A 55317-nucleotide genomic window follows, 5' to 3' on the forward strand; every position below is an offset into this window, starting at 1 on the left:
CGGGGGGGGGGCGCGGGGGGGGGGGGGGGGCCCCCCGGGGGGGGGGGGGGGGGGGGGGGGGGGGGCCCCGCGGGGGGGGGGGGGGGGGGGCGGGGGGGGGGGGGGGGCCCCCCCCACGACTGTTTCCGGCGCGGCACCCTGTCGACGTGCGACGATGGAGACCTCGACCGGCTCGAGACGAGGTGAGGGTCCGATGTCGAATGAGGGAACCTATCGTGAGGCGAACCCGGTGCGTCGATATCTGATCAGGCAGGGTGCGTCGGCGACGACGGGCCGGGTGCTCGCTCCGGGGCAGCGGCACATCGATCGGGTGGTCTTCGGGATCACTCGGGGCCGGCACACGCTGACGAGCCTGGTGCTGGGGTGGCCGATCGTGATGCTCACGACCGTCGGCGCGAAAAGTGGAGCGCGCCGGACGCTCCCGCTGGTCGGTATGCGGGACGGGAACCGGATGGTCGTGATCGCCTCGAGCTACGGGCGGCCCGACAACCCGGCGTGGTTCTACAACCTGCGCGCACATCCGCGGGCCTCGATGACGGTCGCTGGCGGCGCCTCGCGGCCGGTGCGGGCGCACGAGGCGGAGGGCGCGGAGCGTGAACGGTTGTGGGCTCGGGCGCTGGAGTTCTATCCCGGATGGGCGGAGTACGAGAAGCGGGTCGCCCGGCGGATCCCGGTGATGGTCCTGACCCCCGAGAGCGCGTGACCCGACGCGGTCAGGGCGCCGGGAGGTACGCCCCGCGGACCAGTTGCAGGATGGCCGTCGAGATGTCCTGCCCCGCATCGCCGGTGGCGAGCCGACGCAGTTGCAGGCCGGCGATGTTCGCCACCAGGGTGGGGGCCAGCGACTCCGGCTGTGGGACGCCGAGCGCGGTCAGGATCGTCGCCGTCAGCTCGTCGTACGCCGCGAAGCACTCGGCCGACGCCTCACGGAGTTCGGGATCCCGGCCGGCCTGGATGTAGATCTCGAACGGGGCGATTCGCTCGGCCGAGAAGTCCAGATCCCGCGCGACCTGCTCGGTGAGCGCCGCGGCGTCCTCGAGGCTCAGCCCCTTGTCGCGGTAGGTTTCGGCGAGGTCGCGAAGTCGAGTGGTCTCCTCGGCCACGAACCCTGTCAGCGCCGCCCGCAGCAGGTCGGACTGCGTGGGGAAGTGGTAGGTGATCGAGCCGAGCGAGACCCCGGCCTCGGCGGCGATCCGCCGGTTCGTGACGGCGGGCACGCCGTCGGTGCCGACGATGCGCAGCGCCGCCGCGAGAATCCGGTCACGCACCTCCGTCGAGCCCACCGGTCACCACCACCGGGTCGGGCGGTGGTCCTGCCAACGCTGGACCGACTCGAGTTGCGCCGCAAGCGAAACCAGCATCGGTTCGGTGTTGTCGTGGCCCATCAACTGGACGCCGATCGGGAGCCCGTCGGCGGTGAGGCCGGCGGGGACGTTGACGCTCGGCCAGCCCAGGATGTTCCACGGCCACGTGTACGGGCACGCCGCGGTGATCACCTTGTCGGTCTCGACGCCGCCGATCGCGTCCAACCCCTCCACCCGCGGCGGGGGAGTGGCGGTGGTGGGGGCGAGGATCACGTCGTAGTCGTCGAAGATCTCCCCGACCCGACGTCGCATCCGGGGTTCGGCGGCTCGGGCCGCGCGCAGCGGCAGGCCGGACAGCAGACGTCCGGTGCGGGCGTTGGCACGGGTGCGTGGGTCGACCAACGACGGATCCGGGAGCTGCCCCAGCCACGCGTCCACACCGGCGAGCGACCGGGGAAGGAAGTTGAGGCCCAACAGGATTCCGTACTCCGGGTCGTCGACGGTCACGTCGTGTCCGAGTCGGCGCAGCGCGTGCGCGGTGCGGCCGACCGCGGCCCGGATCTCGGGGTGCAGTGCGGTGGGCGTGGCGGTGAACGGGATCCGCAGCGACAGGGCGATCTTCAACCGTCCCGGATCGCGGCCGACGGCGTCGCGGACCGTGACCGGTGGTGGCTTGTGCAGATCGCCGTCGTGGTTGCCCGCGACGACGTCGAACAGCAGCGCCGCGTCGGCGACGGTGCGTGCGAGCGGTCCGTTGACGGTGATGCCGTGGAACGCCTCGGGCTCGGGCCATGTCGAGATCCGCCCGCGCTGCGGCTTGATCCCGACGAGGTGGGTCCACGCCGCCGGGATCCGGACGGAGCCGGCGCCGTCGGAGCCGATCGCGGCGGACACCAGCCCCGCCGCCACCGCCGCGGCGCTGCCGCCCGAGGATCCGCCCGGTGTGCGCCCGCGGTCCCATGGATTGCGGGTGTGACCGAACGCGCTGCCCCCGGTGAACGGCCACTGCCCGAGTTCGGGGCTGTTGGTCTTGCCGACGATCACCGCGCCGGCGGCGCGCAGTCGGCGAACCACCTCGGAGTCGGCGGTCTTGGCGGGGAACTCGCCCGGACATCCGAACGCGGTGGGTTCGCCGGTGACGTCGACGTCGTCCTTGACGGCGATCGGGACACCGAGCAGCGGCTGGCGCTCCCCGGCCGCGAGTCGGCGGTCGGCTGCGGCCGCCTCGTCGAGTGCGGCGGCCCGGCGCACGATCCGGAACGCGTTGAGTGTGGTCTGGGTGGCCTCGATCCGATCGAGGGCGGCGGTGACGGCCGCGACGGACGAGGTGCGTCCGGCGGCCAGCGCCACGGCCTGCTCCTCGAGCCCCGGAGCGTGCTGTTCGACGTCGTGTTCTTGCAGTTCAGTGCTCATTCCCGCCCCGTCATGCCGACTGTTCGTTCGAACGAACAGTAACGCGTTCCAGTTTTCGGGGTGGGGTTTTGCCGCCCGCGCCTGTCGAGACTCGTCGGTGCGGCGTGGGAGACTGGCCAGGTGAGGTTGTCGTGAGGTTGTACCGGGACTATGCGGTGGTGTTGCGCCAGCACAAGCTGGGCGAGGCCGATCGCATCGTGACCCTGTTGACCCGGCAGCACGGACTGGTCCGGGCGGTCGCCAAGGGGGTGCGTCGTACCAAGTCCAAGTTCGGAGGCCGGCTCGAGCCGTTCGCGCACATCGACGTGCAGCTGTACCCCGGCCGCAGCCTGGACGTCGTCACCCAGGTCCACACGGTCGACGCGTTCGGTGCGGACATCGTCGACGACTACGGCCGCTACACCACGGCCTGCGCGATCCTCGAGACTGCCGAACGGTTGGCCGGCGAGGAGCGGGCCCCGGCCCCGCGACTGCACAGCCTCACCGTCGGGGCGTTGCGGGCGATCGGGGACCAGGCCCGGCCCGTCGAGCTGATTCTCGACGCCTTTCTGCTGCGTGCCATGGGCTACGCGGGATGGGCGCCGGCATTGAACGAGTGCGCCCGGTGCGCGGCTCCCGGACCGCACCGCGCCTTCCACGTCGCGGCCGGTGGCGCAGTGTGTGTGCACTGCCGTCCGCCCGGTGCGGCCACACCGTCTCCGGGTGTCCTCGACTTCATGGACGCGCTGGTGCACGGCCAGTGGCAGGACACCGAGAGTGCGACGTCGTCGATGCGCAGCCAGGCCAGCGGGCTCATCGCCGCGCACCTGCAGTGGCATCTCGAGCGGCAGTTGCGCACGTTGCCCCTGATCGAACGGTCGCGTCCGCATGCGGCGGTCGGGGACCCGGACACGGTCAGGCAGGATGGGGAGCGTGATTCGACGACGCGAACCGCAAGCTCAGCCTGACCGGGAGATCCGCCCTCCCTCCCCGCACCCCTCGGGCGCCCGTCCGCCGATTCTGCAGCCCGAGCTGATCCCCAATCATGTGGCGCTCGTGATGGACGGCAACGGCCGCTGGGCGCAGGATCGGGGGCTGCCGCGGACTGCGGGCCACGAGCGCGGCGAGGCGGTCCTCATGGACACCCTCGAGGGATGCATCGAGATCGGTGTGAAGTGGCTGTCCGCGTACGCATTCTCCACCGAGAACTGGAAGCGAAGCCCGGACGAGGTCAAGTTCCTGATGGGCTTCAACAGGGACGTCATTCGCCGACGGCGCGACGAGATGCACGAGATGGGTGTGCGCGTGCGCTGGGCCGGTCGTCGACCGCGTCTGTGGCGCAGCGTGATCAAGGAACTCGAGATCGCCGAGGAACTCACCAGGAACAACACCGTCATGACGCTGACGATGTGCGTCAACTATGGTGGCCGCGCCGAGATCGCCGACGCGGCACGGGAGATCGCCCGCCGGGCCGCTGCCGGTGAGATCGACCCGGAGAAGATCACCGAGGCCACATTCGCGAAGTACCTCGACGAGCCGGACATGCCCGACGTCGACCTGTTCCTGCGGCCTTCCGGTGAGCAGCGGACGTCGAACTTCCTGATCTGGCAGGCCGCCTACGCGGAAATGGTGTTCCAGGAGAAGCTGTTTCCCGATTTCGACCGCCGCGACCTGTGGGCCGCGTGCGTCGAGTACGCCTCCCGCGACCGCCGCTTCGGCGGCGTCAAGTACCAGTGAGGCCGTCGATGGATTCCTCGGAGGCTCTGCAGGCCCGGGTGCGCGAGGCGCTCGGCGGCTTCGTCGCCGTCGACTCGGACGACGACGGCTCGTTGCGGTTCGAGTACGGCGGCGCACTGTGCTCGCTGCGTGCGGTCACACTCGCGGACGGGCTCGACGTGCTGTCGTTGACGGGAGTGTTGGCGTGGGACCGGACGGTCAAGCCGGCGCTCCACAAGCGGGTGGCCGAGCGCAACGCGCAGCTCCAGTTCGGGTCGATCAATGTGATCACCCGCGGCAAGTTCGCCGATGTCGTGCTGCGCTACACCTTCCCGGCGACGGGGTTGGCCGACGCGCCGCTCACCACGATGCTGCTGCTGGTGTTGTCCGGGGCCGAGGATGCCCGGAAGGGGCTGCTGGCGTAACAGGCGAGCTGCGTGGCCGCCGGGAACCGTCTGTCGGCATCGGCTCGAATTGGTGCGGTCGAGCCTGCCGGGCTACCGCGCCTGGGCGCAGTCCCGACAGGTTCCGAAGATCTCGACGGTGTGGCTGACGTCGGTGAAGCCGTTGCTGTCGGCGATGGTCTGCGACCACTGCTCGACGGCGGGTCCGTCGACCTCGACGGTGAATCCGCAACCGCGGCAGACGAGATGGTGGTGATGGCCGCTCGAGCACCGGCGGTACACCGATTCGCCGGTGTCGGTGCGGAGCACGTCGACGGTGCCGGCATCGGCGAGCGTCTGCAGCGTCCGGTAGACGGTGGTGAGGCCGATGCCCTCGCCGCGCTTGCGGAGCTCGTCGTGCAGTTCCTGGGCGGAGCGGAACTCGGTGATCTCGTCGAGGAGCGCGGAGATCGCGCTGCGCTGCTTGGTCGAGCGCACGCCGACGGCGGCACGTCGGCGTCGGTCGGTTCCGTCCGTCACGTTTTCGGTCATCCTTCTTCCTCTGCGTGGGCCACGGCGTCGACGACGATGTGGGCGAGGTGGTCGTCCACCAGTCGGTACATCACTTCACGTCCGTTGCGTTCGCCGTGTACTACCCCGGCCGCCTTGAGGACGCGGAGGTGCTGGCTGATCAGTGGCTGGGTGACGCCCAGCGCGCCGACCAGTTCGTGGACGCACCGCTGCGACTCGCGCAGTTGGAGCACGATCGCGATGCGGACCGGCGCGGCGAGAGCGCGCAGGATCTCGCCCGCCGAGATGAGTGTCTCCTTCGACGGCATCGGAGCCGCCGGGGTCTCGGTGCAGGGCCCGTGGTCGTGTGCGTCGGCTCGCAGGTCGCCCGCGTCGGCAACGCTCACGGTGTAGCTCCTCGTCTGGGATCGGACAGGGTCGGACATGCCACCTTATTGCAAATCATATCCATTTTGATATGCACGAATGTGCATGTCAACCGGGTGAGTGGACGTCGGCGCGGGTACCGATAGGCTGGACTGGCGAAAACCGCACGTGAACCACGCATCTATTACCCAGATGGAGAGCACCCAAGTGGCACCCAAGTCCAAGATCGATACCGTCGCCAACCTCGCCAAGCGCCGGGGGCTCGTCTACCCCTGCGGTGAGATCTACGGCGGTACCAAGTCGGCCTGGGACTACGGTCCACTCGGCGTCGAGCTCAAGGAGAACATCAAGAAGCAGTGGTGGCGCAACATGGTCACCAGCCGTGAGGACGTCGTCGGCCTCGACTCGTCGGTGATCCTGCCCCGCCAGGTGTGGGAGGCCTCCGGCCACGTCGACGTGTTCACCGATCCGCTCGTCGAGTGCCTCAACTGCCACAAGCGTCACCGCCAGGACCACCTGCAGGAGGCGTACGCGGAGAAGCACAAGCTCGATGACCCGGACGCCGTGGCGATGACCGAGATCGTGTGCCCGGACTGCGGCACCAAGGGGCAGTGGACCGAGCCCAAGGCCTTCTCCGGCCTGCTCAAGACCTACCTCGGCCCGGTCGACAGCGAGACCGGCCTGCACTACCTGCGTCCGGAGACCGCGCAGGGCATCTTCGTGAACTTCGCGAACGTGCTCACCACGTCGCGCAAGAAGCCGCCGTTCGGCATCGGCCAGATCGGCAAGAGCTTCCGCAACGAGATCACCCCCGGCAACTTCATCTTCCGCACCCGCGAGTTCGAGCAGATGGAGATGGAGTTCTTCGTCAAGCCGGGTGAGGACGAGGAGTGGCACCAGTACTGGATCGACTACCGCATGGACTGGTACACCGGCCTGGGTATCAACAAGGACAACCTGCGCCTGTACGAGCACGCGCAGGAGAAGCTGTCGCACTACTCCAAGCGCACCGTCGACATCGAGTACCGCTTCCACTTCCAGGGCAGCGAGTGGGGTGAGCTCGAGGGCATCGCGAACCGCACCGACTACGACCTGGCGACGCACTCCAAGGCGTCGGGCACGGATCTGAACTACTTCGATCAGACCAGCGGTGAGCGCTACACGCCGTACGTCATCGAGCCGGCCGCGGGCCTGACCCGTTCGCTCATGGCGTTCCTCGTCGACGCGTACACCGAGGACGAGGCGCCCAACGCCAAGGGCGGCGTCGACACCCGCACCGTGCTGCGCCTGGACCGTCGCCTGGCCCCGGTCAAGGCCGCGGTGCTGCCGCTGAGTCGCAACGCCGACCTCACGCCGAAGGCGAAGGACCTCGCGACCACGCTGCGTCAGCACTGGAACGTCGAGTTCGACGATGCCGGCGCCATCGGCCGCCGCTACCGTCGCCAGGACGAGATCGGTACCCCGTTCTGCATCACGGTCGACTTCGACACGCTCGAGGACCACGCGGTCACCGTCCGTGAGCGCGACACCATGGCGCAGGAGCGCGTTGCTCTCGACCAGGTCGAGGGCTACCTCGCGCAGCGCCTGATCGGCGCCTGATTTCCCGGCCGAATGTCACATGCGTTCAGTCCAACTGAACGCATGTGACATTCGGCCATTCGGGCGGGGTTCAGAAACGGCCTCCGCCGCCGCGCCCGATACGGCCCGAACTGCTCGGGCCTCCGAAGGACCCGGGTCCGGGTCCGCCCCACCCGCCGCTGCCGCGGCCACCCCAGTTCCCGCCCCTGCTGCCGCGGAGCATGCTGTCGATCAGGATGCCGCCGAGGATCGCGCCGGCCGCATTGCCGCCGCCCCCGGACACGCCACCGCTCGGCGGTCGCTGGTTGCGCTGGTCGTCCTGGTAGCGGTTCACGTCCGCCTGCGCCGCCCATAGTGCCCGCGACGCCAGTTCGGTGGCGGACTGTGCGTGCTGCAGTGCCTTCGACGGATCCGAGCCGGTGAGCTGCTGCGCGGCCTGCAGGTGCCGCTGCGCCTCCGACAGGCGGGTGCGGGCCTCGGCCCCGACGGCGCCGCGCCGGGTGGAGATGAAGTCCGATGCCGCGCTCACCTGGGCCTCGGCCGCGGTGAGATCCTGGTCGAGCCGCTGCCGTGCGCGGTCGGCTTGCTGCCGCGCCTCCTGTGCCTCGGCGAGCACGGCGTCGAGCTTCGCGTCCGCGTCGACGACCTTGGTGAAGCTGCCCAGCGGATCGGTGTCCTTCGCGGCCTGCGCATTCCGCAGCGCCTCCTCGGCGGCGGCCGTCGCGTCGGCGAGCTTTTGTCCGCCCTGCGCAGTGAGCGCGGCCGCGGCGGTGATGCCCTCCTGCACGTCGGCCATCGCCGCCGGCAGCGTCGCGATGGCGTGCCGGATGTCGGTGTCGGCCCGCGCGACGGCGTCGAGCAGTTGACGGGCCTGGTTCAGCGCGCCCTCCGCCGCCCGGATCGCGACCACCGCCGGGCCCTGCTTTCCGGCCGGGAGCGTCGTGGCATCGCGTCCGGCCGCGATGTTCTGCTCCGCGAACGTGATCCGCTCGCGCGCCATCTCGGGATTCTTCTCGACTGTCGCCAGGACCGAGGCCGGGAACTCGCCCCGTAGCGACGCGAGCGTCGCCTCCGCGGACGGGACGCGGACGGTCAGTGAGACGACGTCCTGCGTGAGGGCGTCCAGCCGGGAAGGTGCGTCGATCAGGAGGTCGCGCATCGCGTCGAACTCCGCCACCCGGGCGTTGAGTTCGCGGTCCGCGCGTCCGCAGGTCGTGATGAGTTCGGTGAGCATCTCGCGCTGCTGCTGCGGCGTCTCGGGAATGTCGTCGTCGAGTCGCTGGCGGATCGTGAACGCGGACGCCAGCGTCCGGCGGGCCTGCTCGAAGGCGGTCGTGAACGGCGCGGTGGCATCGGCGCCGAACTCGCCGACGGCCAGGTTCAGCTCCTCCTCGCTGGTGCGGATCGCGTTGTCCATCTCGACGAGGGCGTCCTTGGCGAGCGCATCGAGGGCTGGAACGGGCAGCGCGGCAAGAGCTTCGGGATCGGTGGGATCCACCTGCCGGGCCGCGGCGACGGTCGCCTCGAGACGGTCGCCCCGCTTCTTGCGGGAGTAGAGGTAGACGCCGCCGCCGGCCAGCGCCACCACGCCGACACCGACGCCGAGAACCTTCAGCGATGTGCCCGAGGCGGTCATCGCGTCCCCGAGCCCGCCCGCCGCGGCGATCGCGGCCCCGGACCAGTCCCGCTCGCGCAGGGCCGGTTCCACCGAATCGGTGCGGATCGAGGTGACCTCCGCGTCGGTGACCTCCGAGAGCGCCTGTGGGACATCGAAGTAGTACGCGCGGTCGGTCGTGGCGACCGCGAGCAGCGCGTCCTTGTTCCCCAGACCGCTGAGCTTCGCGGTCTGCTCCGTCCACGCCTTCTCGGAGAGTCCGTCGAAGTCGGCGACGTACACCACCCAGAGCGCGACCTTGTGCTCGTCGTAGAGCGTGTCGAGCGCGTCCTGGACGTCGGAGCGCTGACCGGAGTCGAGAACCCCGGACAGGTCGGTGATGTGGTCCGGCAGCCGCAGCGGGGCCTCGGCCGTGGCGGTCGCGGGCGCGAACAGGAGGGCGCCCAGTGTGAGCAGCGCGGCGACGGCGGTCGCGGCCACCGATCGGCGCGGCGTGTACTGGCGAGCGGGTGAACGCGACGGTGCGTGTGCCATAGGACGAATCTATCCGGTGCCGCGCGTCGTCATCGGTGGCCCGGGCGGGTGACTGGCAGAATCGGGGAGTGAGTACCGCCCCCAGTTACGACCCCCCGGAGCTGTCGCCCCGCCCCGTGCCGCGCCGTTCGTTCGGTGCCGCGGTGGCTCGTTGGGCCGGTCGGGCTGTGCTCGGCGCCGCGTTGATCGGCCTCGTTCTGGTCGGGGGCACGGCCTTCCGGGTGTGGCAGGTGGCGCGGATCACCGACACCACACCGGCCGACGCGATCGTCGTACTCGGTGCCGCTCAGTACGCGGGCACCCCGTCGTCGGTGTTCGAGGCCCGCCTGGACCAGGCCCGCAAGCTCTACGAACAGGGCGTCGCGCCGGTCATCGTCACGGTCGGTGGCAAGCAGGAGGGTGACGAGTACACCGAGGCGGCGTCGGGCCGGAACTACCTGATGGACCAGGGAGTGCCCGGGGATCGGATCACCGCCGTCGAGGAAGGCTCCGACACCCTGTTGAGCATCGAGGCGGTCAGCCGCGAGATGGGGCAGCAGGGCATGCAGTCGGCGGTGCTGGTGAGCGATCCGTGGCATTCTCTCCGGACCCGCACCATGGCCCGCGACGCGGGTCTCGAGGCGTGGACCGCACCCACCCGGCAGGGTCCCGCGGTGATCACCCGGGAATCGCAGCTGCACGGAATAACGAGGGAGACAGGTGCTTTGCTGTGGTATCAGCTCACTCACTTCTCGGCAGACTTCCCGTACACGGCGGGCCAGTGATCGGCCGCGACACACGGGCGCCGTACACCTCGCACGATCTCGACCGACTCGTGTCCGAGGCGCCCAAGACCGCGGGACTGATCGCGGCCGCGGAGTCGTCGCAGCACCGCTCGGCGTTCTCGCGCGACCGCGCCCGCGTCCAGCACTCGGCCGCACTGCGGCGTCTCGCGGACAAGACCCAGGTGGTCGGTCCGCGTGACGGCGACACCCCGCGGACCCGGCTGACGCATTCGATCGAGGTGGCGCAGATCGGCCGCGGCATCGCCGACGGGCTGGGACTCGACCCCGACCTCGTCGACCTGGCCGGCCTGGCCCACGACATCGGGCATCCGCCGTACGGACACAACGGGGAGAAGGCGCTCGACGAGGTCGCGGAGAGCTGCGGCGGCTTCGAGGGCAACGCGCAGAACCTGCGGATCCTCACGAGCCTCGAGCCCAAGGTCCTGGACCCGGAGGGGCGCAGTGTCGGGCTCAACCTCACCCGGGCATCGCTCGACGCCGCCATCAAGTACCCGTGGACCCGGCCGCGGCCCGGGGCGAAATTCGGCGCGTACGACGACGACGCGGCGGTGCTGGCGTGGGTGCGCGAGGGCGCGCCCGAGGGGCGGCAGTGCATGGAAGCGCAGGTGATGGACTGGGCCGACGACGTCGCCTACTCGGTGCACGACGTCGAGGACGGTGTGATCGCCGGCCGCATCGACCTGCGCGTGCTGGGCGACGCGATCGAGGTTCGTGCGCTGGCCGAATTGGGGGCCAGGCAGTTCTCGGGCCTCGTCGTCGACGAGCTGGCGGAGGCGGCCGAACGCCTGTCGAGGCTGCCTGTGGTGACCTCCGTCGGCGACTACGATGGGACGCTGACCAGTTCGGTGGCGCTGAAGAACCTCACCAGCGAGCTGGTGGGCCGGTTCGCGTCGGCCGCCGTCGGCGGCACCCGAGAGGCGGTCGGGCCCGGCCCGCTCACGCGGTATCAGGCCGACCTCGTGGTGCCCTCGATCGTGGCGGCCGAGGTGGCCCTGCTCAAGACCGTCGCGTTGCACTATGTGATGTCCGACGCCGGGCACAAGAACCGCCAGGACCGGCAGCGGGACCGGGTGCACCGGGTGGCCGAGTGGCTGCTGCGCACCGCACCGTCCGGTCTGGATCCGTTGTTCCTGCCCGCGTGGCACGCCGCCGCCGACGACGCCGCGCGGGTGCGGGTGATCGTCGACCAGATCGCGTCGTGCACCGAGAGTCGTCTGGAACGGATCGACAAGCAGAGCCTGGGCGCCCAGGCGAGCTGGGGATAGGTGTTCGCCTGCGGTGAGGGCCTAGACTGCCTTCGTGGCCGGCCGAATCCCTGACAGAGACATCGCGGCCGTTCGCGAACGCACTCGGATCGAGGACATCGTCGGCGAGTACGTCTCGCTCAAGCGCGCGGGCGGCGATTCGATGAAGGGGCTGTGCCCCTTCCACGACGAGAAGTCGCCCTCGTTCCATGTCCGGCCCAATCACGGCCACTTCCACTGCTTCGGCTGTGGTGAGGGCGGCGACGTCTACTCGTTCCTGCAGAAGATCGAACACGTCAGTTTCGTGGAGGCGGTCGAGCAGCTCGCCGATCGGATCGGCTACCAGATCTCGTACGAGGGCGGCGGCACGTCCGTGCAGCGCGACCGGGGTACCCGGGCGCGCCTCGTCGCCGCCAACGCGGCGGCGCAGGAGTTCTACGCGGCGCGTCTGAAGGAGCCCGACGCGCAGGCGGCCCGCGACTACCTCACCGAACGCAACTTCGACGCGGCCGCGGCCGCGCAGTTCGGCTGCGGCTACGCCCCGGACGGCTGGGACACCCTGACCAAGCACCTGATGGGCAAGGGCTTCGAGGCGAAGGAACTCGAGGCCGCCGGGCTGTCCAAGGAGGGCCGACGCGGACCGATCGACCGGTTCCATCGGCGGCTGCTGTGGCCCATCCGCAATCTCTCCGGCGACGTCATCGGCTTCGGCGCCCGCAAGCTGTTCGACGACGACACGATGCCCGGCAAGTACGTCAACACCCCCGAGACGATCCTCTACAAGAAGTCGAACGTGCTGTTCGGTCTGGACCTGGCCAAGCGGGACATTGCGAAGGGCCACCAGGCGGTGGTCGTCGAGGGCTACACCGACGTGATGGCGATGCACCTGGCCGGCGTGAAGACCGCCGTTGCGTCCTGCGGCACCGCATTCGGTGACGAACATCTCGCGATGCTGCGCCGACTCCTCATGGACGACAGCTACTTCCGCGGTGAGGTGATCTACACCTTCGACGGCGACGCCGCGGGCCAGGCGGCCGCGCTGAAGGCGTTCGAGGGCGACCAGAAGATGGCGGGGCAGACCTTCGTCGCGATCGCGCCGGACGGAATGGATCCGTGCGAGTTGCGTCAGCAGTCGGGTGACGCGGCCGTCCGCGATCTGGTCGCGCGCCGCACCCCGATGTTCGAGTTCGTTGTCAAATCCCTTCTCGCCGAACATGATCTGGACACCGCCGAGGGGCGGGTGGAGGCGTTGCGTCGCACCGTGCCGGTGGTCGCGCGGATAAAGGAACCGACGCTGCGCAATCAGTACGCCGTGCAGCTGTCGGGCTGGGTCGGCGAGGAAATTCCGGCGGTGCGCCGTCGGGTCGGGGACGAGGCGCGCAAGATCGCGCGTGGCGGAGGTGGGGCACCGACGAAGCGTCGTCCCGTCGACGACTCCCCGGGAGCGTCGGCGGCGGCTCCGGCGGCCGGTGTGTCCCGCCCGCGGCCCAACGACCCGGCGCTGTGGCCGCAGCGCGACGCCCTCAAGGCGGCCCTGCAGTACCCGGCCATTGCGGGCACGGTCTTCGATTCGCTGCCGGGGGAGACGTTCGCCCATCCGGCCTATGCGGCCGTCCGGGAGGCGGTCGCCGCGGCCGGCGGTACATCCGCCGGTCTCGGCGGTGGTGAATGGGTGGACGCGGTCGGGCGCAATGCGGGCGACCTCGTCGTGCAGTCGATCGTGATGGAACTCGCAGTCGAGCCGCTGCCCGCCGACGAGGACATCATTCCTCGCTACATCCGCGGCGTGCTGGCACGACTGCAGGAGGTCTGGGTCGGCGAACAGGTCGCCGAGCTCAAGTCCAAGCTGCAGCGCGTCTCGCCGACCACCGACTCCGACGAGTTCCATTCCCTGCTCGGTGATCTGGTCGCACTCGAGCAGTACCGGCGCAGCCTGCTCGATCAGGCGATCGGCGACACCAGCGGCGAAGGTATCGCCTGACGGTCGGCGCCGCCGGTGCCGAACCGGGGTGCCGCTAGTTCCTCCGCAGCTGGTCGTGGGGGACCAGGATCGTGGTCCGCTCGTCGATCGGCTTCATCGGCTCGAGCTTGGGCTGCGTGCTGAGCGAATCCGACAGCTTCTGCCGACCCGTCTCGATGACCTTCTTGGTGGCGGGGCTGGTTGCCACGGCCTTCGCGGCCTTGCTGATCTGTTCGTACCGGGCTCGTCCCGCTCGGGTGCCCAGCACATAACCCGCCGCAACGCCTACCAACAACCGCAACATTTCCGGATTCCTCCCGTCGAACTGCCTGCGTACATCCTGCCTGATCCGTCTCTGTTCAGGCGATTTGGTACTTGGGTGGGGGTATGGGCTACAGTTTTCCAGGCACCGCGGGAAACGGCAGTGCCGCCCAGGCAATCCCCTGTAGCTCAATTGGCAGAGCATTCGACTGTTAATCGAACGGTTGCTGGTTCGAGTCCAGCCGGGGGAGCCGAACAGAAGGCCCCTCACCCTAGCGGGTGAGGGGCCTTCTGCGTTTCCGAACGATCAGCGGGGCGGGGAATCCGAACGCATATCGGCGGCGCCGGGTTTGTTGCCCATCAGCAGCCATGCGAGTGCGCCGAGGACCGGCAGCGCCAGCACCACGAGGATCCACGCGAACTTGGCGGGCGTGGTGATGTGTCGGGCGCGCAATACCGAGACGCTCGTCGCCACCACCAGCACGAGCCACAGGAGCGCGACCACCAGCGCGGTGATGTCGAAGGCCACGGGCAGGGTGGGATTGTGCTCGTCCAACTCGGCCTCCCCGGTCCGGTGTGTGCTGGTTCACGGCATCATCGCAGACCGGGGAGCGCTCGGGGCGCTGTGGCGTCAGGCCGCGAGCCGGATCGGCCACTGCCCGTCGACGTCCGACGCGTCGCGGCCCTCGCGCTGGAGGTACTCGGCGAAGTCGCGCTGACGCTCGGCATGCCAGCCTGCCTGACTCGTCATCACGTCGTCGAGCGCGGCGAGTTCGGGGAACCGCTGCGGCAGGATCTGCGCCAGTTCGGCGGCAGCGAGGGCGTCGGACTCCGCCTCGTGCGCCGACCCCAACTCGATCCCGTAGTGCTCGCACAGCGCGCCCAGCGTGCGCTTGCCGCGGCGGTAGCGGTCGACCTCCCGATCGATCACGTACGGGTCGACGACGAGCCCGTAGTCGTCCATCGGTGGCAGACCGAGGCGGCGGCCCTCGGCGTCCATCACGGTGAGGTCGTACGAGGCGTTGAACGCGACGACGGCGTAGCCGGCCGCCCACGCGTCGGTGAGGGCCTGCCGGATCTCCCGGTACCCGACTGCGTAATCCGTGCCGTGCTCGCGCGCGTGGGCCGTCGAGATGCCGTGGATGGAGCTGGCGTCCTCGGGGATGTCGACACCCGGATCGACGATCCAGTTGCGTGACCGGGGCCGCCCACCCTCGACGGTGACCACGCATGCGGTGACGATTCGCGCCGAGAGCGGGTCTCGGCCAGTTGTTTCCAGATCGAACGCGCAGATCGGTCGGGTGGTCCAGTTCTTCAATTCGAGGTCCTTCGGGTGTCGCGGGATCGTGCCGTTCGATCGTGTCGCCGCCCAGTCTGCGGGCAGGCACCGACACGCCCTGTCGGGCACGCGACATGCGCCACCCCGCAGACGGGAACTGTCGAGGGCGGGCGGTAACATTCGGCTGTCCGCGGCGTACTGCCGCGGCAGGGGGCGGTAGCTCAGTCGGTTAGAGCCGTGGACTCATAATCCATTGGTCGCGGGTTCGAGCCCCGCCCGCCCCACGCCAATGCCCCTTTCTCGACGTCGAGAAAGGGGCATTCGTTGTCTGTTCTTCGCTGATGGCAGCGGTTCTGTCGGGTAGCGCTGCCACGACGGGAAACCGCCCCACACGAAGCACATCCAGCCTGCGGACCGGCCTCAGAGGAGCTACAGGCCGAGGCTGTCGTACTCGCACAGCGGTCCCTCGCTTCGATGTCGAGGCGGGGTCGAGGTGGTCGATCGCCGGAACAGTCTCGAGCCGGCCAGGTGCCACTTGCGGATCAAGGTCGGGAGCCAGCCGCTCATGGTGCCTCGCTTTATCGTGATATCGGGTGATCGGGGTAGATCGAGCTTGACCGATCGGAGCCGCCGACAACGCGTCCGTACTACCTACTCGTATACCTGTTCTGGTGTTCGTGTGAAGCGAGTCGCCGCTGCGAAACCTGGACCGAACCCGGGTGCCGCACGGCCGCCACGCCCACTGGACACCGCACTCGTGGCGGCCAGGGGACGCGCCGGTGACTGATCGCCCCGCCTGGTCACAGCGGCGGCGGGGCGATCAGTCAGTGGTAGGGCGGTGTAGGCACTCGCGAGGCGAGAGGCGCCGCCCGCGTGACCCCGCACAGGGGGGATGGGGCCACGGGTTGCCGCCCCGGGGGGAAGGGCGGCGAACTGAGACTAGGCGGGATGCGCGTCGAAAGTCACGCTCGATCGCGAATGTTCTCGACGAGTAGCCGCAGGTCAGAAGGAATTTCAAACAATCGACCGATCGGCCCGCAGCGCCGGAACGTGATTCTGTTCCGAAAGACGCAGCACGGTCGGTCGCCGACAGCGGCGCCATGGATCTGAATTTCAGAAACGGGCGATCTCAACATGTAGGAGGGCGGCGGCAAGTCCTGGAGCAACGCGTTGACCGACTTCACTCGGGTGCTCTCGCTCCAGATCGAAATGTTCTTTCACTCGTTCGGTCATAGCGACACGGTGGGTTGGCGCGCGACGCGACGTCCCGGATTCGGTGGCATAGCCGACAATCGGGGAATGGGCACACCGGTGCGGGACTCGTCCGACGGCTCACCCGGCTTCTGCGATCGTCCGAGCACCCCGATCGCAGTCGATGTGGCCCGCGCGATCGCCTGGTGTGTGGGGTTGATCGGACTGCTCGTGGTGCCGGCCTGGCTCTGCTACGTCGTCCTGATATCCGAGGCGTCGTTCTTCGGGGAGGCGCCGTCGTCGACGAGTCTCGAGCGTGCCGACGAGGCGCGCATGTGGGGCCGAGCCGTCGCGACGTCCGCTCTGGTCGGCGTGACCGGAACAGCGGCGTGGTCCTTCCGGCGCGGTGTCCGCGCTTGGGGACTACTCGCACTGGCCGCGATCGGGGCGGTCACGACGGCCTTCGTCTGGGCCATGTGACGGCCGCGCGGCCAGTGCGGCCAGTGCGGCGATGAGGCGTCAGCGGGAGAGGCTGTTCTTGTATTCGATTGCGTAGGCGATCTTTCCGGGCTTGTCGTCCGAGTACGGCTTCGACAGCTTCGCGAACTCGCCCTTCGATTCGGCCTTGCCGTCGTTCCACTGGGGGAGGACGCCGAGTTCGCGGGCGGTGAAGCCACTCTGGACCGCGGAGTCGGCCGGAAGCGCGGTCTGCGCCCGGGTGGCGCGCTTGACGGTGTCGAGGTAGCCGGCGAGGTCGTTGCGGTTCCAGTCGGTCAGGTCGATGCCGGAGGTCTCGCGGACCCAGGCGCCCCAGTAGAACTCCTGGAACGGGATGGTGCCGGCGGTGAAGCCGATGTCCCGCGAGAAGTACATCAGGCTGCGGTACTTGTCATCGGCGAAGTTGGCAAGCCCGACACCGGCCGGAAGTTGCTCCACCGGAACCGTATTACCGTCCACATCGCGGTCCCAGACCCACTTGTTCTTCTTCATCTCGGCCCAGAAGTCCTGGGTGGAGAGTTGGCTGAGGTTGTCGAGCACCCGCAGGCGGACGTGCAGGTTCGGGCCGCCGTCGGCCAGTTCGTAGAACGACGTCAACGTGTGGTGGCCGTCGGTCAGATACGGCGCTCCACCCGGGCCGATCACGACGGTCTTCATCGGCGCGATCGTGTCCTCGGTCTCCTGTCCCGCCGGCACCTCGCACGTGAACGACGCGGGATCGGCGAGAGTGGCCGTCGGCGCGGCGGTCGCAGCCTTCGCTTGGCCGTTGGCCTCGCACCAGTCGTCGAACTTCTTGTTGATCGCATCCTTGCCGAGGGTGTAGCGGCCGAGCTTGTAGTAGACCTCGTCGTAGCCGAGAGACGGCTGCGTGGCGTGGACGTCGCCGATGCGCACGTCGAGCAGATCACCGGACTGGGCGCACAGATAGTCGGTGTCCGGCAGGGAACCGGTGGACAGCGATCCTGTCGACAGCGAACCGAAGGCGCCCGCTCCGTCGCAGATCGGGGCCCGCTGCGCGACGGTGTGCGGAGCAGCAGTGGCCAGGCCCGCTGCACCCGGAGCGGCGAGGGTGGCAACGGCGAGGGCCGTGAACGCGGTGCGACGGGCGAGGTGCATGGATGGACACTCCGGTTCGAGGGTGGTGGCGTGTGTTCGGGTGCACACCATCCCCGCGCGGGATGTCCGGACCGATGACTCGGCGAATACATCCGGTGACGGTGACGTGAACGGCATGTCCGACTCGACGCGGCCCTGGCTGTCCGCTGTCGTGTCGCTACGTCGTCAGCATGAACACGAACAGCAGGGCGCAGACGATCCAGTTCGAGACCGCATGGGCCGCGGCCGCCGTCGCGAGTGCCGGGGCTCGAAGCTCGGCCCTGAGGGAGCGGGCGCGTCGGCTTGCCTCGTCCTCCCCGTCCTCCCCGTCCTCCCAGGCGAGGCGCAGGCGCGTGTTCTCGGCTCGCACTGCCGCCCGCTCGGCCTGCACCCGATCCCAGTGGTGCGGATCATAGGGGGCGCCGACGGGAAGCGGGGGACAGTCGATCACGGCCGGTGGGGGCACGTTACGCAGCTCCGCGATCCGCTCTCGGTTCCCGCGCACCGCCACCAGATACAGGCGTTCGAAGTAGAACCCGCTGACGATCAGGGCGATGCCGGCTGCGACGGGGATTCCCATCGCCAGGTGGATCAGCCCGAACGTGACCTGGGTTCGGACGCGGGTGGCCATCGTCCACTCCTCGGCGCCGGCTCGGAAGGTGCGCTCCTCGTCGTGGGCGAGGAAGGGCACCAGTAGGACGAGCGCCGCGGGTATCGCGAGGGACAGTGCCGACCATACGAATCCGCTGTTGTCGGTCTGCCCCAGCGCGATGTTGCCGCTACCGCCGAGCGCCGACCACCATCCGAACCTCAGGATCGGCACGGCCTCGGACAACACCCAGAAGGTTCCCGCGACAACGGTGAGTTGCATGGCTGCGGCGGGCACCATCCACCACCGGATCGCGCGGACGGTCCGTAGGTACGTCGCGCGACGAGCTCGGCTGCGTGCCAGTTGCTTGACGGTCAGGCCCATCGATGTCACGACGAGCGCAAGGACGAAGACTGAGACGATGTCGGACACGAACTGCTGAGTTCCTCCCCTGAAGCCAACTCGACAACGGAAACGTCTCACGGGATACCGACAGATCAGGTCGAGCGTCCAGTCGGTCCGGGTGGGCCCGGCGGGAGTCCGGCGCCGTGAATGGGCGGTGACCTGGGAAGTTCTCCCACTCAGTGGGCCGGTTTCCTACTCACCGCCTAGAACGTGTTCCAATTTAGAAGATTTGTGGCTATCGTCACAGCAATCGGTTGTTAGGTATGGAAGGGCGGTTGCAAATGAAGACCAAGGGCGCGTTGCTGTGGGGCATCAACGAGAAGTGGTCGATCGAGGAGATCGAACTCGGTGACCCGGTCGCCGGCGAGGTTCAGATCCGCATGGAAGCCGCCGGCATGTGCCACTCCGACCACCACATCGTCACCGGTGCGACGCCGATGGCGTCCTACCCGGCCATGGGCGGCCACGAGGGCGCGGGTGTGATCACCAAGGTCGGCGAGGGCGTCACGGATCTCGAGGTCGGCGACCACGTCGTGCTCTCGTTCATCCCGGCCTGTGGACGCTGCCCGTCGTGTTCGTCGGGCCATTCGAACCTGTGCGACCTCGGCATGGGGCTGCTCAGCGGCCAGGCCATCGCCGACGGCACCTACCGCATCCAGGCGCGCGGGGAGAACGTGATCCCGATGAGCCTGCTCGGCACGTTCTCGCCCTACATGACGGTGCACCAGACGTCGGTCGTCAAGATCGAGAAGGACATCCCGTTCGAGCTCGCCGCCCTCGTGGGCTGCGGTGTCCCGACCGGATGGGGTTCGGCGACGCACGTCGCCGACGTCAAGCCGGGTGACTCGGTCGCCATCATCGGTGTCGGCGGCGTCGGTATGAGCGCCCTGCAGGGTGCCGTCGCGTCGGGTGCACGCCACGTGTTCGCGATCGACCCGGTGCCGTTCAAGCGCGAGCAGGCCCTCAAGTTCGGCGCCACGCATGCCTTCGCCTCGATGGAGGAGGCGATCGTGCCGATCATGGAGATCACCTGGGGTCGCATGTGCCAGAAGACGATCATCACGGTCGGTGAGATGAAGGGCGAGTACGTCGACCCGGCCCTCACGCTCACCGCCAAGAACGGCCGCTGCGTCGTCACTGCGATGGGCCACATGGCCGACATGGACGTCAAGCTCAACGCGTTCCTGTTCGCGATGCTGCAGAAGGATCTGCAGGGCAACATCTACGGTGGCTGCAACGCCCGCGTGGACATCCCGAACCTGCTGAACCTGTACCGGGCGGGCCTGCTCAATCTCGAGGACATGGTCACCAACACGTACTCGCTCGAGCAGCTCAACGAGGGTTACCAGGACATGCTCGACGGTAAGAACATTCGCGGTGTGGTCCGCTACACCGAAGCGGACTGGTGAACCTCTGATCGGACGCCCCTCGTAGTCTGATCGGGTGCAGACTCTCGATCGGATCGGGCAATGGCCGGTGGACAACGCCTCGGCTGCCGTCGTCGACGGTGGCCGAGGCGTTGCGCATTTCGGTGACCAGGAGCGGGTGTATCCACTCGCGTCCGTGACGAAGCTGTTGTGCGCGTATGCCGCTCTCGTGGCCGTCGAAGAAGGGGCGATCGAACTCGACCAGCCCGCCGGCCCACCCGGCGCCACGGTGCGACACCTGCTCGCGCACACGTCGGGTCTGGCATTCGGCGAACACAAGGTGCAGGCGGAGCCGGGCGCCAAGCGCATCTACTCCAGCGCCGGGTTCGAGGTGCTGGCGGACTTCGTCGAGACCGAGACCGGGATCGGGTTCGCCGACTACGTGGCCGAGGCAGTGTTCGCGCCGTTGGGGATGGTGAACTCCGCCCTCGTCGGTTCCGCCGGGCACGGGGGACAGGCGAGCACGGCCGACCTCGCGCGGTTCGCCGCCGAACTGCTGCGCCCCATCCTGATCTCGCCGCAGACCCACACCGAGGCCACCAGCGTGCAGTTCCCCGGACTTGCCGGCCTGCTGCCCGGCTACGGCCCGCAGCGGCCCAACGACTGGGGGCTCGGCTTCGAGATCCGGGACGGCAAGAGTCCGCACTGGACCGGCTCGGGCAACTCCTCGGCCACCTACGGGCACTTCGGCCAGTCCGGGACCTTCCTCTGGGTGGACCCGGCCGTCGACGCCGCGTGCGTCGTGCTGACGGATAGGGCTTTCGGGGACTGGGCGAAGCCGCTGTGGCCGGCATTGAGTGACGGCGTCGTCGCCGAGTTGCGCGCCCGTCGGTAGATCAATTTACTGCTATCACTGGCGTAACAGTGGCATCACAGGGCACACTGGTCGACGTTGTGTCGCTCTGTGAAGTCGCGATTGCGACACAGCCGGCTCCACTTGATCGAGGTCGTTGGGGAAGACGTCCCTCGTCGAAGCTGGAGGTGTTGCAGTGCGCTCGTTGAACCAGTTCGAGGATGCGACGACCGGAGTGATCTACGTCCACTCGTCGCCCGCCGCCGTCTGTCCACACGTCGAGTGGGCCCTCACCTCGATTCTCGATGCCCGCGCCAACCTTCGCTGGACGGCTCAGCCCGCGGTCGGCGGCACACTACGGGCAACCTGCGACTGGTCCGGCCCTGTCGGTACCGGGTCCAGGCTCGCGGCGGGCCTGCGGGCCTGGCCCCTGCTGTACTTCGAGGTGACGGAGAACCCGAGTGACGGCGTGGACGGCGAACGATTCAGCCACGTGCCGGGCCTCGGGCTGTGGCGCGGTTCGACGAGTGCGAACGGGGACGTCGTCGTCGGCGAGATGCGACTGCGGGCGCTGCTCGCGAAGGGCGCCGACGGTTTCGCCGCCGCCGTGGAGCACGCCCTCGGCACGCCGTGGGACGAGGTGCTCGAGCCCTACCGCAGCGGTGGCGAGGGCGCCGAGGTGACCTGGCTGCGCCGCGACGTCGGCTGAGTCGGTTCGGTCGTGTCCTTTTCCGGGTGTGGCCGATTTCTCTGTGGTGCAACGAGATCCGGCAAACCGGACGGCGTCGACGAGGGTGGTGAGTCTCGGCCCGGCAGTGGAGTGGGCCGTCGGGACCCAAAAGTGATGGGGCCCCGCGGTGCGGGGCCCCATCACTCAGTGTCGTCGTGTCACAGCGGGATGTTCTTGTGCTGTCCACGGCCGGCCGGTGCCGCGGCGAGGGCCGCGGTGATGACGCTGCGCGTCTTGGCCGGATCGATCGTCTCGTCCACCACGCCGATGGAGATGGCGCGGCCGACACCGCCGGCGATGGCCTCGTGCTCGGCGGCGAGGCGATCGTGCAGCGCCTCGCGCTCCTCCTCCGGCGCGGCGGCCAGGGCGCGCTTGTGCAGGATGCCGACGGCAGCCTTGGCGCCCATGACCGCAACCTCGGACTCGGGCCACGCGTACACCGCGGTGGCGCCCAGCGCGCGCGAGTTCATCGCGATGTAGGCGCCGCCGTAGATCTTCCGGGTGACCAGCGTGACGCGGGGAACCGTGGCCTCGGCGAAGGCGTGCAGCAGCTTCGCGCCGCGGCGCACGACGCCTTCCCATTCCTGGCTGACACCGGGCAGGTAGCCGGGGACGTCGACGACCACGACCAGCGGGATGCCGAAGGCGTTGCACAGGCGGACGAAGCGGGCGGACTTCTCCGCGCTCTCCGAGTTGAGGCAGCCGCCCAGGCGGAGCGGGTTGTTGGCGATCACACCCACCGTGCGGCCGCCGAGGCGTCCCAGGCCGGTGACGATGCTGCGCGCCCAATTGCCCTGCAGCTCTTCGAAACTCGACTCGCCCTCGACGTTGTCGAGCAGCTCGTGCACGATCGGGCGAACGTCGTACGCGCGCTTGGCCGACTCGGGCATCAGCGCCCGCAGGTCGGTGTCGCCGTGCTCGGCGGCAGCGAGATCGAACTCGCCCTGCTCGCAGAACATCGACACCAGGCGGCGGGCGCGATGGTAGGCGTCGTCCTCGTCGTGTGCAGCGATGTGCGCGACGCCGGACTTCTTGGTGTGCGTATCGGGGCCGCCGAGCGAGGCCATGTCGACCTGCTCGCCGGTCACGCTCTTGACGACGTCGGGTCCGGTGACGAACACGCGGCCCTCGGGGGCCATGATCACGATGTCGGTGAGCGCGGGGCCGTAGGCGGCGCCGCCGGCCGCGAAGCCGAGGACGACGGAGATCTGCGGGACGAGGCCGGACGCACGGACCATGGCCTCGAAGACCAGTCCGACGGCGTGCAGCGCCTCGACGCCTTCGGCGAGGCGTGCGCCGCCCGAATGCCACAGTCCGATGACGGGCGCCTTCTCGGCGATGGCGGTGTCGATGGCGGCAACGATGTGCTTGCAGCCTTCGATGCCCATGGCGCCGCCCATGACGGTGGCGTCGGAGCAGTAGGCGATGGTGCGAACGCCGTCGATCTCACCGGATGCGGCGAGTACTCCGGACTTGTCGCGGGGATGTAGGGGCACGACGGTACCGGCATCGAACAACTTGGCGAGACGCGCGAGCGGATCGCGCGGATCGGTTGATGCTTCGGTGTTCGTCGCGGGGGCCATGACGGTCATCGAGTCCTCCTTGAGCGAGCCCATATGGGGCGAGGGTTCGGGGGTGGGGACCCCGGGGTGCGGGGCCCCCCACCTGGCTGTCCAGCGAAGTTCGGCTGGGATCAAGCCCGGCCGAAGGCGAGCGCGACGTTGTGCCCACCGAAACCGAACGAGTTGTTGATCGCGAAATCGATGTCGCCGTACCGGGGTTCACCCTTCACGACGTCGAGATCGATCTCTGGATCCTGGTTGTCGAGATTGAGCGTGGGGGGAATGACGCCCTCACGCACACTCAGGACCGTGAGCACGGCCTCGAGGGCGCCGACGGCGCCGATCGAGTGGCCCAGTGCCGACTTGGGCGCATACACCGCAGCATGCGTGCCGACCGCGGCCTGGATGGCCAGTGCCTCGGCGATGTCGCCGATCGGGGTCGCGGTGGCGTGTGCGTTGATGTGCTTGATGTCGGACTTGGTGAGACCGGCGGTCTCGATGGCCCGGGTCATGGCGCGAGCCGCACCCGTGCCTTCCGGATCGGGCGCCACGATGTGGAATCCGTCCGAGGTGATGCCGGCGCCCAGCAGGCGGGCGTGAATCGTCGCCCCGCGTGCCTTCGCATGCTCCTCCGTCTCGAGGACCATCATTGCGCCCGCTTCGCCGAAGACGAAACCGTCCCGGTCCTTGTCGAAGGGGCGCGAAGCCGCCTTCGGGTCGTCGTTGCGAGTGCTGAGCGCGCGCATCATTGCGAAGCTCGCGATCGGCACGGAGCCGATGTTGCCCTCGACTCCGCCCGCGACGACGATGTCCGCGTCGCCCATCGCGATCATGCGGAACGCATGCGCGATGGCCTCCGAGCCGGACGAACACGCCGAGACCGGCGTGATGACACCGGCGCGCGCGCCGAGTTCCAGTCCGACGGTGGCCGACGGACCGTTCGGCATCACCATCTGAACCGCGAACGGGGACACCTTGCGGTACCCGCCTGCGCGCAGCTTGTCGACGGCGTCGACGAGCGCCTCGCCGCCGCCGAGTCCGGTGCCGATGACAACCCCGAGGCGATCCTTGTCGACCTCGGGGCTGCCGGCGTTCTGCCAGACCTGACGACCCAGAACGAGAGCGAGACGTTCGACGAAGCTCATCCGGCGGATCTCGACCCGGGACAGTGCGTCGTCGAACGGGACCTTCAACTGGCCACCGAAACGCACTGGTAGATCGAATTCCTCCACGAATGAGCCATCGAGCACGTCGATGCCGCTCTCACCGGCCAGCAGGCCCTTCCACGTGCCATCCACATCTCCGGCGACCGACGTCGTAGCCGCAAGGCTGGTGACGACGATGTTGGGGAATCTCCCTCGGGTAGAAGCGGAAGTCACGTTCGGCTCACTCGTCGTCGTTCTTGGCGGCCTCGAGCTTGGCCTTGACGGTCTCCGCGGTCTCGCCGCCCTCGGCCTCGACCTTCTGGATGTAGGCGACGACATCGCCGACGGTGCGCAGGCTCGCGAGATCCTCGTCCGGGATCTTCACGCCGTACTTGTCCTCGGTCTGGACCGCGATCTCGACCATGGACAGCGAGTCGATGTCGAGGTCGTCGACGAACGACTTCTCGATCGTGACCTCGGACGGCTCGATTCCGGTGACCTCTTCGATGATCTCGGCGAGGTTGGCGATGATGTCTTCCTGGTTGGCGGCCACTACGTGGCTCCCTTCTTCATTCGATGTGTCGTCTTCTGTGGGTCCGGGGCGGCCGGGGCCGACCCGGTGCGCGCATCGTGAGCGCGCAGCAAGCTAACCGACTTCGGTGAACTCGGTCAGTGCGGAGAGATCCCCGGGTTCCTTGAGCGCCGCGGTCGGGGTGCCGCGCATTTCGCGCTTGGCGATTCCGATCAGGGTGCCCGCCGGGGGGAGTTCCGCGATCGCCGAGACCTGCGCGGCCCGCAGGCTCGCGGTACACAGGTCCCAGCGCACAGGTCGGGTCACCTGCGCGGCCAGCTTAGTCAGGGCATCGGCACCGGAGGTCACCGGCGCGCCGTCCGAGTTGGAGAGCAGAGTGCGGGACGGATCGTTGGGTGTGATCCGCGACGCGGCCTCGGCCACGGCGTCCTGAGCAGGCGCCATGAACCGGGTGTGGAACGCACCCGCCACCGGAAGTGCCCGTACGCGGGCCTTCTCGGGCGGGTTCGCGGCGAGCTGCTCGAGTGCGTCGAGTCGCCCGGCCGCCACGATCTGGCCCGCCGCGTTGCGGTTGGCCGGCGTGAGATCGAGTTCCTCGAGCCGGGACAGGACGGCGTCCTCGTCCCCGCCGAGCACCGCCGACATTCCGGTGGGCTCCAACGCACACGCCTTCGCCATCTCGCCACCCCGGATCGCGGCGAGCATCACCGCGTCGTCGGAGGAGAGCACGCCGGCGACCGCGGCCGCAGCGAGTTCGCCGACGGAGTGACCGGCGGCGATGGTGTCGGAGGGGATCTGGCCGCGACGTTCGAGCTCCTCGTAGGCGAGGAGCGCGGCAGCCACGACCAGCGGCTGGGTCACTGCGGTGTCCGTGATCTCCTCGGCCGAGGCGGAAGTGCCCAGGCGTACGAGATCGAGGCCGGAGGCCTTGGACCACAGAGCCACGCGATCGTGTGCACCCGGCAGCTCCAGCCATGGGCTGAGCATGCCGGGGGTCTGAGAGCCCTGACCCGGGGCTAGCAACGAAATCACGCTTTCAAGGGAACACTGCGGGTGCAGGTCTGCGAGATGTTGTCGGGGATGAAACCTGGACACGTGTTTTGTAGGTTTCCTACAAAAAAGCACGTCGGCCGCCGTTATCGAATTCGGGCGCCTCCGTGTTACGTCCCGACATTCCTAAATGTGAATTTTGTGACTGATGTGTCAGAAGTCGACGTTTCGTGACGTGTTTGAGCTAGTCGGCCCACCGTGGTTGCGACGCGGAGCACATATGCGTCCCTCGAGTTGGTCGGATCCCGGCGGGTGACTTCGGCAATTCGCTTCAGGCGGTAGCGGACAGTATTTGGATGAACAAACAGCTGACGGGCACAAGCCTCTACGGCCCCACCGGAATCCAGGTAGGCGTCGAGCGTGTCGGACAGTGCCGAGCCGGCGGCCGACAACGGCTGGATCAAACGTTCGTTTAGGGCAACGACGGCCGCGGTGTCTCCGAGAAGGGCGCGTTCGGGTAGAAGGTCGGCGGCGAAGACGGGCCGCGGAGCGCCCCGCCAACCCGCGACGGCTTCCATGCCGGCCAGCGCCTCGACCGCACTGAAGTGTGCGGCCCCCAGACTGGGGGTGGTGGGTCCGATCACGACGGGGCCGGCGGAGAACTTGTCCATGAGATCGGTCATGAACTCCCGCGCCGCCTTGGTGCCGTGCAGCTCACCGCTGACGACGAGGACGAGCCGATCGCCCTGGATCACGGCGAGGGCCCCGCGATCGTGGCGCTGCGCTGCGCTGTGCACCGTGCCGATCACCGACACGCCCTGTTCCGGGGGAGGCGTGCCGACGATGACCGTCGCGGGCGCGGTGGCGTCCCAGTTCAGGGTTGCCGCCCGGGACTGCAGGTCGGAACCGGTGTCGCCGCGGACAACCGCGTCGACCACCAGGGCCTCCAGCCGGGTGTCCCATGCACCGCGGGACTCCGCGGCACTGGCGTAGACGGAGGCGGCCGCGAAACCGAGCTCGCGCCCGTAGCGCAGGATCGCCTCGGTGAGCGCCACCAGCTGCCGGTCGTTTCGGGCCAGAGCCGGGAGACGCTGCTCGAAGAACTCCATTGCGACCCGCACCATGTCGACCGTCTGGCGGAGGGTCAGTCGTCGGGCGAGGTCCTGCGGAATCACCTGGTACGCGTCGATGGTGAATCGGATGTCGCTGTCGGAGTCGGTGAGCCACTCGAGGAAGTTGACCACCGACTTCTGGACGATCATCTGGACGCTCGCGCGCTGTTCGGCGTCGAGGTCGGCGAAGAACGGCAGCTGGTCCTGCATCGAGGCGATGGCCTCGGTGGACAGCCGTCCGGAGAACTGCTTGACCCGGCGCAGCAGTGCGTCCGGAAGTGAATCGCGAGTGGGCCTGCCGTCCGACCTGGGGGCCGGAGGTTGATAGCGGACGCGTCGCGGCGAGTTCGGGGTCGGCGCCTCGCGCAGCGCGGGCGGCTCCGACGAGCTGTTCGACGTCTCGGGCAGATCCTCGGCCATGAGAGGAACTTACGCCCGCCGCCTGCACGGCGTCTCCGGGACACTCGTGCAAGCGGCGGGCGTGATCAGTTGTCGATCAGCGTGCCGATCGGGCCGCTTCAGGCGACGCCGGGATCCGACGTCTGCTTCGGAGCGGCGAGCACGTCGTCGATCCGGTAGCGGGCGGCCGCCTCGGCCGCCTTCGAGCGGTCGATCTCACCGGACTTCGCCAGCGCCGAGAGCACCGCGACGGTGATCGACTCGGCGTCGACGTTGAAGAACCGTCGCGCCGCCGGGCGGGTGTCGGAGAAACCGAACCCGTCGGTGCCGAGCGTGGTGTACGAGCCGGGGACCCACTGACGGATCTGGTCCGGGACCGCACGCATCCAGTCCGAGGCCGCCACGAACGGACCCTGCGCCTGGGACAGCGCCTTCGTGACGTACGGCTCCGGTGCGTCGACACCTGGGTTGCGCAGCGCCTCGCGCTCGCACTCGATGCCGTCGCGGCGCAGCTCGCCCCACGAGGTCACCGACCACACGTCGGCGGCGACGCCCCACTCGTCCGCGAGCAGCTGCTGTGCGCGCAGACCGTCCGGCATCGTGACGCCCGAGACCAGGATCTGCGCGCGCGGTGCGGAGCCTGCGGAGCGCCCCTCCGGGACGCCCGAGCTCTCGGCCGGCTTGAACAGGTAGATGCCCTTGAGCAGGCCCTCGACATCGAGGTTCTCCGGCTCGGCGGGCTGCTGGTACGGCTCGTTGTAGACGGTGAGGTAGTAGAAGATGTTCTCTCCACCGAAGCCCGGCTCGAGCGTTCCGTCCGCCGACGTCGTGCCGCCGTACATGCGGCGCAGACCGTCCTTGACGATGTGCGCGATCTCGTACGAGAACGACGGGTCGTACGACACCGCGGCCGGGTTGGTCGACGCCAGCAGCAGCGAGTGACCGTCGGCGTGCTGCAGACCCTCACCGGTGAGCGTGGTGCGGCCGGCGGTGGCGCCGAGGACGAAGCCGCGGGCCATCTGGTCCGCCGCCGCCCACAGGCCGTCGCCGGTCCGCTGGAAGCCGAACATCGAGTAGAAGATGTACACCGGGATCATCGGCTCGCCGTGGGTGGCGTACGACGTGCCCACCGCGGTGAACGACGCCGTCGAGCCGGCCTCGTTGATGCCCTCGTGCAGGATCTGGCCGATCTCGCTCTCCTTGTAGGCGAGCATCAGTTCCGCATCGACGGACGTGTACAGCTGTCCGTTGCGGTTGTAGATCTTCAGCGACGGGAACCACGAGTCCATGCCGAACGTGCGCGCCTCGTCCGGGATGATCGGCACGATCCGCTTGCCGATCTCCTTGTCCCGCAACAGTTCCTTGAGGATGCGGACGACGGCCATCGTCGTCGCGACCTCCTGCTTGCCCGAGCCCTTGCGGACGACGTCGTACGTCTTGTCCGCGGGCTGCGCGAGCGGTGTGGAGTCGGTGCGGCGGGACGGCAGGAAGCCGCCGAGCGCCTTGCGCCGCTGCAGCATGTACTGGATCTCGGGGGAGTCCGTACCGGGGTGGTAGTACGGGGGCAGGTACGGATCCTTCTCGAGCTCCTCGTCGGAGATCGGGATGCGCTGGATGTCGCGGAACCGCTTGAGATCGTCGAGCGTCAGCTTCTTCATCTGGTGCGTGGCATTGCGGCCCTCGAAGTGCTTGCCGAGGGTGTAGCCCTTGATGGTGTGCGCCAGGATCACCGTCGGCTGACCCTTGTGCGCCATCGCCGCCGCATACGCCGCGTAGATCTTGCGGTAGTCGTGGCCGCCGCGCTTGAGGTTCCAGATCTCCTGATCCGAGAGATTGTCGACCAGGGCCTTGGTGCGCGGGTCCCGCCCGAAGAAGTGCTCGCGGACGAACGCGCCGTCGTTGGCCTTGTACGTCTGGTAGTCGCCGTCGGGCGTCTCGTTCATCAGGTTGACGAGCGCGCCGTCCTTGTCGGCGTGCAGCAGCGCGTCCCACTCGCGGCCCCAGACGACCTTGATGACGTTCCAGCCGGCGCCGCGGAAGAACGACTCGAGCTCCTGGATGATCTTGCCGTTGCCGCGGACCGGTCCGTCGAGGCGCTGCAGGTTGCAGTTCACGACGAAGGTCAGGTTGTCGAGGCCCTCGGTGGCCGCGACGTGCGCCAGACCGCGCGACTCCGGCTCGTCCATCTCGCCGTCGCCGAGGAACGCCCACACGTGCTGATCCGCGGTGTCCTTGATGCCGCGGTCGTGCAGGTAGTGGTTGAAGCGGGCCTGGTAGATGGCGTTCATCGGGCCGAGGCCCATCGACACCGTCGGGAACTCCCAGAAATCGGGCAGCAGGCGCGGGTGCGGGTACGACGGCAGGCCGCCGCCGGACTGCGCGTGGCTGGCCTCCTGGCGGAAGCCGTCGAGCTGCTCGGCCGGGATCCGGCCCTCGAGGAACGCGCGGGCGTAGATGCCCGGCGAGGCGTGGCCCTGCACGAAGATGTGGTCGCCGCCGCCCGGGTGGTCCTTACCGCGGAAGAAGTGGTTGAAACCGACCTCGTAGAGCGCGGCCGACGACGCGTACGTCGAGATATGACCACCGACGCCCACGCCCGGCCGCTGCGCGCGATGCACCATGATCGCGGCGTTCCAGCGGATCCACGCGCGGTAGCGGCGCTCGACCTCTTCGTCGCCGGGGAACCACGGCTCGTTCTCGGTCGGGATGGTGTTGACGTAGTCGGTAGAGGTGAGTGCGGGGATCGCCACGTGCTTCTCGCCGGCGCGCTCGAGCATGCGCAGCATCAGGTAGCGGGCGCGGGCGGCTCCCGAGCGGTCGAGCAGACCGTCGAACGATTCGAGCCATTCGGTGGTCTCGTCCGGATCGATGTCCGGCAGGTAGGAAGCCACGCCCTCGCGGATGACGCGGACCCGGCCGTCTGTGCCGGGTTGCGCGTTCGCGGCGGGTGACGAGGCCGCTCCGGAGACGCCTGGTGTGTCGGCGTTCGGTTGAGACGCGGGCCCCTGGATCAGGTCTGACAAGGTGTGCTCCTCATTGTGGTGGGACGCGCGGTGTCGCGTCCGCTCCATCCGGACGGTCCTTGTTAGGGCCGCCCGAGTTTCCATATGAATATGGCGCAGCCCTCATCTTTCACCATCCAGTCTGCGGAGGCACCCCCACTCCTGCTGTTCGGTCTTCGGCGCGTCGCGGGATACGGTGGGGGTCGGAATTCGCCCTGGCAGCCGTCGTCGACGGCGTGCCGATCGCACTTTCTCGAGATTTTCGGGGACGTCGGCTTGCGCGAACGGCTTCGACCATGTTCGCTTTCACCTATTGATCGACACACGCTCGATCGTCACTGGAGTCGGTCGGGCCCATTCGGGCCCGCCACCCACCGAACAGAGGAGGACACCACCGTGGTCGCCGCGGCGGACGCTCAGAACTACGCTCAGAAGCTTGGCATTACCCACGACATGGTGGTTCAGGAACTGGGCTGGGACGAGGACACCGACGACGACATTCGTTCGGCGGTGGAGGAGGCCATCGGTGGAGAGATGGTCGACGAGGACTCCGACGAGGTCATGGACGTCGTGGTGCTGTGGTGGCGCGACGGCGACGGTGACCTGGTCGACGCCCTGATGGACGCGATCGGACCGCTGTCCGACGAGGGCTTCGTGTGGGTGCTCACCCCCAAGACCGGCCAGTCCGGACATGTCGAGCCCAGCGAGATCGCCGAATCGGCGCCCACGGCGGGGCTGACCCAGACGTCGGCCGCGAACCTCGGGATGTGGAGCGGTAGCCGGCTGGTGCAGCCGAAGGCTCGCGCACCCAAGCGCTGATCTCGCCGAGACCACATTCGGTTCATCCGTGCGGCGTACGTTTGTCGTGACGGATGCGCCGACGTACCCGATGTTAGGACCAGGCATGCCTCTCGAAGTGGGCGCCACTGCGCCCGATTTCACCCTCAAGGACCAGAACAACCAGGAAGTCACGCTGTCGGACTTCCGTGGCGAGAAGAACGTTCTGCTCGTCTTCTACCCGCTCGCGTTCACGGGCGTGTGCCAGGGCGAACTGTGCCGTGTGCGGGACGAACTGCCGAAGTTCCAGAACGACGACGCCGAGATCCTCGCGATCTCGGTGGGCCCGTCGCCGACTCACAAGATCTGGGCCGCCGAACAGGGCTACACCTTCCCGTTGCTGTCCGACTTCTGGCCGCACGGCGCGATTGCCGAGGCGTACGGGGTGTTCAACGACAAGCTCGGATTCGCCAACCGCGGCACGTTCGCGATCGACAAGGACGGCATCATCCGCTTTGCGGAGATGAACGGCCCCGGCGAGCCCCGTGACCAGGCAGCTTGGGAGAAAGCGCTCACCGCGCTAAAGTCCTGATGCGATTCCGGCGGAATTCCACCGCCGGAATTCGGGCGTGTAGCTCAGTGGTAGAGCTCTGGTTTTACACACCAGCGGTCGGGGGTTCGAAACCCTCCGCGCCCACAAGCAGTCGTTCATTCGCGGATCGTGGCACGGATGCCGGCCAACTTCAGTCAGATCGCTCGACAGTTCCCGCGACACGGTCGATCCAGCCGTAGGCGAAACGCAGAACGCCCCGCACGGGGCGGGGCGTTCCGGGGCGCTCGATCGGTCGGCCCACGATCGAAAATGCATGGGCGAAAGTTGGATTGAATCCGTGGGTCTCGATGGGTCTTGATGGGTCTCGATACGACTTCGTCGTGGCCGGAAACCGAAGCCGATCAGGAGCCGAGCGAATCCGTGCTCAGTGAGCCGAAGTCGAGCGAACCACTCGAAGATCCGGCGTCGACGGAGTCGGGCTCACGAACTGGATTCCACCCGCGGCAGCCGGCGGTCTCGAACCCGTCGTCGTCCGGCGCAATCGTGACGGTGACCGGTCCGTAGGAAACCCCGCGTTCGATCGCGTTGATGCCGCCGGTAGGCAGCGCCTCGATGCGGGTCCACGAGCAGGGCAGCAGACTGCCGGGCCAGGCGCCGGCCGTCGTGTACGTTCCCGGCTGAACGTCGAAGCCGACTTTGTAGACGCCGTCCATCAAGATCCTCGACGGGGTTACGCCCAGCGATCCGGAAGAGCCGGCGTCAGCGGCTGATGCCACCCCGGCCCCGCCCGCCGCAATCGCTACTGTGGCCGCTGCGGCGACCGCTCCCGCAACCCAATTCGTCGGCTTGCGCACGGACATGACTGATCGATCAGGCACTTCGGAACCTCCCCCAAATATTTCTCGCGCTCAGGCTGCGCGTCCGGGGGATCGTAGCCCGAACCCGACCACTGGTCCGCCGAAACGACCAGGGAAGTCTGGGAAGTGTTCGGAACGCGCGACGGTCGGGAACCAGGCGATACTGGAATCCCCGGCCGACACTCCGAACGGACCCCGAGCGTGAACGACGACTCCGTCGATCCGACCGCGATCGACATCAGGCTCGACCCGTTGCGCCAGCGCCTGGTCGGGATCACGGCTCACGGACACCTGCCCTTCGACGTTCCGGTCATCAGCGAGATCGCCCCGAATCTGTGGCAGGGCGGTTGCCGCGACGGACTGCTGCTGCCGACGTTCGTCACCCACCTCGTGTCGCTGTACCCGTGGGAGCAGTACGAGATCGCGCACGTCGTCGATTCCGAGGTCTACGTCCGCATGTACGACAGTGCCGAACAGGGCTTCGATCAGGTCGACGCCCTCGCCGCCTGGGTGAACGCGTGCCGCAAGACAGGTCCGGTTCTCGTGCACTGCCAGGTGGGGCTCAACCGGTCGAGTCTGATCGCGGGTCGGGCGATGGTGCTGTCCGGCGAGGCGGACCCGGCCGGCGCGGTGGCGTTGCTCCGGGCGCGGCGGTCGCCGGCCTGCCTGTGCAACCCGTCGTTCGAGGCCTGGTTGCTGGGGCGATCCAGGGGCGAGGGGTCGCCGGACCCCGCGTCAGACCCCGGCGACGCCGAGTAGCTGCCCTATCCCGTAGGTGACGGCCATCGCGAGCGCGCCACCGCTGACCACACGGATCACCGCCCGGGACCGGTCGGCGCCGCCGAGTCGGGCGCTGATGCTGCCGGTGATGGCAAGGGCGACCAGCATGGCCACGAATGTGACCGGAATGCGCGCGCTCGCCGGCGGAAGCAGGATCGCGAGCATCGGCAGAATCGCGCCGACGGTGAACGCGATCGCGGACGCAGACGCAGCCTGCCAGGGGTTGGTGAGGTCGTTCGGGTCGATGCCCAACTCGGCCTCGGCGTGCGCCGCGAACGCGTCGTGCGCGGTCAGCTCCTCGGCGACGGTACGGGCGGTGGCGGGGGACAGACCCTTCGCCTCGTACAGGGAAGCCAGTTCGTCGAGTTCGGCGTCGGGGATGGTGGTCAGTTCGAGGCGCTCCTTCTCCAGCAGAGCGCGCTCGGTGTCACGCTGGGTGCTCACGGAGACATACTCGCCCAGCGCCATCGAGACGGCGCCGGCCGCGAGCCCTGCCAGACCGGCGGTGAGGATCGGGCCGCGGTCGGTGGTTGCCGCGGCGACACCGACGACGAGACCCGCTACCGAGACGATGCCGTCGTTCGCGCCGAGTACCCCCGCGCGAAGCCAGTTCAGGCGCGACGACAACCCTGCGGTGTGCGGCTCCGCTGCATGGGTTCCGGCCTGCTCGCCGGCATTCGGGGACTCCTGGTTCGAGGTCACAGCGCGAATCGTATTGCCGACGCCACGGTGTCACCAGCTATGCAAGGCTGTCCGAAGTGGTCCGGCGTCACTGTGCGGCCGGGGAATCGGCAGCCGTCGTATCGCTCCAGACGGCGGCCGCGCCGCTCTCGCCGATCCGGTAGACCTGCACCGTCGATCCGACTGCCAGCACCACCGCGACGACGGAAAGTCCGGTGGCGACGACCCGCGACGTCGTCCTGCTCGTCGACCCGCCGCGTGCGGCCCGCCACGCCTGGAATCGCGGGTGATGGATCGCCCACCATCCGAGTGCGACGAGGAATACGCCGGCCGACCAGTAGATCAGTTGGTCTCCGAGTTCAGCGTGGATCCGCACCAGCGGATCAGGCGCGGTGCGGTGTTCGAGCCACTCGCCGGCGTGGGTCGTGAGTGGCACGAGAACCAGGGTGATCAGGGCAACCACGGGGGAGAAGACCCCGATCCGTCGCCTCGCTGCGGGCCAACATACGGACAGCAGTAGAAGCAGTGCGGAGATCGGTACCAGCACCGCCACGAAATGCACGAGCAACGGGTGGATGGGCAGGCCGTTGAACGTTGTGGGCCCCATGATGACTCGCCTCCGTCGCGTGTTCCCGGTGTTCCGGTTGTCACGGTAGGCGCGAATTCTTGGAGCCTTCTGGGAACGTCTTAGGCGTGCCTCGGCAGGACGAGCGTGAAGGTGGCCCCGCGACCAGGCCTCGGATCGACCAGTATCTCGCCGTCGTGGGCGGCCGCGATTTCACGGACGAGAGCAAGCCCGATGCCATACCGGCGGCCTCCGGCCGGTTGCTCAGGGCCGTGCGCGAAGCGGGTGAACAGTCGACTCAGCTGCTGAGGTTCGATCCCTGGACCAGTGTCGGTCACAGCGATTCGCACCACGTCGGTGTCGCCGTCGACACGGAGCGTGACCCGTCCGCCGGGGCGTACATGGGTGACGGCATTGTCGACGAGTCCGTACACCGCGCGTCGCAATGCCGGGCGAGACCCGCTCACGACGCAGGGCGCGTCGCCGCGCACGATATCGACGTCGACGCCCAGCGATCGCGCGTGCGCCTCGACGCTGTCGCGGACCTGCTCGCAGAGCGCGGCGACGTCGACAGGTTCCCGGGTGCCGGGTCCGGTCTCCATGGCCGCCGAGAGGAGCAGATCCTCCACCAGCTCACCGAGCGCGCGGGTATCGGCGACGATCCCGTCGAGCTGGCGGGAGACCTCCTCGGGCTCGAGTCGTCCGACACGGTGGGCGAGTAGTTGCGCGCGGGTGTGCAGGACCGTGAGCGGGGCACGCAGTTCGTGCGACGCATCGGCGACGAAACGTCGCTGCAGCGACAGCGCCAGGGTCAGTGGCCGAATCGATCTGCGGGACAGCAGGATCACCACGACAGCGGATGCTGCGATACCGGCGATCTCCGCGAGGATCAGGGCCGAGAGCAGTCGATGGCGTCCCGCTTCGAACGGCTCGAGGTCGAGGGCCGCGGCAACCTGGCCGTGAGTGTTGCCGCCGACCAGTACGCGGTAGTACCGTCCGCCCGCACGTAGGTCGGAGAACCCGGCGGGTCCGTCGAGCAGCCCCGCGATCTGCGGTGGTGCGCCGGCGCTGACCTGCGTCTCACCGTCGGGTCCCCGCAACGCGAGTGCCGTGCCGGGTGGGGGATCGTCGACGTCCTCGACGGTGTCGACCACGGATTGCAGTTGCGTGTCGATCTGCCGTGACTGGACGCGGGCGTCGACGAGATACGCCACCAGGCCCACCACCAGCAGCACGAGTGCGAGAGCCGCCGCGGCTTGCAGTGCTGCGAAACGTCCGGCGCGGCGCAGCAACTGTTCGTCGCCGATGACGGCGGCCGGGCGGGTCGCGACGGTCGGTCGCCGCCGACGCCTCATCGGGCACCGAGCCGGTATCCGACACCGCGCACGGTCTGCACGACGTCGCGACCGAGTTTGCGTCGCAGGTAATGCACGTAGGTATCGACGGTGCCCGGGTCGTCGGCGCCGTCGAACGCCGACAGCAACAATTGCGACCGGGTGAAGACCTGACCCGGCGCTTCGGCGAGGACGGCGAGCAGAGCGCACTCGCTGGCAGACAACTCGACAGCCGTGTCGTGCCCGATCACCGTCCGGCTCGCCAGGTCCAGGCGGCGTCGGCCCACCGGGAGTTGCTCCGCGCCCTCGAATCGGCGTCTGCGCAACGCGCGCAGCCTGGCGAGCAGCTCCGGCACCTCGAACGGCTTGACCAGGTAGTCCTCGGCGCCCGCGTCGAGACCCTCGACCCTGTCGTCGAGTGCGCCCCTGGCCGTGAGCACGAGAGTGGGAGTGTCCACAGCCTGTCGGCGCAGTGCACGCAGCACCTCGAGACCGCTCAGGACGGGAAGCCCGCGGTCCAGCACGATCAGATCGAACCGGCGGGTCAGCCCCAGGTGGAGCCCCCGGTGACCGTCGGTCGCGACCTCCACGGCGTAACCCTCCTCCGCGAGCAGATCGCACAGCAGGTCGGTGAGTGGGGCGTCGTCCTCGACGAGTAGGACGGATGGCGACGCGGTGGAATCGGGCATGGTTCGAGCCTGCCACCGTCACCGCTGCAGCACGACGTGGACCGGGGGAGACACAGCATCCTCGACCCCATGTGCTCCGGCGGGCATATCCCCACAGCCCGGTGCCGGCCCGTCGACCTAGGCATTGATAGAAATACCGTCGTGCTCCACAACTCCCGTCGGGAACCCGCTGTTCGTCGTCCGAGCTCCACCGCGAGGGCTGTCGGCCTGCTCCTCGGCTACGCCGCGGATCGCGTGTTCGCGGACCCGCGGCGGTGGCATCCGGTCGCCGGATTCGGTCTGGCTGCAATGGAACTGGAGAAGCGGACGTACGCCGACAGTCGGCTGTCCGGAGCCGCGCACACCACGATCCTCGTGGGCGCGACCGCTGTCGGCGGTGTGCTCGCGCAGCGCCTGGGCGCGAAGTGCGGCTGGATCGGGGAGACGGCGGTGACCGCGGCGGCGACGTGGACCGTGCTCGGAGGTACCTCCCTCGCGGGCACCGGCCGGACAATGGCAAGACACCTCGAAGCCGGGGACCTGGAGTCGGCCCGTTCGCTGCTGCCGTCGCTGTGCGGTCGCGATCCGAGCGTGCTCGACGCAGACGGGCTGGCCCGCGCGAGCCTCGAATCGGTCGCCGAGAACACCTCCGACGCGACCGTCGGCGCACTCTTCTGGGGCGCGGTGGCCGGGGTGCCGGGGCTGCTGGCGTACCGCGCGTCCAACACGCTCGACGCGATGATCGGGTACCGCTCGGCGAAGTACAACCGCTTCGGGTGGGCTGCGGCGCGCTGGGACGACGTCGTGAATCTGGCGCCCGCCCGCCTCGCCGGCGCGCTGACCGTGGCCCTGGCACCCGTCGTGGGCGGCTCGGCTCGGGGCGCCCTCCAGGCGTGGCGGCGGGACGCGTCGAATCATCCGAGCCCCAACGCGGGCGTCGCGGAGGCCTCCACGGCTGGAGCACTGGGCATCCAGTTGGGCGGTCGCACCGAGTACGCGTACGGCGTGGAGATGCGGCCGACCCTGGGATCGGGCCCGGCGCCGGTCGTCGCCGACCTCGAGCGAGCGGCGCGGCTGTCGACGATCGTCCAGGCGGGGGCGGCCGTCACGTCCGCGGCGCTGGCCCTCGTCGTCGGTCGGCGCCGACGACGCTGACCGGCTGCGACGAGTTCTCCGGTCCGCCGGAGTCTGTCCTCACGACAGCTCGAGACGAACGGAGTCAGAACCATGATCATCGTGGCCGGATATCTGCGGGTCGCCCCCGACGACCGCGAGGGCTACCTGGTTGCCTGCCGGAGCGTCGTGACGGCGGCGCGGGCCGCCGACGGATGCCTGGACTTCGCCCTCAGTCCCGATCCGATCGAACCCGACCGGATCAACGTCCTCGAACGGTGGCAGGACCGGCACACTCTGACCGCCTTTCGCGGGGACGGATCCGGCGAGGATCTCGGCGCCCGAATCGTCGAGGCGCAGGTGAGTGAGTTCGAATGCGACAGCGGTACCGCGCTCTGACCCCGGGCCGAAGCCGGGATCGACCGGGGGATCGGAATACCGGGGGCCTGGCGGCGTTGTCATAAAGAGAAGCCGCCGATACCCGCGAGGGGCCGGCGGCTTCTCCGTGTCGGTGGGTGGACCGGGTCAGCGACGTCTGCCGTAGCGGTCGGCCATCTTGGCCTCGCTGGCGGACAGCGGCGCGCTGGGGGCCGCGTCCTTCTTGCGCAGTCCACGGCGGCGGGTGGGCAGTGCGAACTCGTCGACGGTGGGTTCGGGAGCCGCACCGGCCGGAGTCTCGTCGACCGGTGGCGTCGCGGTGGTTGGTTCGTCGGCCGGTTCCGGCGCCGGCGGCGCCGCCGCGGTCGCCTTGGTCTTGCGGCGCTCGCGGAGTTCGGCGCGGACGAAGTAGGCCAGACCCAGCGGCGCCATGATGCCGAACGCCAGCCACTGCAACCCGTACGACAGGTACGGCCCGGCGTCGAGCATCGGCAGCGGAATGGTGCCGAGCCCGCCCGGCTGGGCGTCGTCGAGTTGCAGGTAGCCGTTGACCAGGTCGGTGCCGATGAACTGCCCGATCTGGCCGGAGTCGATGTAGTACACCTGCTCGGTGCCGGCCTCGGTGATCGGTTCCTTGCCCGGAACCGTGCCCTCGGACATGCGGAAGCGGCCCTCGACGGACACCTCGCCGGTGGGCGGCGCCGGGATGGGCGGCGCCTCGGTGCCCTGCACAGGGCGCACGTAACCGCGGTTGACGAGCAGGGTGGCGCCGTCGCTCAGCCGCATCGGGGTGAGCACCTCGTACGCGGGCGCGTCCTCCACCGAGCGGAGCCGGACCAGGAGGTCGCTGTCGGGAAGATAGGTTCCCGTCGCGACGACCTTGCGCCACTCGTCGTCCGGGGCCGGGCCGGCACCACCGAGCAGGGTGTCGATCGACACCGCGTCGGCGTTGATGGACTGTTCGAGCAGTCCGTTGCGTTCCTCGGTCCTGGTGTTCTTGCCGAGCTGCCACGGCGCCAGGACGGTGAAACACATGAAGGCGAAACCGGCTACCACGGCCGCCAACGCAAGCCAGCCGGGACGCAGCAGAAACTTCAGCCTTCGCACGTGTCCACGGTAGCGGCTCGGCTGCCGGTCAGCTCCCCCGCACCCAGTTCAGCAGGCCCGGAACGGCTGCCTCGATCTGGTCGCGGACCAGTTCGAAGTCGGTCATGTCGCCGTAGTACGGGTCGGGCACCGAATCGCCGTCCGCATCCGGATCGAAGCTGCGGAGCAGTCGGCGGCGCTCGGTGGGCACCCCGAGATGAGCGAGGGCCCGATCGTGTCCACGGTCGAGCGCGACCACCAGGTCGGCGGCCAGATGGTCGTCCCCGACCTGCTCGGCGCGGTGCCCGGTCGGGTAGCCGGCATCGACGAGCACCCGGTCGGTGCGGCCGTCGGCGCCGTCGCCGACGTGGTAGCCGTGGGTGCCCGCGCTGCTGACCCGCACCCGATCGTCGAGACCGGCGCGGCGCACGTGCTCGGCGAAGATGCGCTCCGCCATGGGGGACCGGCAGATGTTGCCGGTGCACACGAAGGTGACGTGAATCATGCCCGGCTCACCCGGCCCGCGTGAGGATCTGCTCGAGATGCGCGACGGTGGGCGCCGTCCAGCGGGCGGCGGCCGCTTCGTCTGCGGTGCCGTAGCCCCACTCGACGAACACCGTCGGGATGCCCCAGTGCCCCGCGCCGTGCACGTCGTGCTCGCGGTCGCCGATCATCACGACGTCGGCGGTGCCGCCCACGGTCGCCGGCAGGCCCAGCCCGCCGAGGACGTGCTCGACGACGTCGGCCTTCGCGCGGCGCGACCCGTCGCTGCTGGCCCCGCCGATCACCTCGAAGTAGTCGGCGAGGCCGAAGTGCTCGAGGATCCGGATCGCGAACTTCTCGGTCTTCGACGTCGCGACCGCGAGGCGGGCGCCGGTGCCCCGGGCGGCCGCCAGCATCGGCTCGATGCCCTCGTACACCTCGTTCTCCGACCAGCCGATCGCGTCGTACCGCTCGAAGTACGCGGCCAGCGCCGCCGCGGTGGTGTCGGCGTCGAGTCCCATCCCGCGCATCGAGTCCATCAGCGGCGGGCCGATTACCGTCGCCAGCATCTCCGCGGTGGGCTCGGGACCGCCGACCGCGGCGAGGGCGTGCCGGAAGCCGTTGTGGATGCCGAGCGCGGAGTCGGTGAGGGTGCCGTCGAGGTCGAACAGCATGACCGGGGCGATCGTCGTGGGTGTCGAGGCGAGGCCGGGGGAGGAAGAGGAAAGTGTCACGGCTCCATTGTGCTGCCGACGTCCACCGACGCCCGGGCAGGTGCGCCACCGCACGCGCCGTAGGCTCGACGGCTATGGAATTCGGATCGGGATCGGCGGCGGACACTCTCGCGGCCCTGCGGCACCACGGCGACGCCGAGACCGGCCCCGGACTGCTCGACTTCGCGGTGAACGTGCAGGGAGACGGGCCGCCGGAGTGGTTGCGGCGCAGGCTTGCCGACGCCCTGGGGGGCCTGGGCAGGTATCCGGCCGCCGACGCCGACCGGTGCGCCCGCGAACAGGTGGCCGTCCGGCACGGCCGGACGCCGGAGGAGGTGCTGCCACTGGCCGGCGGCGCCGAGGGGTTCGCGATGCTGCCGCGGCTCGGGGTGCGCGAGGCGGCGCTGATCCATCCGTCGTTCACCGAGCCCGAACTCGCACTGCGCGAGGCCGGCGTCCCGGTGACGCACGTGACCCTGGAGGCGCCGTACCGCCTCGATCCCGCCGCCGTGCCGGACTCCGCCGATCTCGTGGTGCTCGGCAACCCCACCAACCCGACGTCGGTGCTGCACGCGGCGGATGACGTCCTCGCGCTGCGCCGGCCCGGCCGGATCCTCGTCGTCGACGAGGCGTTCATGGACTCGGTCCCGGGGGAGACCGAGTCGGTAGCCGGCCTCTCGCTGCCCGACGTCCTGGTGCTGCGGAGCCTGACGAAGACGTGGGCGCTGGCCGGGCTGCGGTGCGGCTACGCGCTGGGCCACCCGGACGTGCTGGCGCGGATGCAGCACGGGCGCGCGCACTGGCCGGTGGGCAGCCTGCAACTCGAGGCGATCACCGCGTGCAGCGAACCCGCCGCCGTCGAGCAGGCCGGGGAGATGGCGAACCGGATCGCCGCCGACCGCGGCGACATGGCCGCGCTGCTCCGCGACGCCGGGGTGGACGTCCACCTGCCGGCGTCGGCGCCGTTCCTGCTGCTGCGTCTGCCGGACGGCGAGCGTGCGCGCGCCCACCTGCGCGAGCGGGGGATCGCGGTCCGCCGCTGCGACACCTTCCCGGGCCTGGGCCCGGACTTCCTGCGCGTCGCGGTCCGGCCGCGCGGGAAGGCCGAGCAACTTATCGCCGCCATGAGTGAACTGACGAGGGAGATGCCGTGATGACAACCCCGACGACGACCCCGACGCTGGCCGAGGTGATCGCGGCCCTCGAGACGGCCTACCCGCCGGCCCTCGCCGAGTCGTGGGACTCGGTCGGCCTGGTGGCCGGCGACCCCGCCGACGAGGTCCGCAAGGTGGTCGTCGCCGTCGACGCGACCGCCGCGGTCGTGGACGAGGCGCTGGCGACCGGTGCACAACTGCTGCTGGTGCACCACCCGCTGTTGCTGCGCGGCGTCGACACCGTCGGCGCGCACACGCCGAAGGGGGCGCTGCTGCACCGGCTGATCCGCGGCGGATGCGCGCTGTACAGCGCGCACACCAACGCCGACCGCGCCGATCCGGGCGTGTCCGACGCGCTCGCGGGCGCGCTGGGCCTCGTGGACACGCGCCCGCTGGTCCCGATCCCCGACACGGTGACCGACAAGTGGGTGGTGATGGTCCCCACGACCGACACGGGCCGAGTGCGCGACGCACTGTTCGCGGCCGGCGCCGGCGAGCTCGGTGACTACCGCGAGTGCAGTTGGACGGCGACCGGCGACGGACAGTTCCGGCCGCTCGCCGGCGCCAACCCGACGCTGGGCACCGTCGGCGAGGTGGAGGCGGTGCGCGAGGACCGCGTCGAGGTGATCGCGCCGCGCTCGGCCCGAACACGCGTGCTGCGCGCCCTGCGGGCGGCGCACCCGTACGAGGAGCCCGCGTTCGACGTGTTCGAGACCGTCGACTTCCCCGGCAGCCGGGGCCTCGGCCGGGTCGGGGAGCTGCCGCGGCCGCAGACGCTGCGCGAGTTCACCGAACGGGTCGCGGCGGCGCTGCCGCGCACCGAATGGGGTGTTCGCGCAGCCGGAGATCCGGACCGGATCGTCCGCACTGTCGCGGTCTGCGGGGGCTCGGGCGACTCGCTGCTCGACACCGTGACCGGCCTCGGCGTCGACGCCTATGTGACCGCGGACCTGCGTCACCACCCCGCCGACGAGCATCTGCGGCAGGGCGGGCCGGCGCTCGTGGACGTGGCGCACTGGGCCAGCGAACAACCGTGGTGCGCACAGGCGAAGGGCGTGCTCGACGAGCGGTTCTCGGACGTCGACGGCTGGGAGGTGCGGGTGACGGAACTGCGCACCGACCCGTGGACCGTCGCGTGCCACTGACGGGTGCCGGTGAAGCGGTCGGCTGATGTGGTCGGCGCACCGCATTGTCGGGGTACGGTTGACACCTGATCTCGGCCGGTACGAGTTCGTCGGCTACGACGAACGACCACTGGTCCGACCCCAAGAACATCAAGAACACAGCAGGAGCTTCCACGCGTGAACGTCGATCCCTCAGTGCAGTCCAAGCTTCTCGAGCTCGCGGGTGTGGACACCGAGCTGGCACGGCTCGCGCACCGTCGCTCGACACTGCCCGAGCAGCAGGAAGTGGAGCGACTCGAAGCCGAGCGCCTCTCCCGTAAGGACGCGGCGGTGTCCGTCGAGATCGTCCTCGACGACCTCGACCGGGACATCAAGAAGCTCGAAGGCGAGGTCGACGCGGTCCGCCAGCGCGAGGTGCGGGACCGGAAGCTGCTCGAGGGCGGCACCGTCGGCGCGAAGCAGCTGTCGGAGTTGCAGCACGAGCTCAGCAGCCTGGAGCGTCGACAGAGCGTGCTCGAGGACGAACTGCTCGAGGTGATGGAGCGCCGGGAGGCGTCGCAGGCCGATCACGACCACGCCGGTGCCCGCCTGACGCAGGTCGAGGACGAACTGATCGACGCAGAGCGTCGCCGCGACGACGCCGTCGCGGACCTCGAGAAGACGCAGCAGCGCTGCGACACCGACCGCGCCGCCCTGGTCGGTCAGTTCCCCGAGGACCTGCTCGCGATCTACGAGAAGCAGCGCGAGCAGCGCGGTGTCGGCGCGGCCCTGCTGCAGGCCCGTCGCTGCGGCGCGTGCCGCATCGAGATCGACCGCGGCGAGATCTCCCGGATCGCCGGCACCGCTGCGGACGTCGTCGTCCGCTGCCCCGAATGCGGCGCAATCATGGTGCGCACCAAGGAGTCCGGTCTGTGACTCTTGACCGGGTCGTCGTCGAGGCCGACGGCGGATCGAGGGGTAACCCGGGCCCGGCCGGGTACGGCGCGGTGGTGTTCGATGCCGATCGGAACCGGGTGCTCGCCGAGCGCCGCGAGTTCCTCGGTGTCGCCACCAACAACGTCGCCGAGTACCGCGGCCTCGTCGCGGGCCTGACCGCGGCCCGCGACCTCGGCGCCCGCGAGGTGGACGTCCGGATGGACTCCAAACTCGTCGTCGAGCAGATGTCCGGGCGCTGGAAGATCAAGCACCCGGACATGATTCCGCTCGCCGAGCAGGCGCGGACGCTGGCGGGATCGTTCGCGCGGGTCACGTACACGTGGATCCCGCGCGCCGAGAACTCCCACGCCGACCGGCTCGCGAACGAGGCGATGGACGGGGAGGACGCGATCACCTCCGGTGCGGTCGCCGAGACCACCGAGGAATCCGCGGCGGAGCCGGCCGCGGCCACCGCTCCGGGTTGGACCGGCGCGGTCGGCGCCCCCACCCGGATGCTGCTGCTGCGGCACGGCCAGACCGAACTGTCCGTCGAACGGCGCTATTCGGGCCGCGGCAATCCCGAACTCACCGCGTTCGGCCGGTCGCAGGCCCGGTCGGCGGCGGAGCGGATCGCCGAGCGCGGCGCGATCGCCGCGGTGGTGTCGTCGCCGCTCGGGCGAGCCCGGGAGACCGCGGACGCGGCCGCCCGCGCGTTGGGACTGCCGGTCACGGTGCACGAGGGACTCACCGAGACGGACTTCGGCAAGTGGGAGGGCCTGACGTTCGGTGAGGCCGCCGAGCGGGACCCCGACCTGCATCGCCGGTGGCTGTCGGACACGTCCGTGCGCCCACCCGAGGGCGAGAGCTTCGACGAGGTCCGGGCCCGGATCGAGCGGGTGCGTGACGAACTCACCGCGTCGTATGCGGGCTCGAACATCCTGGTGGTCACGCACGTGACGCCGATCAAGACACTGCTGCAACTGGCGCTCGACGTGGGTCCGTCGTTGCTGTACCGCCTGCACCTGGATCTGGCGTCGCTGAGCATCGCGGAGTTCTACCCGGACGGTGGCTCGTCGGTGCGGCTGGTCAACGATACGTCGCATCTGTAGGTCCGTCGTCGTGTCGCGGCAGCGCGACGCCCAGGAACACAAGTCCGACGCCGGCGAGCAGGTGCAGCCAGCTCCCAGCGGTGTCGATCGGCATGAAGTTCGACGCCGTCGCGGCGTCGATGACCAACCCGTACACGGCGAGCATCGCCGACAGGAATCCGGCGCCGATGAGGAACATCTCGGCGGAGGCCTGTGTGCGGGACATCGCCAGACCGACGGCGCCGGCCGCGATGTGCGCGAGGTTGTGCAGGATCGACACCTCCACGGTGCCGAGCAGTCGCGCGTCGGTCCCGGGGCCGGCCCAGGTGATGTCGCCGACGTCGGACGTGATGCCCGGAACGAACCCGACGATGCCTATCGACAGGATGATCGCGGCGACGACGGTCGCCGCCAATTGAGTCGTGGTCCGGGCCAAGCCCTCGGACTCGTCCATGACAATCGCTCCTCCGGCGGCCGCGATCTTCCGCGGCCGGTGTCGTCGATCGTGGTCCCATTGTCCGCCGATTCGCTCGCCGGTGCCGCCCGGTTGGAATCGATGCCCGGTATGGGCGTACCCTTCCTCGTTGTGAACGCCCTGCTGACCTGTCGCCGCTACGTCGACAACTGTCTGCAGGCGAGCGCGGTCTGTCACGCTTGACACCCGGTAGACATCTCGAGTCCCGGGACGGCTCCTCCCTCTGAGCCCTCCGTGCGTCCCCTTCGGTCGCGCGCGTCGTCGTGCGCCGTCTCCACATCTCCACCCGAAAGGCCCTCATGTCGGCCCCCACCCTCGACGCGCCCCGGCGCGCCCTGCCCAAGTGGGCAACCTCGTTCGGCCCGCAGATCGTCGCCGGCCTGATCCTCGGCGTCGTCATCGGTCTGATCGCCAGGTCCATGCCCGATGCCGCCGACGGCAACGAGAACTGGCTGGTCGGAACCGTCAAGACCATCGGTTCCAGCTACGTCGCCCTCCTCACCGTCGCGGTGATACCGCTGATCTTCACCGCGATCGTCAGCTCCATCGCGAATCTGCGGAACGTCGCGAACGCGGCCCGCCTCGCGGTCCAGACGCTGCTGTGGTTCGCAATCACCGCGTTCATCGCGGTGCTGATCGGTATCGCCGTCGGCCTGGTCATGCAGCCCGGCGCGAACACCACGGTCGACGCGACGACGGCCGCCGAGCCGAAGAGTTCCGGATCGTGGTGGGCGTTCCTCACCGGTCTGGTGCCGCAGAACTTCCTCGGCCTCGGCGCCCGGACCACCGTCACCGGTGACGCCGCCTCCGGCTTCTCGGCGACCACGTCGCTGAGCTTCAACGTCCTGCAGTTGCTCGTCGTCGCGATCGCGATCGGCATCGCCGCCCTGAAGGTGGGGGAGAAGGCCGAGCCGTTCCTGAACTTCAACGCCGCGCTGCTGGCGATCGTGCAGAAGGTGCTGTGGTGGATCATCCGCCTCGCGCCGATCGGCACCGCCGCCCTCATCGGCAAGGCCGTCGCCACCTACGGTTGGGACGCGATCGGTCAGCTCGGCGTGTTCACCCTCGCCGTGTACATCGGACTGGCGATCGTCTTCTTCGTCGTCTACCCGATTCTGATTCGGGTGCACGGGCTTTCGGTGAAGAACTTCTTCACGGGAGTGTGGCCGGCCACGCAACTCGGGTTCGTCTCACGCTCCTCGATCGGCACACTGCCGCTCACCGAGCGGGTCACCGAACGCAATCTCGGTGTGCCGCGCGAGTACGCGTCGTTCGCGGTGCCGCTCGGCGCGACCACCAAGATGGACGGCTGCGCCGCGGTGTACCCGGCGATCGCGGCGATCTTCGTCGCCCAGTTCTACGGTATCGACCTGAGCCTGACCGACTACCTGCTCATCATCGTGGTGTCGGTGATCGGTTCGGCGGCCACCGCCGGCACCACCGGTGCGACCGTCATGCTCACGCTGACGCTGTCCACGCTCGGTCTGCCGCTGGCCGGTGTCGGCCTGCTGCTCGCGGTCGAACCGATCGTCGACATGGGGCGCACCGCGCTCAACGTGACCGGTCAGGCGCTGGTGCCGACCATCGTCGCCAAGCGCGAGAAGATCCTGGACGAGACGCTGTACAACGCGCCGCGCCAGGGCGATCCGTTCGCGGAGGAGTCGCTGGAGCCGGCCCGGAGCTGACGGCCACGGCGCCTACCGCACCGCCCACAGCGCGGTGACGGGCGCCGAGGATCGTCAGTGGGATGGTGACCGGCCCGAGCTCGAACGAACCGAGCTCGGGCCGGCGGCTGTTGCCCGTGAGAACCGGGGGCCCGCGGTTACTTCAGGAGCTTCACCAGGGTCCGCAGATTGCGAGTGGTGGTGACCGCCTTGAGTTTCGGCTTGCCGGTGTTCTTACCGAAACTGCTCTTCAGTGTCATCCCGCGCTCGACCTCCCAGTACAGGACGCCGTCGCCGCCCCGGATCCGCTCGATGTCCGGATCGAGGTCGGTGTGTGCGTCGAGAAGACCCGCGAGGACCGTCGGCTCCGCAGTGAACATCACGTATGGATGCCAGCCGTCGTGCGCGGGGTCGAACGGGTAGGACGCAACGATTCGGGCCAATGTCTCGGTGCTGAGCACGAACACCCACGCCTCGTAGCCGAATGCGGCGCGCAACGCGGCCTCGATGTCCGACTTCAGCGCCGGGATGTCCGTCGAGTCGCTGGAGAACAGGACGTTCCCGGACGCCAGCACGGTCTTGACGTCGTCGAAGCCCAACTCGGTGAACACCCGGCTCAGATCGGCCATCTTGATGTTGATTCCACCGACGTTGATGCCTCGCAGCAGTGACACGTATCGGGTCATGTTCCGGACCCTAGCCCGGCACTCCGACACCGCCGGTTCGGACACGGCGCGGCGACCCAGTAGGCTTACCGTGCGGACGAGTTGGCCGGGCGGCCGCGGCGACGGGAACCGACATCCTCGAGATGTCAGGCCCGATGCCGAGGAAAGTCCGGACTCCACAGAGCAGGGCGGTTGCTAACGGCAACCCGAGGTGACTCGCGGGACAGTGCCACAGAAAACAGACCGCCGACGCGGCTGTGTCCTTGTGACACAGCGGTCGGTGAGGGTGAAAAGGTGCGGTAAGAGCGCACCAGCGCCCCAGGTGACTGGGGCGGCTAGGTAAACCCCGCCCGGAGCAAGGTTGAAGGCCGCACCGGTGTCCTCCGGGACATGGTGCGGCTGCGCAGGTGTTCGAGGGCTGCTCGCCCGAGCCTGCGGGTGAACCGCTCGAGGTACCCGGCAACGGTGTGCCCAGATGGATGGTCGCCACCCGGCGCTCGCGTCGGGGACAGGATCCGGCTTACACGCCAACTCGTCCGCCCGAATCACACACGAGAAAGGCCCCCGGCGCTGCCGGGGGCCTTTCTCGTTGTCTGCGGGTACTACGCCTGGATGCCGCTGAGCGGGTTGATCATCAGCAGCTTGGCCCAGTATTCGGCGCCGGTCTTGCCGAGAACGGGGAGAAGCGTATCGAAGAGGATGTAGGACATGCGGGGCTCCGATCTTTGACGCAGCGCGTCGATGGTTCGGTGACGCGGTGCGTCGACGAGAAAGCGCGGTACGCGCAGAGATTAGCAGCCTGAGCGGCGATGTCACAGACCTATGCCCCTTCCCTCGCGTTGCGATGGTGACGACGCCGCGTCCGAGGCACACTGAGGACATGAGCGACGACGACCAGCAGTGGTATTTCAGCCCCTCCGACGGCTCGGTCACCCAGGGCAAGGCGAGCAACGTCTTCGACCGGATGGGACCGTATCCCGACCGGGAGAGCGCCGAACGCGCGTTGCAGATCGCGGCCGAACGCAACAAGGCGGCCGACGACGCCGACGCCGAGTGGAACGACTGAACGGTAGCCCGCGGCCGGTCGGGATGGCCCGGGTCATCGCGCGCGGCGTCGATTTCGACGCGGTGCGAGCCGAATTCGCGCTCCGGGACGGATTCTCGGCGGCCGTGCTCGCGGAGGTGGCCGCCGCCGTGGACGCGCGCGCCGGGGATCGGGAGGACCGGACCGATCTCGCGTTCGTGACGATCGACCCGCCGGGGTCCATGGATCTCGACCAGGCGCTGCACCTCGAGCGCACCGGCGACGGCTTCGTGCTGCACTACGCGATCGCCGATGTGGCCGCGGTGGTGCGGCCGGGTGGTGCACTGGACCGCGAGACGCGTGACCGCGGCCAGACCTTCTATCTCCCCGACGGTTCGGTGCCGCTGCATCCGCGGGATCTGTCGGAGGACGCGGCGAGCCTGCTGCCCGACGTCGTGCGCCCCGCGGTGCTGTGGCGGATGGACCTGGACGAGCACGCCGAGCCGGTCCGGGTGGCCGTCACCCGTGCGTTGGTGCGGTCGGTCGCCCGCTTCGACTACGCCACCGTGCAGGCGCATTCCGCGTCCGGGACCCTGCATCCGTCGATCGCGGCACTGCCCGCGTTCGGCAGGCTGCGGGCGGTCGCGGCGACCGAGCGTGGCGCGATCGAACTGCGACTGCCCGAACAGCGAGTGGTGCGCCACGGCAACGGCTGGCGGGTCGAGATGGAGCCGCGCACCGAGGCCGACGACTGGAATGCCGAGGTGTCGTTGTTGACCGGGATGTGCGCGGCGCGGCTGATGCTCGACGCGGGTGTCGGGCTGCTGCGGACGATGCCGCCGCCCGCGACGCGCGCGGTGGAGTCGCTGCGGCGCACCGCAAGTGCGCTCGGCGTCGCCTGGGCGGACGGCACCCGGGTGGGTGAGGTGCTCGCCGGGCTCGATCCGAACGCGGCGGCGTCACTTGTGATGATGACGGAGGCGACCTCCCTGATGCGGGGCGCCGACTACGTGGCCTTCGACGGTGAGCCTCCCGCGGTGGTGGCTCATTCCGGAATCGGCGGACCCTACGCGCACGTCACCGCGCCGCTGCGTCGTCTGTCGGACCGGTTCACGACGGAGGTGTGCCTCGCGGTGTCGGCGGGGGAGCCCGTACCCGAATGGGTGCGGGAGGCGTTGCCCACGCTGCCCGCGCTGATGAGGGCGTCGGACTCCCGTGCGGGCAAGGTCGACCGGGCGTGCGTGGACCTCACCGAGGCGACCCTGTTGGCCGGCCGGGTCGGCGAGGTGTTCGACGCGACCGTGCTGCGCGCGGCGGGGGACAAGAGGGGTGCGGAGGTGTTCGTGCCGGCGGTGTCGGTCATTGCGAAGTGCGCGGGCGACCCGGCCGAGGGCGACGAGGTGAAGGTGCGCCTGGTGGGCGCCGACGTCGCGGGGCGCTCGGTCCAGTTCGCGTTCCCCGCCTAGGTCACGTTCGGAGGTCGAGCGTGCGGTGCGCCTTCTTGATGGCCTTGACGAGCCGTGGAAGTTCGCTCGTGGTCCGGACCGCACGTGCTTCCTCGGCGGCGTACAGCAGTCCGTAGGTGAAGGTGTCCTCGTCGTCGATGCGCGCCTGCGCGACGGCGTCGATGATCCACTCGCGCGCGAGGACGCCGTCCTGGTGGTCGCCGAGCATCGACTGCAGGGCCTTGGCCGCCGACCCGAGATCCGCGGCCGACGGCTCCGCTGCCGCGGCCGCCTCGGCGGCATAGCGCAGCTTCTTGGCGCGCTTGCGGACCCGGTGCAGGGCGGGCCCGAGATCCGCGCCGTCCTCGTGCCGCAGCGCGCGAACCTTCTTCGCCGCCTTGCGTAGCTGTCGGTACGCCTTGTCGAGGCCGCTGCGCAGCGTCAGATCCACCGGCGCCGCCTCGCGCCCGGAGGTGACCTCCTCGAGCAGCGCGCACAGCGCCGCGTAGCGCGGCCGGGCGAGCTCGTCGACCGCGTCCGCGTGAGCGGCCCGGTACAGATCCTCCTGTGTCCCGACCAGTCGCTGGTGGACGGAGCCGACCACCAGATCGGCGGGCTGGGCGTCGATCAGTTCGCAGAACCGGGCCGCGAGCACCTCTGCGTCGCGGGCCTTGCCGAGAACCGATCCGAGCCACCGTAGTTCGGAGCGGGCGGTGACCGTCGCGTCCGGGGGAAAGGCGTCACGGTAGGTGCCCAGCAGACTGCGCAGGCGGCGCGCGGAAACCCGCATCTGGTGCACGGAGTCGTCGGCGTCGTCCCGCACGTCGGCGGCGAGGGAGACCAACCGCTCGTAGTGGCCCCGTGCCGCGGGGACGATCACGTCGGTGACGGTACTGCCGGATCCCTGCTTCCGTCCTGCCACAGTTCAGGTCTACCAGTGCACACAGGTCCAGTCGAGGACCGAAACCGTCAGCCGCGGAAGCGGTCCGTCGCCTCCACCAGGTGGTGGGTGATCCCGGGCTCGGCGGCCGCGTGCCCGGCGTCGCCGACGATGTGGAGTTCCGACGCCGGCCACGCCCGGTGCAGCTCCCACGCGCTCGTCGCGGGGCACACCACGTCGTAGCGGCCCTGGACGATCACCCCGGGTATCGATGCCAGGACCCCGGCGTCGCGGAGCAACTGTGCTTCCTCGATGAAGCCCGCGTTGCGGAAGTAGTGGTTCTCGATCCTCGCGAACGCCAACGCGAACCGCGGCTCGGACGTCTCGGCGACCCGTTCGGGCTTGGGTAGCAACGAGCTGGTCGCGCCCTCCCAGCTCGACCATGCGATGGCCGCACGCAGCGCCGTGTCCGGGTCGTCGGCGTGCAGCAGCCGGTGGTAGGCCTCCACCAGATCACCGGTGCGCTCGGCGACCGGGACCGGCGCCAGGAACTCCGCCCACCGCTCCGGGAACATGTGCCCGGCCCCGCCGTTGTAGTACCAGTCGATCTCGCTGCGCCGCAGCAGGAAGATGCCGCGCAACACCAGCTCGGTGACGCGCTGCGGGAACCGCTGGGCGTAGGCGAGTGCGAGTGTCGAACCCCAGGATCCGCCGAACACCTGCCAGCGCTCGACGCCGAGATGCCCACGCAACAACTCGATGTCGGCGAGGAGGTGGTCGGTGGTGTTCACCGTCAGGTCCGCCCCCTCGGCGACGTGCGGAGTGGAGCGGCCGCAGCCCCGCTGATCGAACAGCACGATGCGATAGGCGTCGGGATCGAAGAACCGTCGGTGTGCCGGGTCGGTGCCCCCGCCGGGTCCGCCGTGGAGGAACACCACCGGTTTGCCGTCCGGGTTCCCGCTGACCTCCCAGTACACGTGCTGGTCGTCGCCGGCAGCCAGGAAGCCGGTTTCGTGCGGGACGATCTCGGGGTACAGGGTGCGCATGTCGATCAGAATCCGATCAACCCGGCCGCGAGAGTGGGCAGTTCGAGCGCATAGAGCGCCCCGTCCCGCACCTGCGGGCACTGCGCGGTGGTGATCGCGTCGATCCGATCGCGGTCACCCGCGAGCTCGATCAGGTTCATCCCGTTGGAGGTGGCCCAGGTGACGACGACCGTGTTGAGTCCACCCTTCCCGATGGTCGGGGTGTAGGTGCGCCAGCTCTGCAACTGCTCGTCGATGTCCGAGCACAGCTGTGCCGCCTGCTCCGCCGTCACGCCGGCGACGGCACCGCCGCCCGCGCCGGAGTTCCCGGAGTTCCCGGTGGTCGCCGGCGGCGTCTTCGAGGGCGAGGTCGACTCCGCGGTGTGCGCGCTCTGTTCCGGCGTCGGGGACTCGGTGCTGCTGCACCCGCCGATCAGCGCGGCCACTGCAGCGGTCGCGGCGACGGTGGCGGCGAGACGTCCGCGGCGTTCGAGCATGGTGCACCTGAGCTTTCTGTCGGGGCCGGCTCACGGTGAGCCCGGAATGTCGAGTGTGCCAAAGATCGGGGACCCCGTCCGATTTCTCGGCCGGGGTCCCCGATCTCGGAACCGAAACGCGGTGACGTCAGAAGCTGTGTTCGGGGCCGGGGAACGTGCCGGCACCGACCTCGGCCGCGTACGCCGCGGCCGCGTCGCGCAGGGCGCCGCCGACCTCGCCGAAGCGCTTGACGAACTTGGCGGTCTTCCCGCTGGTGAAGCCCGCCATGTCCTGCCACACGAGCACCTGGGCGTCGCACTCGTGACCTGCGCCGATGCCGACGGTCGGGATCGTGAGCTTGCGGGTGACCTGACCGGCGAGCTCGGCGGGCACCATCTCCATCACGACGGAGAAGGCGCCGGCCTCCTGCACCGCGATGGCGTCGGCGATGAGCTGCTCGGCGCCGTCCCCGCGACCCTGTACACGGAAGCCGCCGAGGCTGTTGACGGACTGCGGGGTGAAGCCGATGTGCGCCTGGACCGGGATCCCGGCCGCGGTGAGCGCCGCGATCTGCGGGGCCACCCGCTCGCCGCCCTCGAGCTTGACGGCGTGCGCCTGGCCTTCCTTCATGAAGCGGAAGGCGGTCTCGAGTGCCTGCTGCGGTGAGGCCTCGTACGTGCCGAACGGGAGGTCGGCGATGACGAGGGCGTGCGGCGCGCCGCGGACGACACCGCGCACGAGCGGGAGCATCTCGTCGATCGTGACGGGAACGGTGGTGTCGTAGCCGTACACGACGTTGGCGGCCGAGTCGCCGACGAGCAGGACGGGGATGCCGGCCTCCTCGAAGAGGCGAGCACTGGAGTAGTCGTACGCGGTCAGCTCGGCCCAGCGGGTGCCCTCGGACTTCATCGCCTGCAGGTGATGGATCCGGGTCTTGCGCTTGGGGGCGTCGGAAGAAGTCGAGCTTGTTGAGCCGTACGGAGCGGTCTCGGACATCGTTGTCCCTTTCTGGCCTCGAGGCCCGCCTCTGCGGGTCCCCGGGTTGGGTGATGACGCCTTCAGTCTGCCACCGCGACCGAGGCCCACGAAGTGCGCTTCCAGTGCAGTTCGTCACATCGGCGGGCGTGCCGTGGGCACGCGCGCAGCGCCGCCGGAGTGGGCCTCGGATGCTGTGTTTCCTGGGCGTTCGACGGGGCATGGCACGATCGGAGGTATGCGGACCGGACGTCGAACACTGCTCGTCGCCACGATCGCGGCGGTGACCGTGCTGGCCGTCGGATGCACCACCGAACCGTCGTCCGGGACCGTCTCCGGCACCCCGGTGGCGGCCGAGGCGGGTGAGGCGGGAGCGGGGACCGTTCCACCGGGCCTCGAAGCGTTCTACACGCAGCAGATCCGGTGGGGCTCGTGCGACGGCTTCGCTACCGACGGCGGCGAGCTGAGCCCGACCCTCGAGTGCGCGAAGGTCACCGTGCCCCTCGACTACGACAACCCGGGCGGGGATACCGCGCAGATCGCGATCTCGCGGTCGGCCGCGACGGGCGCGCGCGTGGGCTCGCTGCTGGTCAATCCGGGTGGCCCGGGGGCGTCGGGGCTGAGCACGGCGTCGGTCGCGGACGGCACCGACGTGGCCGAACGTTTCGATGTCATCGGGTTCGATCCGCGGGGCGTCGGTGCGTCCACCCCGCAGGTCCGGTGCCAGACCCCGCAGGAAACCGACGCCGAGCGGCGCGAGTCGAATGTCGACATGAGTCCGGCGGGCATCGCGCGGACCGAGGACAAGAACCGCACCTACGCGGCGCGCTGTGCCGAACGGTCCGGTGTGCCGCTGCTGGCGCACGTCGGGACCCGCGAGGTGGTCCGCGACATGGACGTCATCCGCTCGGTGCTCGGTGATCCGCAGCTGAATTATCTCGGCTTCTCGTACGGCACCCGGATCGGCACGGCGTACGCCGAGACCTTCCCCGGCAACGTGCGCGCGATGGTGCTCGACGGGGCGCTCGACCCCGAGCAGGATCCGGTCGAGGAAGTGGTGTTGCAGGGCGCGGGCTTCCAGCAGGCGTTCGACGGTTTCGCCGCCGACTGCGCGCGGTCGGCGGACTGCCCGCTGGGATCCGACCCCAGCCGGGCCGACGCCCGGTTCCGGGCGCTGGTCGACCCGCTGGTGGACCGCCCTGCTGCGACGACGGATCCACGAGGGCTGAGCTACGGCGACGCGATCACCGGCGTGCAGCAGGCGCTGTACTCACCGAGCCTGTGGCGGCCGTTGCGCGCCGGGCTGAAGGAACTCTCCGCGGGGCGCGGCGACGAGCTGCTGCTGCTCGCCGACATGTACGAGGGTCGCCTGGACGACGGCAGCTACTCGAACCTCGAGGACGCCTTCAACGCGGTCCGTTGCGTCGACGATCCGCCGGTGACCGACCGCGCGATCGAGGGGGAGGCGGACACGCGGTACCGGCAGGCGGCGCCGTTCCTCGACGACGGTCGCGGCACCGGCAACGCCCCGCTCGATGCGTGCGCGTTCTGGCCGGTGCCGAACACCGGCGCGCCGCACACGATCGATGCGGCGGCACTCCAGGGCCTGCCGACGGTGGTCGTGGTCTCGACCACCGAGGACCCGGCGACGCCCTACCAGGCGGGGGTGAATCTGGCGAAGCAGCTCGGCGGTGCGCTGATCACGTACCGCGGGACCCAGCACACCGCGGTGTTCGACGGCGTCGCCTGCGTCGACGATCCGGTCTCCGCGTACTTCGTCGATCGCACCGTTCCCGATCCGGACCTGACGTGTTGAGCTGGCCGGACGAGACCGATTTCACGATGTAACACAGATTTAACGCGGTTTGCTTAGTCTCGCGGACATGGATCGCCAAAAGGAGTTCGTGCTTCGCACCCTCGAAGAGCGCGATATTCGGTTCGTGCGGTTGTGGTTCACCGACGTGCTCGGGTACCTCAAATCGGTGGCGATCGCCCCCGCG

General features: G+C 69.3%; 56 protein-coding genes, 3 tRNA genes and 1 other RNA gene (1 of these 60 only partly in view). 30 read left to right on the forward strand and 30 right to left on the reverse strand.

Translation table 11 applies throughout. The features are described 5' to 3' along the window. Positions 1 to 193: 193 nt before the first annotated feature. Positions 194 to 703 carry a nitroreductase/quinone reductase family protein gene (locus J2X34_RS23800; RefSeq protein WP_181818673.1) on the forward strand — a complete coding sequence of 170 codons (510 nt, stop codon included), beginning with the start codon at positions 194 to 196 and terminating at the stop codon, positions 701 to 703. 10 nt (positions 704 to 713) lie between these two features. Here the strand turns inward: J2X34_RS23800 and J2X34_RS23805 are convergent, their stop codons facing one another. Further along, positions 714 to 1283 carry a TetR/AcrR family transcriptional regulator gene (locus tag J2X34_RS23805; RefSeq protein ID WP_429519941.1) on the reverse strand — a complete coding sequence of 190 codons (570 nt, stop codon included), beginning with the start codon at positions 1281 to 1283 and terminating at the stop codon, positions 714 to 716. A gap of 3 nt (positions 1284 to 1286) precedes the next feature. Then, positions 1287 to 2717: an amidase gene (locus J2X34_RS23810; RefSeq protein WP_114719102.1), complete on the reverse strand. Its 1431-nt coding sequence runs from the start codon at positions 2715 to 2717 to the stop codon at positions 1287 to 1289. Positions 2718 to 2848: 131 nt separating this feature from the next. On the opposite strand from J2X34_RS23810, the gene recO reads away from it, so the two are divergent. Genes recO through J2X34_RS23825 form a run of 3 tightly spaced genes read left to right on the forward strand, consistent with a single transcriptional unit; the run spans position 2849 to position 4837 of the window. Next, on the forward strand, positions 2849 to 3664 hold the full coding sequence (gene recO, locus J2X34_RS23815) for a DNA repair protein RecO (RefSeq protein WP_114719397.1): 816 nt from the start codon (positions 2849 to 2851) through the stop codon (positions 3662 to 3664). After that, complete coding sequence (locus tag J2X34_RS23820) at positions 3621 to 4433, forward strand: isoprenyl transferase (protein ID WP_114719103.1); 813 nt, start codon at positions 3621 to 3623, stop codon at positions 4431 to 4433. Before recO ends, J2X34_RS23820 begins: the two co-directional genes overlap by 44 nt. An 8-nt stretch (positions 4434 to 4441) precedes the next feature. After that, positions 4442 to 4837 (forward strand): hypothetical protein, encoded by a 396-nt coding sequence (locus J2X34_RS23825; protein WP_114719104.1) that lies wholly within the window; start codon positions 4442 to 4444, stop codon positions 4835 to 4837. A 72-nt stretch (positions 4838 to 4909) separates the two neighbouring features. Here the strand turns inward: J2X34_RS23825 and J2X34_RS23830 are convergent, their stop codons facing one another. Beyond that, positions 4910 to 5347 (reverse strand): Fur family transcriptional regulator, encoded by a 438-nt coding sequence (locus tag J2X34_RS23830; protein ID WP_114719105.1) that lies wholly within the window; start codon positions 5345 to 5347, stop codon positions 4910 to 4912. After that, positions 5344 to 5712 carry an ArsR/SmtB family transcription factor gene (locus J2X34_RS23835; RefSeq protein WP_397484324.1) on the reverse strand — a complete coding sequence of 123 codons (369 nt, stop codon included), beginning with the start codon at positions 5710 to 5712 and terminating at the stop codon, positions 5344 to 5346. Before J2X34_RS23835 ends, J2X34_RS23830 begins: the two co-directional genes overlap by 4 nt. A gap of 187 nt (positions 5713 to 5899) precedes the next feature. Between J2X34_RS23835 and J2X34_RS23840 the strand changes: the two genes are divergently transcribed. After that, entirely contained in the window at positions 5900 to 7291 is a 1392-nt protein-coding gene (locus J2X34_RS23840) for a glycine--tRNA ligase (protein WP_114719401.1), read from the forward strand. 70 nt (positions 7292 to 7361) lie between these two features. Here J2X34_RS23840 and J2X34_RS23845 read toward each other — a convergent pair whose 3' ends face one another. Next, positions 7362 to 9419, reverse strand: coding sequence for a TPM domain-containing protein (locus J2X34_RS23845; protein WP_429519942.1), 2058 nt, complete (start codon positions 9417 to 9419; stop codon positions 7362 to 7364). Positions 9420 to 9487: 68 nt separating this feature from the next. Between J2X34_RS23845 and J2X34_RS23850 the strand changes: the two genes are divergently transcribed. From J2X34_RS23850 to dnaG, 3 genes are read left to right on the forward strand one after another with little or no spacing between them, the layout of a single operon-like run. Continuing rightward, positions 9488 to 10183 (forward strand): YdcF family protein, encoded by a 696-nt coding sequence (locus tag J2X34_RS23850; RefSeq protein ID WP_429519943.1) that lies wholly within the window; start codon positions 9488 to 9490, stop codon positions 10181 to 10183. After that, the gene (locus J2X34_RS23855; protein ID WP_174911286.1) at positions 10180 to 11469 is read left to right on the forward strand and encodes a deoxyguanosinetriphosphate triphosphohydrolase; all 1290 of its coding nucleotides are present in this window, start codon (positions 10180 to 10182) and stop codon (positions 11467 to 11469) included. The genes J2X34_RS23850 and J2X34_RS23855 overlap by 4 nt, the downstream gene beginning before the upstream one ends. 34 nt (positions 11470 to 11503) lie before the next feature. Continuing rightward, positions 11504 to 13429: a DNA primase gene (gene dnaG, locus J2X34_RS23860; RefSeq protein ID WP_114719109.1), complete on the forward strand. Its 1926-nt coding sequence runs from the start codon at positions 11504 to 11506 to the stop codon at positions 13427 to 13429. Positions 13430 to 13463: 34 nt separating this feature from the next. Here dnaG and J2X34_RS23865 read toward each other — a convergent pair whose 3' ends face one another. Next, the gene (locus tag J2X34_RS23865; protein ID WP_114719110.1) at positions 13464 to 13712 is read right to left on the reverse strand and encodes a hypothetical protein; all 249 of its coding nucleotides are present in this window, start codon (positions 13710 to 13712) and stop codon (positions 13464 to 13466) included. A 135-nt stretch (positions 13713 to 13847) separates the two neighbouring features. Here J2X34_RS23865 and J2X34_RS23870 point away from each other — a divergent pair. Beyond that, positions 13848 to 13920 (forward strand) — tRNA-Asn (locus J2X34_RS23870). A gap of 56 nt (positions 13921 to 13976) precedes the next feature. Here the strand turns inward: J2X34_RS23870 and J2X34_RS23875 are convergent. Together J2X34_RS23875 and J2X34_RS23880 are read right to left on the reverse strand one after the other, a co-directional pair. Continuing rightward, positions 13977 to 14225 carry a PLD nuclease N-terminal domain-containing protein gene (locus J2X34_RS23875; RefSeq protein WP_114719111.1) on the reverse strand — a complete coding sequence of 83 codons (249 nt, stop codon included), beginning with the start codon at positions 14223 to 14225 and terminating at the stop codon, positions 13977 to 13979. Between the two features lie 75 nt (positions 14226 to 14300). Further along, entirely contained in the window at positions 14301 to 14987 is a 687-nt protein-coding gene (locus J2X34_RS23880; RefSeq protein ID WP_114719112.1) for a 3'-5' exonuclease, read from the reverse strand. 171 nt (positions 14988 to 15158) lie between these two features. On the opposite strand from J2X34_RS23880, the gene J2X34_RS23885 reads away from it, so the two are divergent. Both J2X34_RS23885 and J2X34_RS23890 read left to right on the forward strand, forming a co-directional pair. Beyond that, a tRNA-Ile gene (locus J2X34_RS23885) sits at positions 15159 to 15232 on the forward strand. Between the two features lie 1015 nt (positions 15233 to 16247). Next, positions 16248 to 16619: a hypothetical protein gene (locus J2X34_RS23890; protein WP_429519944.1), complete on the forward strand. Its 372-nt coding sequence runs from the start codon at positions 16248 to 16250 to the stop codon at positions 16617 to 16619. Between the two features lie 39 nt (positions 16620 to 16658). Here the strand turns inward: J2X34_RS23890 and J2X34_RS23895 are convergent, their stop codons facing one another. Together J2X34_RS23895 and J2X34_RS23900 are read right to left on the reverse strand one after the other, a co-directional pair. Continuing rightward, the gene (locus tag J2X34_RS23895) at positions 16659 to 17753 is read right to left on the reverse strand and encodes a ParB-like protein (RefSeq protein ID WP_429519945.1); all 1095 of its coding nucleotides are present in this window, start codon (positions 17751 to 17753) and stop codon (positions 16659 to 16661) included. A 157-nt stretch (positions 17754 to 17910) separates the two neighbouring features. Further along, the gene (locus tag J2X34_RS23900) at positions 17911 to 18753 is read right to left on the reverse strand and encodes a hypothetical protein (protein WP_429519946.1); all 843 of its coding nucleotides are present in this window, start codon (positions 18751 to 18753) and stop codon (positions 17911 to 17913) included. Positions 18754 to 19007: 254 nt separating this feature from the next. Here J2X34_RS23900 and J2X34_RS23905 point away from each other — a divergent pair, with 254 nt between their 5' ends. From J2X34_RS23905 to J2X34_RS23915, 3 genes are all read left to right on the forward strand, one after another. Continuing rightward, positions 19008 to 20135: an NDMA-dependent alcohol dehydrogenase gene (locus tag J2X34_RS23905; RefSeq protein WP_114719188.1), complete on the forward strand. Its 1128-nt coding sequence runs from the start codon at positions 19008 to 19010 to the stop codon at positions 20133 to 20135. A 34-nt stretch (positions 20136 to 20169) separates the two neighbouring features. After that, positions 20170 to 20988 carry a serine hydrolase domain-containing protein gene (locus J2X34_RS23910; RefSeq protein ID WP_174911188.1) on the forward strand — a complete coding sequence of 273 codons (819 nt, stop codon included), beginning with the start codon at positions 20170 to 20172 and terminating at the stop codon, positions 20986 to 20988. A gap of 154 nt (positions 20989 to 21142) precedes the next feature. After that, positions 21143 to 21655, forward strand: a complete 513-nt coding sequence (locus tag J2X34_RS23915; RefSeq protein ID WP_429519947.1) for a DUF3145 domain-containing protein — start codon at positions 21143 to 21145, stop codon at positions 21653 to 21655. 179 nt (positions 21656 to 21834) lie between these two features. Here the strand turns inward: J2X34_RS23915 and J2X34_RS23920 are convergent, their stop codons facing one another. From J2X34_RS23920 to aceE, 6 genes are all read right to left on the reverse strand, one after another. After that, positions 21835 to 23268 carry an acyl-CoA carboxylase subunit beta gene (locus J2X34_RS23920; RefSeq protein WP_174911186.1) on the reverse strand — a complete coding sequence of 478 codons (1434 nt, stop codon included), beginning with the start codon at positions 23266 to 23268 and terminating at the stop codon, positions 21835 to 21837. A gap of 101 nt (positions 23269 to 23369) precedes the next feature. Continuing rightward, complete coding sequence (locus J2X34_RS23925; protein WP_114719191.1) at positions 23370 to 24617, reverse strand: KasA/KasB family beta-ketoacyl-ACP synthase; 1248 nt, start codon at positions 24615 to 24617, stop codon at positions 23370 to 23372. 7 nt (positions 24618 to 24624) lie between these two features. Then, positions 24625 to 24936: a meromycolate extension acyl carrier protein AcpM gene (gene acpM / locus J2X34_RS23930; RefSeq protein ID WP_114719192.1), complete on the reverse strand. Its 312-nt coding sequence runs from the start codon at positions 24934 to 24936 to the stop codon at positions 24625 to 24627. A 93-nt stretch (positions 24937 to 25029) separates the two neighbouring features. Then, positions 25030 to 25947 (reverse strand): ACP S-malonyltransferase, encoded by a 918-nt coding sequence (locus J2X34_RS23935; RefSeq protein ID WP_429519948.1) that lies wholly within the window; start codon positions 25945 to 25947, stop codon positions 25030 to 25032. A gap of 128 nt (positions 25948 to 26075) precedes the next feature. Next, on the reverse strand, positions 26076 to 27437 hold the full coding sequence (locus J2X34_RS23940) for a PucR family transcriptional regulator (protein WP_174911180.1): 1362 nt from the start codon (positions 27435 to 27437) through the stop codon (positions 26076 to 26078). Positions 27438 to 27535: 98 nt separating this feature from the next. Next, entirely contained in the window at positions 27536 to 30439 is a 2904-nt protein-coding gene (gene aceE / locus J2X34_RS23945; RefSeq protein WP_114719407.1) for a pyruvate dehydrogenase (acetyl-transferring), homodimeric type, read from the reverse strand. A gap of 375 nt (positions 30440 to 30814) precedes the next feature. Between aceE and J2X34_RS23950 the strand changes: the two genes are divergently transcribed. The 3 genes from J2X34_RS23950 to J2X34_RS23960 all read left to right on the forward strand — a co-directional run bounded on the left by J2X34_RS23950 (position 30815) and on the right by J2X34_RS23960 (position 31892). Then, the gene (locus J2X34_RS23950; protein WP_114719195.1) at positions 30815 to 31237 is read left to right on the forward strand and encodes a DUF3052 domain-containing protein; all 423 of its coding nucleotides are present in this window, start codon (positions 30815 to 30817) and stop codon (positions 31235 to 31237) included. Positions 31238 to 31322: 85 nt separating this feature from the next. Continuing rightward, a complete protein-coding gene (locus J2X34_RS23955; RefSeq protein ID WP_429519949.1) occupies positions 31323 to 31787 on the forward strand; it encodes a peroxiredoxin in 465 nt (154 codons plus the stop codon). Between the two features lie 33 nt (positions 31788 to 31820). Further along, a tRNA-Val gene (locus J2X34_RS23960) sits at positions 31821 to 31892 on the forward strand. A gap of 257 nt (positions 31893 to 32149) precedes the next feature. On the opposite strand, the gene J2X34_RS23965 is transcribed toward J2X34_RS23960, so the two are convergent. Then, positions 32150 to 32461 carry a hypothetical protein gene (locus tag J2X34_RS23965; protein WP_429519950.1) on the reverse strand — a complete coding sequence of 104 codons (312 nt, stop codon included), beginning with the start codon at positions 32459 to 32461 and terminating at the stop codon, positions 32150 to 32152. Positions 32462 to 32806: 345 nt separating this feature from the next. On the opposite strand from J2X34_RS23965, the gene J2X34_RS23970 reads away from it, so the two are divergent. Beyond that, positions 32807 to 33364: a protein-tyrosine phosphatase family protein gene (locus J2X34_RS23970; RefSeq protein ID WP_174911174.1), complete on the forward strand. Its 558-nt coding sequence runs from the start codon at positions 32807 to 32809 to the stop codon at positions 33362 to 33364. On the opposite strand, the gene J2X34_RS23975 is transcribed toward J2X34_RS23970, so the two are convergent. The 4 genes from J2X34_RS23975 to J2X34_RS23990 all read right to left on the reverse strand — a co-directional run bounded on the left by J2X34_RS23975 (position 33341) and on the right by J2X34_RS23990 (position 36654). Beyond that, positions 33341 to 34087 carry a VIT1/CCC1 transporter family protein gene (locus J2X34_RS23975; protein WP_114719199.1) on the reverse strand — a complete coding sequence of 249 codons (747 nt, stop codon included), beginning with the start codon at positions 34085 to 34087 and terminating at the stop codon, positions 33341 to 33343. The two genes, J2X34_RS23970 and J2X34_RS23975, sit on opposite strands and share 24 nt — an antisense overlap. Before the next feature lie 67 nt (positions 34088 to 34154). Next, positions 34155 to 34673 (reverse strand): DUF2231 domain-containing protein, encoded by a 519-nt coding sequence (locus J2X34_RS23980; protein ID WP_429519951.1) that lies wholly within the window; start codon positions 34671 to 34673, stop codon positions 34155 to 34157. Positions 34674 to 34753: 80 nt separating this feature from the next. Then, positions 34754 to 35986, reverse strand: a complete 1233-nt coding sequence (locus J2X34_RS23985) for a sensor histidine kinase (protein ID WP_429519952.1) — start codon at positions 35984 to 35986, stop codon at positions 34754 to 34756. After that, positions 35983 to 36654, reverse strand: a complete 672-nt coding sequence (locus J2X34_RS23990; RefSeq protein ID WP_174911165.1) for a response regulator transcription factor — start codon at positions 36652 to 36654, stop codon at positions 35983 to 35985. The genes J2X34_RS23985 and J2X34_RS23990 overlap by 4 nt, the downstream gene beginning before the upstream one ends. 141 nt (positions 36655 to 36795) lie before the next feature. Here J2X34_RS23990 and J2X34_RS23995 point away from each other — a divergent pair, with 141 nt between their 5' ends. Next, entirely contained in the window at positions 36796 to 37788 is a 993-nt protein-coding gene (locus J2X34_RS23995; protein ID WP_258557643.1) for a cobalamin biosynthesis protein, read from the forward strand. A gap of 72 nt (positions 37789 to 37860) precedes the next feature. Then, positions 37861 to 38145 carry a putative quinol monooxygenase gene (locus J2X34_RS24000; protein ID WP_114719204.1) on the forward strand — a complete coding sequence of 95 codons (285 nt, stop codon included), beginning with the start codon at positions 37861 to 37863 and terminating at the stop codon, positions 38143 to 38145. Positions 38146 to 38271: 126 nt separating this feature from the next. On the opposite strand, the gene J2X34_RS24005 is transcribed toward J2X34_RS24000, so the two are convergent. From J2X34_RS24005 to J2X34_RS24015, 3 genes are read right to left on the reverse strand one after another with little or no spacing between them, the layout of a single operon-like run. Continuing rightward, positions 38272 to 39231 (reverse strand): SURF1 family cytochrome oxidase biogenesis protein, encoded by a 960-nt coding sequence (locus J2X34_RS24005; protein ID WP_114719205.1) that lies wholly within the window; start codon positions 39229 to 39231, stop codon positions 38272 to 38274. Positions 39232 to 39259: 28 nt separating this feature from the next. After that, positions 39260 to 39715, reverse strand: a complete 456-nt coding sequence (locus J2X34_RS24010) for a low molecular weight protein-tyrosine-phosphatase (protein ID WP_114719206.1) — start codon at positions 39713 to 39715, stop codon at positions 39260 to 39262. 7 nt (positions 39716 to 39722) lie between these two features. Then, positions 39723 to 40367 (reverse strand): HAD hydrolase-like protein, encoded by a 645-nt coding sequence (locus tag J2X34_RS24015; RefSeq protein ID WP_429519974.1) that lies wholly within the window; start codon positions 40365 to 40367, stop codon positions 39723 to 39725. A gap of 134 nt (positions 40368 to 40501) precedes the next feature. On the opposite strand from J2X34_RS24015, the gene cobC reads away from it, so the two are divergent. The 4 genes from cobC to J2X34_RS24035 all read left to right on the forward strand — a co-directional run bounded on the left by cobC (position 40502) and on the right by J2X34_RS24035 (position 44708). Then, positions 40502 to 41560: an Rv2231c family pyridoxal phosphate-dependent protein CobC gene (gene cobC / locus J2X34_RS24020; RefSeq protein WP_429519953.1), complete on the forward strand. Its 1059-nt coding sequence runs from the start codon at positions 40502 to 40504 to the stop codon at positions 41558 to 41560. Then, the gene (locus J2X34_RS24025; protein ID WP_174911151.1) at positions 41560 to 42705 is read left to right on the forward strand and encodes a Nif3-like dinuclear metal center hexameric protein; all 1146 of its coding nucleotides are present in this window, start codon (positions 41560 to 41562) and stop codon (positions 42703 to 42705) included. Before cobC ends, J2X34_RS24025 begins: the two co-directional genes overlap by 1 nt. Before the next feature lie 156 nt (positions 42706 to 42861). Then, on the forward strand, positions 42862 to 43599 hold the full coding sequence (locus J2X34_RS24030; protein WP_114719210.1) for a zinc ribbon domain-containing protein: 738 nt from the start codon (positions 42862 to 42864) through the stop codon (positions 43597 to 43599). Further along, a complete protein-coding gene (locus tag J2X34_RS24035) occupies positions 43596 to 44708 on the forward strand; it encodes a bifunctional RNase H/acid phosphatase (RefSeq protein ID WP_174911148.1) in 1113 nt (370 codons plus the stop codon). The genes J2X34_RS24030 and J2X34_RS24035 overlap by 4 nt, the downstream gene beginning before the upstream one ends. On the opposite strand, the gene J2X34_RS24040 is transcribed toward J2X34_RS24035, so the two are convergent. Next, positions 44686 to 45141, reverse strand: coding sequence for a DUF4383 domain-containing protein (locus J2X34_RS24040; protein ID WP_429519954.1), 456 nt, complete (start codon positions 45139 to 45141; stop codon positions 44686 to 44688). The genes J2X34_RS24035 and J2X34_RS24040 overlap by 23 nt on opposite strands. A gap of 320 nt (positions 45142 to 45461) precedes the next feature. Here J2X34_RS24040 and J2X34_RS24045 point away from each other — a divergent pair, with 320 nt between their 5' ends. After that, complete coding sequence (locus J2X34_RS24045) at positions 45462 to 46847, forward strand: dicarboxylate/amino acid:cation symporter (RefSeq protein ID WP_429519955.1); 1386 nt, start codon at positions 45462 to 45464, stop codon at positions 46845 to 46847. 137 nt (positions 46848 to 46984) lie between these two features. On the opposite strand, the gene J2X34_RS24050 is transcribed toward J2X34_RS24045, so the two are convergent. Beyond that, positions 46985 to 47512, reverse strand: a complete 528-nt coding sequence (locus tag J2X34_RS24050) for a DUF1697 domain-containing protein (protein WP_114719213.1) — start codon at positions 47510 to 47512, stop codon at positions 46985 to 46987. Between the two features lie 77 nt (positions 47513 to 47589). Between J2X34_RS24050 and rnpB the strand changes: the two genes are divergently transcribed. The 3 genes from rnpB (at position 47590) to J2X34_RS24065 (ending at position 49981) form a co-directional block, all read left to right on the forward strand. Continuing rightward, an RNA gene (gene rnpB, locus J2X34_RS24055) (RNase P RNA component class A) lies at positions 47590 to 48030 on the forward strand. A 341-nt stretch (positions 48031 to 48371) separates the two neighbouring features. After that, entirely contained in the window at positions 48372 to 48557 is a 186-nt protein-coding gene (locus J2X34_RS24060) for a hypothetical protein (RefSeq protein ID WP_114719214.1), read from the forward strand. Between the two features lie 23 nt (positions 48558 to 48580). Further along, a complete protein-coding gene (locus J2X34_RS24065) occupies positions 48581 to 49981 on the forward strand; it encodes an RNB domain-containing ribonuclease (protein WP_429519975.1) in 1401 nt (466 codons plus the stop codon). 1 nt (position 49982) lies between these two features. On the opposite strand, the gene J2X34_RS24070 is transcribed toward J2X34_RS24065, so the two are convergent. The 4 genes from J2X34_RS24070 to panB form a co-directional block, all read right to left on the reverse strand. Beyond that, positions 49983 to 50882 (reverse strand): CHAD domain-containing protein, encoded by a 900-nt coding sequence (locus tag J2X34_RS24070; protein WP_429519956.1) that lies wholly within the window; start codon positions 50880 to 50882, stop codon positions 49983 to 49985. Between the two features lie 47 nt (positions 50883 to 50929). Beyond that, a complete protein-coding gene (gene pip / locus J2X34_RS24075; RefSeq protein ID WP_429519957.1) occupies positions 50930 to 51886 on the reverse strand; it encodes a prolyl aminopeptidase in 957 nt (318 codons plus the stop codon). A gap of 5 nt (positions 51887 to 51891) precedes the next feature. Next, on the reverse strand, positions 51892 to 52362 hold the full coding sequence (locus tag J2X34_RS24080) for a hypothetical protein (protein ID WP_114719218.1): 471 nt from the start codon (positions 52360 to 52362) through the stop codon (positions 51892 to 51894). Positions 52363 to 52489: 127 nt separating this feature from the next. Next, positions 52490 to 53338, reverse strand: a complete 849-nt coding sequence (gene panB / locus J2X34_RS24085; protein WP_114719219.1) for a 3-methyl-2-oxobutanoate hydroxymethyltransferase — start codon at positions 53336 to 53338, stop codon at positions 52490 to 52492. Positions 53339 to 53555: 217 nt separating this feature from the next. Between panB and J2X34_RS24090 the strand changes: the two genes are divergently transcribed. Further along, positions 53556 to 55133 (forward strand): alpha/beta hydrolase, encoded by a 1578-nt coding sequence (locus J2X34_RS24090; RefSeq protein ID WP_429519958.1) that lies wholly within the window; start codon positions 53556 to 53558, stop codon positions 55131 to 55133. 67 nt (positions 55134 to 55200) lie between these two features. Beyond that, on the forward strand, positions 55201 to 55317 hold the beginning of the coding sequence (locus tag J2X34_RS24095) for a glutamine synthetase family protein (protein ID WP_114719221.1). It continues 1224 nt past the right edge of the window; the window shows 117 of its 1341 coding nt (coding positions 1–117); it begins with the start codon at positions 55201 to 55203; its stop codon lies off the right edge, out of view.

Origin of the sequence: Rhodococcus sp. BE178 (assembly GCF_050433545.1) — a bacterium.
GTDB lineage: Bacteria > Actinomycetota > Actinomycetes > Mycobacteriales > Mycobacteriaceae > Prescottella.

Excerpts from the sequence above, each read along its gene's own strand:
- J2X34_RS23800 (WP_181818673.1), top strand. The coding sequence starts at position 194 with ATGTCGAATGAGGGAACCTATCGTGAGGCGAACCCGGTGCGTCGATAT.
- J2X34_RS23810 (WP_114719102.1), bottom strand. The coding sequence starts at position 2,717 with ATGAGCACTGAACTGCAAGAACACGACGTCGAACAGCACGCTCCGGGG.
- J2X34_RS23820 (WP_114719103.1), top strand. The coding sequence starts at position 3,621 with ATGGGGAGCGTGATTCGACGACGCGAACCGCAAGCTCAGCCTGACCGG.
- J2X34_RS23825 (WP_114719104.1), top strand. The coding sequence starts at position 4,442 with ATGGATTCCTCGGAGGCTCTGCAGGCCCGGGTGCGCGAGGCGCTCGGC.
- J2X34_RS23830 (WP_114719105.1), bottom strand. The coding sequence starts at position 5,347 with ATGACCGAAAACGTGACGGACGGAACCGACCGACGCCGACGTGCCGCC.
- J2X34_RS23845 (WP_429519942.1), bottom strand. The coding sequence starts at position 9,419 with ATGGCACACGCACCGTCGCGTTCACCCGCTCGCCAGTACACGCCGCGC.
- J2X34_RS23865 (WP_114719110.1), bottom strand. The coding sequence starts at position 13,712 with ATGTTGCGGTTGTTGGTAGGCGTTGCGGCGGGTTATGTGCTGGGCACC.
- J2X34_RS23890 (WP_429519944.1), top strand. The coding sequence starts at position 16,248 with ATGGGCACACCGGTGCGGGACTCGTCCGACGGCTCACCCGGCTTCTGC.
- J2X34_RS23895 (WP_429519945.1), bottom strand. The coding sequence starts at position 17,753 with ATGCACCTCGCCCGTCGCACCGCGTTCACGGCCCTCGCCGTTGCCACC.
- J2X34_RS23905 (WP_114719188.1), top strand. The coding sequence starts at position 19,008 with ATGAAGACCAAGGGCGCGTTGCTGTGGGGCATCAACGAGAAGTGGTCG.
- J2X34_RS23920 (WP_174911186.1), bottom strand. The coding sequence starts at position 23,268 with ATGACCGTCATGGCCCCCGCGACGAACACCGAAGCATCAACCGATCCG.
- J2X34_RS23940 (WP_174911180.1), bottom strand. The coding sequence starts at position 27,437 with ATGGCCGAGGATCTGCCCGAGACGTCGAACAGCTCGTCGGAGCCGCCC.
- J2X34_RS23955 (WP_429519949.1), top strand. The coding sequence starts at position 31,323 with ATGCCTCTCGAAGTGGGCGCCACTGCGCCCGATTTCACCCTCAAGGAC.
- J2X34_RS23965 (WP_429519950.1), bottom strand. The coding sequence starts at position 32,461 with ATGGACGGCGTCTACAAAGTCGGCTTCGACGTTCAGCCGGGAACGTAC.
- J2X34_RS23980 (WP_429519951.1), bottom strand. The coding sequence starts at position 34,673 with ATGGGGCCCACAACGTTCAACGGCCTGCCCATCCACCCGTTGCTCGTG.
- J2X34_RS23985 (WP_429519952.1), bottom strand. The coding sequence starts at position 35,986 with ATGAGGCGTCGGCGGCGACCGACCGTCGCGACCCGCCCGGCCGCCGTC.
- J2X34_RS23990 (WP_174911165.1), bottom strand. The coding sequence starts at position 36,654 with ATGCCCGATTCCACCGCGTCGCCATCCGTCCTACTCGTCGAGGACGAC.
- J2X34_RS24000 (WP_114719204.1), top strand. The coding sequence starts at position 37,861 with ATGATCATCGTGGCCGGATATCTGCGGGTCGCCCCCGACGACCGCGAG.
- J2X34_RS24010 (WP_114719206.1), bottom strand. The coding sequence starts at position 39,715 with ATGATTCACGTCACCTTCGTGTGCACCGGCAACATCTGCCGGTCCCCC.
- J2X34_RS24015 (WP_429519974.1), bottom strand. The coding sequence starts at position 40,367 with ATGCTGTTCGACCTCGACGGCACCCTCACCGACTCCGCGCTCGGCATC.
- cobC (WP_429519953.1), top strand. The coding sequence starts at position 40,502 with ATGGAATTCGGATCGGGATCGGCGGCGGACACTCTCGCGGCCCTGCGG.
- J2X34_RS24025 (WP_174911151.1), top strand. The coding sequence starts at position 41,560 with ATGACAACCCCGACGACGACCCCGACGCTGGCCGAGGTGATCGCGGCC.
- J2X34_RS24040 (WP_429519954.1), bottom strand. The coding sequence starts at position 45,141 with ATGGACGAGTCCGAGGGCTTGGCCCGGACCACGACTCAATTGGCGGCG.
- J2X34_RS24045 (WP_429519955.1), top strand. The coding sequence starts at position 45,462 with ATGTCGGCCCCCACCCTCGACGCGCCCCGGCGCGCCCTGCCCAAGTGG.
- J2X34_RS24050 (WP_114719213.1), bottom strand. The coding sequence starts at position 47,512 with ATGACCCGATACGTGTCACTGCTGCGAGGCATCAACGTCGGTGGAATC.
- J2X34_RS24060 (WP_114719214.1), top strand. The coding sequence starts at position 48,372 with ATGAGCGACGACGACCAGCAGTGGTATTTCAGCCCCTCCGACGGCTCG.
- J2X34_RS24065 (WP_429519975.1), top strand. The coding sequence starts at position 48,581 with ATGGCCCGGGTCATCGCGCGCGGCGTCGATTTCGACGCGGTGCGAGCC.
- pip (WP_429519957.1), bottom strand. The coding sequence starts at position 51,886 with ATGCGCACCCTGTACCCCGAGATCGTCCCGCACGAAACCGGCTTCCTG.
- J2X34_RS24080 (WP_114719218.1), bottom strand. The coding sequence starts at position 52,362 with ATGCTCGAACGCCGCGGACGTCTCGCCGCCACCGTCGCCGCGACCGCT.
- panB (WP_114719219.1), bottom strand. The coding sequence starts at position 53,338 with ATGTCCGAGACCGCTCCGTACGGCTCAACAAGCTCGACTTCTTCCGAC.
- J2X34_RS24090 (WP_429519958.1), top strand. The coding sequence starts at position 53,556 with ATGCGGACCGGACGTCGAACACTGCTCGTCGCCACGATCGCGGCGGTG.